We start from the raw sequence: 57,671 nt of genomic DNA on the forward strand, positions 1-57,671 counted from the left end.
GCGAACCTGACTGAGATCGGCAATGACAACACGACGTTCGAAAAAGGCTCTTTTCATCGGCCTGCCATTGGCCCTGGCGCTGGCCGTCGGTGGCGGCCTGGCAGCCTGGGACCGTTGGTGGCGGGACAACCCCGGCTACCCGGTTAAGGTGATGAAAGAAGCTCGGGAGCTGCACGAACGCCTACTGTCCTTTGACAGCCACATCACCGTGCCGCTGGATTTCGGCACCGCTGGCAATGAAGCCGACAAGGACGGCAGCGGCCAGTTCGACCTGGTCAAAGCCAACCGCGGACAGCTGTCCGGCGCGGCCCTGACGGTGTTCGGCTGGCCCGAGCTGTGGAACGGCGACAATGCACCGCACAAGCCTACTGCCGGTTTCGTCGAGGAAGCGCGCAACCAACAGGAAGTGCGCTACAAGATCATCACCGGCCTGGTCCGGGACTTTCCCAACCAAGTCGCCATCGCCTACACCCCGGATGATTTCCGCCGCCTGCACGGCGAAGGCAAGTTCGCGATTTTCATCAGCATGCTCAACGCCTACCCCCTGGGCCATGACCTGAGCCTGCTGGACCTGTGGACGGCGCGGGGCATGCGCATGTTCGGCTTCAGCTACATCGGCAACAACGACTGGGCTGACTCTTCCCGCCCGCTGCCGTTCTTCAACGATTCACCGGACGCCCTCGGCGGTCTGTCGGAGATTGGCAAGCAAGCAGTGACACGCCTGAACGACCTCGGTGTGATCATCGACGTGTCACAGATGTCGACCCAGGCCCTGGAGCAAGTCGCGCAACTGAGCCGCACGCCGCTGGTGGCCTCTCACTCTGCGCCACGGGCGATGGTGGACATTCCGCGCAACCTCAGCGACAAGGAAATGCAGCTGATCAAGGCCAGCGGCGGCGTAGTGCAGATCGTCGGTTTCTCCCAATACCTGCGCCCGCTGACGCAAAAGACCCAGGACAAACTCAACGCCTTGCGCGAACGTTTCGACCTGCCGCCACTGCCCAACCTCGCCATGGCGCTGATGCCCGGCGACCCGATCATCGCCGCCTGGCCGGAGCAAAAGTTTGGCGAATACGCCGGCCAGCTCTACGGCATTCTCGAAGAAGAACCCAAGGCCAGCCTCAAGGACCTGGGGGATGCCATCGATTACACCGTGCGCAAGATCGGCATCGACCACGTCGGCATCAGCTCCGACTTCAACGAAGGCGGCGGCGTCAAAGGTTGGGAAAACGTCGGCGACATTCGCAACGTCACCGCCGAACTGCTCACCCGTGGTTACTCCGAAGCCGACATTGCCAAACTGTGGGGCGGCAATTTCCTGCGGGTCTGGGATCAGGTCCAGCAAGCCGCAAAACCCGCATTGGCCTCGAACCAGAAGGCCGTCCAGCCATGAATGAACGCCGTACCTTTCTCAAGCAAGCCGGGATCCTTGCCGCCGGTCTGCCGCTGGCCGCCAGCCTGCCAGCTACGGTCGCCGCCGATTCGCTGCCGCCACTGCCGCGCAACAAATGGGCGCAATTGCGCACGCTGTTCGACCAGGACCCGGACTACCTGCATTTCTCCAATTTCCTGGTCACCACCCACCCGCGCCCGGTGCGCGAGGCCATCGAAAAACACCGCGCCGCCCTGGATAAAAATCCGGGGCTGTTGATGGACTGGGACCTGGGCGTCACCGAAGCACGCGAGGAAAACGTACGGACCTGGGCCGGCCGTTATCTGCAAGCAGGCCCAAAGCAGATCGCCCTCACCGGCAGCACCACCGAGGGCTTGGCGATGATCTACGGCGGCGTCCATGTGGCGACCGATCAGGAAATCCTCACGACCGCCCATGAGCATTACGCCACCCACACCATTCTCGATCTGCGCACCCAACGGGATGGCACCCAGGTGCGCAAGATCAAGTTGTTCGAAAACGCCCACAACGCCAGCCACGAAGAAATCCTCACGGCCATCGACCGCAACATCCGCCCACAAACCCGGGTATTGGGCATGACCTGGGTGCATTCGGGCAGCGGCGTGAAGCTGCCCATCGACCAGATCGGCGCGCTGGTGGACAAGCACAACCAGGGCCGCAGCGAGGCGCAGCGCATCGTGTACGTGGTGGACGGCGTCCATGGTTTTGGCGTCGAGGACCTGAGTTTCCCAGCAATGAACTGCGACTTCTTCATCGCGGGCACCCACAAGTGGATGTTCGGCCCACGGGGTACAGGCCTGGTGTGCAGCCGCAGCGAAGAGCTCAAATACATCACGCCGATCATTCCGACGTTCTCAGAGGCCACAACGTTTTCCACCACCATGACGCCGGGCGGCTACCACGCCTTCGAGCATCGCTGGGCGGCGGACGAAGCCTTCAAGCTGCACCTGCAACTGGGCAAGCCCGACGTGCAGGCGCGCATTCATGCACTCAACACCTACCTGAAAAAACAGCTGGTGGCACAGCCGCAGATCGAGCTGGTCACGCCCCTGAGCCCGGACCTGTCAGCCGGCTTCACCTTCTTCCGGGTCAAGGGGCGCGACAGCGATGAGATCGCCGGCTACCTGATGAAGAACCGAGTGATTGCCGATGCTGTGCATCGCGACGCAGGACCGGTAATCCGCACCGCGCCGGGGTTGCTCAACAGCGAAGCCGAGATCGACCGCTTCATGGGCTTGCTGAGCAAGACACTCTGAACCTGACGTTATCGAGAGAAATGGATGAACAGTTTTTCCTTGAAGCTACTCCCGGCATTGGCCCTCTCCGCCCTGCTGCCCTCCGGTGCCCAGGCCTCGCAACCGGGCCAGGTTTTTCGTGACTGCAAGGACTGCCCGGAAATGGTCGTGCTGCCCACCGGCACCTTCCAGATGGGCACCCCGGAAGATGAAGTGGGCCGCGAGCCCGATGAAGGCCCGATGCATCCGGTGACCTTCGCCAAACCGCTGGCGATCAGCCGCTTCCAGGTACTCAAGGGCGAATGGTTCGCCTACCTTCGCGACACCGGCTACTCGATGCCCGACGGCGATGAGCGCCCCGGTCGCGCCTGCAAGGCTGGCATTCCGGATTACCAGGGCAGCGCCCCACGCAAGCAATACACCGACCGACACCCGGCGGTGTGCATGGACTTCGCCGAGGCCAACGCTTACGTGGCATGGCTGTCGAAAAAAACCGGCAAGCAGTACCGGCTGGTCAGCGAATCCCTGCGCGAGTACGCGGCGCGCGGCGGCAGCACCGGCCCGTTCCCCTTCCCGTTCGACGAGGGCAAGGAATACAGCATCGCCCAACACGCCAACACCTACGGCGCGGCCGACGGCTACAACTTCACCGCACCGGCCGGCAGCTACGCGCCCAATGCCTTCGGCGTCTACGACATGCACGGCAACGTCTACGAGTGGACGGCCGATTGCTACAACGACAGCTACGTCGGCGCGCCGGGCGACGGCAGTGCCTGGCTGACCGGCAAGTGCGAGTTCAAGCGGATCCGTGGCAACGACTGGGGCGAAGCACCGGTGTTCTCCCGCTCCGGCAACCGCAACGCGCTGGTGCCCAGCGATCGCGGCGACTGGATTGGTTTTCGGGTGGCGCGGGATATATGAACCGCTTCGCCGATGCGCCTAAAAGCAGGCTTTTGTGGCGAGGGAGCTTGCTCCCGCTCGGTTGCGCAGCGACCGCAAAATATTGGGGCCGCTGCGCAGCCCAGCGGGAGCAAGCTCCCTCGCCACAATAATGTGTGTCAGGCGATTCATCGTTAAATCCCCTCCCCCCACAATCGTTCTACAGGTGGGCGCGCCCCAACCGGCGTGCCGCCGTCCTCCAGCCCATGCGGTAAACGCCCGCGAGGGCCTTCGCCCTTTTCATCAAGCAGGGAAACCTCCATGAGCCAACAAAAACGCGGGGTGATCAATGAACTGTTCACCCTGCTCAAACCCTTCCGGCTGATTGTCATCGGCGCCATCCTGCTGGGCATGGTCGGTGGCCTGAGCGTCACCGTGCTGCTGGCGACGATCAACACTGTGCTGCACGCCGAAGGCGGCCTGACCAACACCGTGGTCGGCGTATTCGCCGGGCTGTGCCTGCTGGCCCTGTTCAGTTCCATCTGCTCCGACATCGGCACCAATTATGTCGGCCAGAAGATCATCGCCAAGCTACGCAAGGAACTGGGTGAGAAAGTCCTCAGCGCGCCCATCGAGCAGATCGAGCGCTACCGCAGCCATCGCCTGATCCCGGTGCTGACCCATGATGTCGACACCATCAGCGATTTCGCCTTCGCCTTCGCCCCCCTGGCCATTTCCCTGACCGTCACCCTCGGGTGCATGGGTTACCTGGCGATGCTGTCGTGGCCGATGTTCCTGATGATGGTCGTGGCGATTGTCATCGGCACCGTGGTGCAGTACATCGCCCGCGGCCATGGCATCAAGGGTTTCATGGAGGCGCGTGACTCCGAGGACGAATTGCAGAAGCACTACAACGCCATCGCCGAAGGCGCCAAGGAACTGCGCATCCATCGCCCCCGCCGGCAACGCATGTTCGTCTCGGGCATCGAGCACACCGCCGACAAGATCTGCGACACGCAGATCCGCTCGGTGAATATTTTCGTGATCGCCAAGACCTTCGGCTCGATGCTGTTCTTCGTGGTGATCGGCCTGGCCCTGGCCCTGCAATCGCTGTGGCCGAGCGCCGACAAAGCGGTGATGAGCGGTTTCGTGCTGGTGTTGCTGTACATGAAAGGCCCGCTGGAGCACCTGATCGGCACCCTGCCGATCGTCAGTCGCGCGCAAATCGCCTTCCGCCGCATCGCCGAGCTGTCGGAGCAATTCTCCTCACCTGAACCGCACCTGCTGCTCAGCGATCAGGGCAGCCATAAAACGCCGGTGCAGACGCTGGAACTGAACAATGTGGCCTACAGCTTTCCGGCGGTGGAAGACGCCACGCCGTTCCGCCTGGGACCGGTGAACCTGAAGATCGACCAGGGCGACATCGTGTTCATCGTGGGTGAAAACGGCTGTGGCAAAACCACGCTGATCAAGCTGCTGTTGGGCCTGTACGCGCCGCAGCAAGGGGAAATCCGCCTCAACGACCAAGTCGTGACAGCCGTGACCCGCGACGACTATCGCCAGTTGTTCACGACGATCTTTGCCGATTACTACCTGTTCGACGACATCGTCCAGGGCGACACCCATATCCCGGACGACGCCAACAAATACCTGCAACGCCTGGAGATCGCCCACAAGGTCAGCGTGCGCGACGGCGCCTTCACCACCACCGACCTGTCCACCGGCCAGCGCAAGCGCCTGGCGTTGGTCAACGCCTGGCTGGAGGAACGCCCGGTGCTGGTGTTCGACGAGTGGGCCGCCGACCAGGACCCGACCTTCCGACGGATTTTCTACACGGAGTTGCTGCCGGATCTCAAGCGCCTGGGCAAGACCATCATCGTGATTTCCCACGACGACCGTTACTTCGATGTCGCCGACCAATTGGTGCGCATGGAAGCCGGCCGCGTCATCACCGAACTGCAACCGGCGTAAATAATCACGATTCTCATTCTGGTTTTTTCTGGGTCGTGCGTCCTAATTAAGAATTGATGACAACTCCACCCTTATTAAAACTAAAACCTGCAAGAGTGAAACACATGCCAGCAACTCCGGGGATTCCACGTTTTACCAAGGCACTGATCATGCGCCGTTTGCTGCAACCAGGCTTCAGTGCCACCGCGTTCAGCCTGGCACTCGCCTTGCCGTTCAGTGCACAGGTCCAGGCCCAGGAGGCCGACCTCAACATTGCGGCGCAGTCGCTGTCCAGCGCACTGCAGGTGTTGAGCAAGCAATCGAACATGCAAGTGCTCTACAGCGCTGATGATGTCCAAGGCCTGCGCAGCCAGCCGGTGAGCGGCCGGTTGTCGCCTGCCCAGGCACTGTCGCAGATGCTGGTGGGGACCGGCGTCATGTTCACCGTTCAGGGCAACACCGTCACCGTACGCGCCAGGACCGCGGGCGATTCGCTGGAGCTGGGCGCCACCACCATCACTGGCAAGGCTGCGGAAACCGCCTACGGCCCGGTGGAAGGCTATGTCGCCACCCGCAGCGCCACCGGCACCAAGACCGACACACCGATCACGGAAATCCCGCAGACCATCAACGTGGTCACCGCCGACCAGATCGCCACCCAGGGTGCCCGTAACCTGACCCAGGCCTTGCGCTACACGCCGGGCCTGAACACAGGCGGTTTCACCGACCGCAACGCCATCGCCGATGAAATCACCAGCCGTGGTTTCTCGCCGACGCCGCTGTACCTCGACGGCGCCTACCTGCCCTACGCTGGCAGCCTCGGCGGCGCGCCGCAGATCGACCCGTATACCCTGGAGCGCATCGAAGTGCTCAAGGGGCCATCATCGGTGCTCTACGGGCAGAACCAACCAGGCGGCCTGATCAATATGGTTTCCAAGCGCCCAACCACTGAACAGCGCAGCCAGATCAAACTGGGCGCGGGCAGCTACAACCGAGTCAATGGCGCGTTTGACACCAGCGGCCCGATCGACGACCAGAAGGAATTCAGCTACCGCGTGATTGGCGTAGCGAAAAAAGGCAACCAGCAGGTCGATCACACCCACAGCGAGCGCATGTTGCTGGCGCCGAGCCTGACCTGGACGCCCAATGACGACACGTCCTTGACCGTACTGGCACAGATCCAGAAGGATGACGGCCTGGAGGACTACCAGGCCCTGCCCCGGATCGGTTCCCTGGAGCGCGGCCCCAATGGCCAGCGCATCGACCGGGACTTCTTCTCCGGTGACTCGAGGTGGAACGACTACAAGCGTGACCAGTTCATCCTGGGCTATGACTTCAGCCACGATCTAACCGAAGACCTGACGTTCCGCTCCACTGCGCGTTATACCGATGTGCGGGACCAGTATAAGGGCTTCTACCTGCGCAGCTTTGTCACCACCGGCGGCGTGACCGACCAGACCCAGGCCAACCGCGTCAAGCTCGACTGGCGACAGCACAACACCGCCTACACCATCGATAACAACGTCGAGTACAAATTCAACACCGGCGCCCTGGAGCACACCACCCTCGCGGGCGTGGACTATCGCCACTTCAACCGTAAATACGATGGCTACAACGCCTACAACGTAGTGCCAATCAATCTGTACGGCAGCAACAACAACTACGACACCAGCAGCGTGATCCCGACGCTGGACACCCAATGGGACAACACCGTTCGCCAGACCGGCGTCTACCTGCAGGACCAGATCAAGCTGGACAAGTGGATCCTGACCGTGGGTGGCCGCCAGGACTGGGCCGAAGTGGATAACAAGGACTTGCTGGCGGGCACTGTCTCCTCGCTGCGTGACAACAAGTTCACCGGTCGCATCGGCCTGACCTATGTCACTGACTTCGGCCTGGCACCGTACATCAGCTATTCCGAGTCCTTCCTGCCCACCTTGGGCACAGACGCTGCCGGCGAGTCCTTCAAGCCGACCGAGGGCGAGCAATACGAAGTGGGTGTGAAGTACCAGCCGTTCGACAAGACGCTGATCACCGCCTCGGTGTTCCAGATCAAACAGAAAAACCTGGTGACCGCCGATCCGGCAGACCCGCAGAACTCGATCCAGTCCGGCCAAGTACGCTCGCGCGGCGTTGAACTGGAAGTCAAATCATCCATCGACAACGTTGACGTGATAGGCGCTGCGACCTACCTCGACTCTTTCTACACCAAGGACAACTACGGCAACGAGGACAACCGCAGCGAGCAACAAGCGCCGTTCTCCGCTACTTTGTGGGTCAACTACCACTTCACCCAGGCCACCCTCAATGGCCTGACCTTCGGCGCAGGCGCCCGCCACACCGGACGCAAACCGGGCGACGCGGCCAACTCGTTCGACGTCCCGGCCTTCACCGTGTTCGACACCACCATCAGCTATGACATGGGCAAGGCCACCTCAAGCCTGCGTGGCGTCACCACCAGCCTGAACGTGCAGAACGTCTTCGACCGCGAGTACGTGTCCCACTGCAACTACTCGTTCGGCTGCTACTACGGCCAGGAACGCGTGGCCTCGCTGGACGTGACCTACGACTTCTAAACAACACCCACACAAAAAACCGGGCGTGGCCCGGTTTTTTTGTGCTTGCCAATCCTGAAACCTTCCCACAGAGGATTTGTGGCATATGCAAATCCTGAGACCACTCCAAAAATAACTGTGGGAGCGAGCTTGCTCGCGATAGCGGTGGGTCAGCCAGCATTTGAGGTGACTGATACACCGCTATCGCGAGCAAGCTCGCTCCCACAGGGGTCTCCCACAGGGGTCTTTGGCGTGTGAAAAATCCTGAGACCACTCCAAATAACTGTGGAAATGGTGGCGTTTCAGGCGGCCAGTGCAGTCCGCAACGCTTGGCTCAATTGCGCGTACACCTCGTCAATCTCCGGCACCACGCCCTGCAAGCGCAGGTAGTCGTGAATCAAGCCGGTGTATTCGATCAGCTCCACCGTCACCCCCTGTTCCTGCAAGCGTCGGGCGTAGGCACGGCCTTCATCGAGCAGCGGATCATGGCCGGCCAATGCGATCAAGGCCGGAGCCATGCCCTGGTGGGTCGGCGCGAGCAACGGCGAGAAGCGCCAGTCCAGGCGATCGGTGGGCTCATTGGCGTAATGCCGATAGAACCACTCCAGGGTTTCGCTCTCCAGCAGGTAGCCTTCGCCGAACAGCTCGGTGGAGGGGCTGCTGGTGGACGCATCGGTCACCGGATAGCAGAGCAATTGAAAGCACGGTTTGATCGCCAGGGAGGCGGGTTCCAGGGCCGATTGCAGCGCCAGCACCGTCGCCAGTGTCGCCCCGACGCTGTCGCCGCCGAACGCCACGCGGCTGACGTCCAGGCCTTCGGTGTGTGCCTGCCGTGCCAGCCAGTCGAGGGCGTCGGCGCCGTCGTTCAGCGGGCTCGGGAAGGTGTGTTCCGGGGCCAGGCGATAGCCCACCGACAACACCGCGCACGGTGTCCGGGCGCAGAATTCGCGGCAGACGCCGTCATGGGATTCCAGGCTGCCGACCACATAACCACCGCCATGAAAGTACACCAGCACCGGCAGCGCCTGGGCCGAAGCCGTGGCGGGACGATACAGACGCAGCGCCAGCGTCGCGCCGTCACGGGCCGTGAATGAGTGAGCTGCGCACTGCACATCCGCCGGAGCGCCCCAGCGCAATTGCACGGTGGTGCGCTCGAACGCCTCACGAGCCTGGGCCGGCGTCGACAGATGAAACGGCCCGGGACCATCAGCCTGGCTTTCCTCGGCCAGGTCGAGGAAGGCGTTGAGTTCTGGATGCAGGGACATCGCAGGGGTTCCTTATGAAAAAACCATGGGTAAATAAGATGAGCCACTCAGACTCATGCAAAACCCTGTGGCGAGGGAGCTTGCTCCCGCTGGGTCGCGAAGCGGCCCCAAGCATTTTGTCTTGAAACAAAAATTTGGGCCTGCTGCGCAGTCCAGCGGGAGCAAGCTCCCTCGCCACAGGAGCAAGACTTAAGCCGCCTGCGCCACGCAGTGCTCGATCAACGCTTCCAGTTCCTCCTGGTACGCGCGCATCAATCCCTCGACGGTCTCGGCCCGGTAACGACGGGTACTGAAGATGCAACGCAGCGCCAGGCGCCCGTCGTACACCTGCCCCACCACTTCCAGCCAGTTGCCCAACGCCGCGTGGGGGCTGTAGCAGCTGCCGTAGCTTTCGGCCGCCGGTACCAGCAAGGCCTTGTCGTCGAAGCTCTGGTCGAACTGCCCCAGGTAATTGAACGTCACACGCGCCTGAGGCGCCTGGCCCAGGGTCCCGGCCATCTGCTCGCCACTCATGTGACGCAACACGCCGTAACCCAAGCCTTTGTTCGGCACGGCGGCCAACTGCCGCTGCACCGCGCGCACCGAAGTGCCGATGTCGGCATCCGGGTCCGGCGCCAGGCGCACCGGGAACATGCTGGTGAACCAGCCCAAGGTGCGGCTCAGGTCGATGTCCTTGACCAAGTCCTCGCGACCATGTCCCTCAAGCTGGATCAGCACCGAAGGCTGCTGGCTCCAACGGCACAGCACCCTACTCAGGGCTGCCAACAGCACGTCGTTGATCTGCGTCTGGTAGACCGCCGGCACCTGTTTGAGCAACTGCTGGGTGTGTTGCTCCGACAAGCCCAGATGCGCGACCGACTGGAACTGCACCTGGTTCTTGCCCCGTGGGTTGTCACACGGCAACTCACCGCCCGACGGGTCGATCTGCTCCAGCCACCAGGTCTTCTCCTCGGCCGGATAAGCCGCCGCATAGGCTTGCAGGCCCTCGGCCCAGGCCCGGTAGCTGCTGGTGCGAATCGGCAGGCTCGGTAGCTGGCCGTTGCTGTAGGCCTCGTAAGCCGTCTGCAGATCCTGCAGCAGCAAACGCCACGACACCGTGTCGATGACTAGGTGATGGATGACCATCAGCACGCGGATTTCGCCGCTGCCCATGGTCACATGAGCAGTGCGCCACACCGGGCCGTTCTGCAGGTCGAGGCTGCGTTGCACCTGTTCGGCGTAAAGCTCGAGCCCAGCCTCGTCGGCCACTTGGTGCTGCCACAGCAAGGGCTCGCTGGCCCATTGCGCCTGCATCTCCTCCAGCGGCTGGTAGTGCTGCAAATGACGTCCGCCGACCTCGCAAAAGCGCAGGCGCAGTGCGTCGTGCTGCTGCAGCATGGCGCGCAACGCCAGCTCCAGGGCCGTCAGGTTCAACGCTTGGCGGGCACACAGCATCAGCGCCTGGTTGTAATGATGCGGTTCGCTCATGCGCTGGTCGAACAGCCATTGTTGGATCGGGATCAGGTTGAATTGCCCTGCGGCGGCCACTTGGGTCACATCCTCGACCGTCACCGCGAGCGTGTTAGAACGCTGGTCGAAAATCGCTTCGATGGTCTGGCCGCGCATCAGGTCCCGCAGTTTGAGCTCCATCTTCAATTCAGTGTGGTTACGCACTCGCGACACCACTTGCAGGCTGAGGATCGAGTCACCGCCAAGCTCGAAGAAATTGTCCGTGATGCCCACCCGCTCGACTTGCAACACCTCGGCCCAGACCTCGGCCAGCAATTGCTCGTCACGGTTGCGCCCGGGCACGTACTCGGCACTCCTGAATTCCGGCTCCGGCAGGGCCCGGCGATCCAGCTTGCCGTTCGGGGTAACCGGCAGCGCATCCAGGCAAATCACCTGCGCCGGCACCATGTAGTCCGGCAGTTGCAGGCGCAGTTCAGCCTTGAGCCGGTCGCCAATGGCCACACCGTCGGGAGTGACCACGTAGCCAATCAGTTGCTTGCCCGATGCACTGTCGCGGGCGATCACCAGCGCGTCGCTGACGTCGGTCAACTGGCGCAGGCTGGCCTCGACCTCACCCAATTCGATCCGGAAACCCCGCACCTTGATCTGGTGATCGATGCGCCCGACGTAATCGAGCACGCCATCGACACGTTGGCGCACCAGGTCGCCACTGCGGTACAGGCGATCGCCCGGCTGGCCGAACGGATCCGGCACAAAGCGCTCGGCGCTCAGGTCGGCGCGACGATGGTAGCCACGGGCGATGCCCTGGCCGCCGATGTACAGCTCGCCGGCGATGCCTGGCGGCAGTGGGTTGAGGTTGTCGTCGAGCACGTACAAGGCCCGCTCGCCCACGGCACGTCCAATCGGCGCATAAGCGGCTTCACAGCGTTCGCTGACCGGCACCTTCCACAGCATCGGCGTGACCACGGTTTCGGTCGGGCCATAGCCATTGGTGAAGAATTCTGGCCGCAGCGCCGCTTTCACTTGCTCGAAGGTCTGGTCCGGGACCGCATCGCCACCGAAGCAATAGACCCGCACCGGCGGCGGTGCCAACTGGCTGTTGGCAGCGTATTCGGCCAGTTGCTTGAGGTAGGCCGGCGGGAAGCAGGCGATGGTAATGCCGTGCCGGTGCAAGGCGTCGAAAGTCTGTTCTGGCGTCCACAGCGCCCCGTCGCGAATCACCAGGGTGCCGCCGCTGAACAGCGTGCTCAGCCAGCGTTCGTGAGCGCCATCGAAGGCGAACGACATGAAATGCAGCTCACGGGTGCGTTCGTCCATGTCATACAGCCGGGCGATGGCCTGGCAATGCATGCTCATCGGCCCGTGTGCGACGGCGACGCCTTTGGGCCGACCGGTGGAGCCCGAGGTGTAGATCAGGTAGGCCAGGTTGCCGCCGAGCAAACCACTGCGCGGAGCCTGCTCGCTGTAGCCATGGCTGTCGAATTCATCGATGACCAACTGAGCCAGGCCGGCAGATTCGGGCAAACGCGCCTGTACCTGGCTGTGGGTCAGCAGCAGTGCCATGGCCGAGTCCTGGATCATGAACGCCAGGCGCTCAGGCGGATAGTCGATATCCAGCGGCACGTAGGCCGAACCGCTTTTCATCACCGCCAGCAAGGCGACGACCATTTCCACCGAACGCTCCAGGGCCACGCCGACCACGACTTCCGGACCGGCACCGAGTTCGATCAGACGGTGGGCCAGGCGATTGGCCCGGCGCTCCAGTTCGCCATGACTCAACGATTCGTTGCCACACACCAACGCCGTGGCATGCGGACGTGATTGGCTGTGACGGGCAATCAGCTCCGGCAGCAACTGCGTCGGGTACCCGGCGTTCGGCGCCGCGCTCCACTGCTCGAAAGCCCGCCATTGGTCCGCCGACAAACGCTGCAAGTTACCCAGGCAGGCATGCGGCGCCAGGATCATCGCTTCCAGCGTGTCTTCCATCGTACGGCGGATCTGCTCCACCGCTTGCACACTGAAGGCGCTGCGCAGGAACAGGTACTCGATGGACAGCTGTTCGCCGAGGTTCACCGCCAGGTCCATGGGGAAGTTGGTCACGTCGTGATTGCGCGACTCGCCAAAGCTCAGGCCCGTGTCCTGTTGATCGCCCAGGCGCTCATCGATGGGGTAGTTCTCGAAAACGATGATGCTGTCGAACAGCCCCTGCCCGCCCTGGCCCGACCAGCGCTGGATGTCCGCGAGCGGCGCATGGGCGTGTTCGCGCAGATCCAGGTTATAGGCCTGCAACTGTTGCAACCACAGGTTCAGCGGTTGCTCGGGGTCCAGCGTCTGGATCACCGGCAGCGTATTGATGAACAAGCCAAGAATGTTATCGGCGTTGGCCAACCCCGCTGGACGCCCGGCGACGGTGGCACCGAACACCACGGTGTCTTGTCCGGTAAAGCGTTGCAGCAACAGCAGCCACGCCCCCTGGATCAAGGTGTTGGGCGTGATCTGCCAGGCGCGGCAAGCCTGTTGCAGGCGTTCGGTCTGCACCGCGTCCCAGCGCGAATACAGCGCCTCGTGCCCGGGCAAGGCGTCGATGTGGCGCGGGAACATCGCCTGGTTGAGCGACGTCGCCTGTTCCAATGTATCGAGGCGGCTGCGCCAGAAGCGCTCCAGGGCGCCCTGGTCCTGGCGTTGCAACCAGTCGATGAACTCGCGGTAGCGACCGTTGCGGCCCTGGACCTGACCATGGGCGTAGAACTGCAGCACTTCACCGAACAGCCGTGAGCTGCTCCAGCCGTCCATCAGGATGTGATGACAGGTCCAGATCATCTGGTAGCGGTCGTCTTCCAGGCGCAGCAGCAACACCCGTTGCAGCGGCGCACGGCTCAGGTCAAAACCGGCCAGGTAGTCGGCCGTCGCCCGCTCGCCGATCGCTTGTTCGCTGATGTCCTGTCCACGCCAGTCTTCAATCTGCAAAGGCAGCTCAACGTGGCGATGAACGATTTGCAGCGGCGTGCTCAAGCCGTCCTGCCAGTGGAAACTGGTGCGCAGGATGTCTTCGCGTTCGATCACCGATGTCCAGGCGCGGGCGAAACGCTCGGTGTCCAGGCCATGCACCGGCAGGCTTATCTGGTTGATGTACAAGCCGGAGCTGTCGTCGGCCAGGGTATGGAACAGCATGCCGTCCTGCATCGGCGACAGCGGATAGATGTCCTCCACGTGCTGCACGGGCACCGGCAAGCCGTCGAGTTGCGCCTGGGTCAGGCGGGCCAGGGGGAAGTCCGATGGCGTCAGGCCCTGGTGCTCTTCGGTGCAGCAATGTTCGATCAATTGCTGCAAGGCCACGGCATAGGCATCGGCCAATTGCTGCAGGACAGCTTCGTCGAAGACATCACGACTGAAGGTCCAGTCGAGGGACAACTGGCCATTGAAGACCCGGCCGTCGATGGTCAGCCAGTTGCCCAGCGCCACGTCATCGCCATGGCCTGCGCCACTGCCCTCCTCACTGGGCGCGAACAGCGCCTGTTCATCGAAACTCTGGTCGAACTGCCCCAGGTAATTGAAGGTGATCCGGGCCTGCGGCAGCTTCGCCAGGCGCTGTTGCACCGCCGGCTCACCGAGGTAACGCAGGACACCGTAGCCCAAGCCCTTGTTCGGCACCGCACGCAGTTGCTCCTTGATCCGCTTGATCGACTCGGCGCAATCGGTGGCCGGCGTCAGCAGGACCGGGAACAAGCTGGTGAACCAGCCAACGGTACGGCTCAGGTCGATGCCGTCGAACAACTCTTCGCGGCCATGGCCTTCGAGCTGGACCAGGCACGCCGGCTGCCCGGTCCATTGGCAGATGACCTGGGCCAAGGCACTGAGCAACAGATCGTTGACCTGGGTGCGATAGGCCGTTGGCGCCTGCTTGAGCAGGCGCTGGGTCTGCTGGGGGTCCAGGCGGGTCGTCACCGACCGGCCATGCACCGACGCCTGGCTGCCTTCGGGACGTGTGCGCGGCAAGGGCGGCAGGCCCTGGTCGAGTTGTCCGGTCCAGTAATCCAGTTCCCGATTCAGGGTTTCGCTGTGGGCGTAGTCCTGTAACCGAGCGGCCCAGGTCTTGAACGCCGTCGATTTGGCCGGCAGGGACACCGCCTGGTTTGCAAGCCGTTGGCGGTAGGCGGTCTGCAGGTCTTCCAACAGCACCCGCCACGACACACCGTCCATGACCAGGTGGTGAATCGCCAGGTGCAGCCGCGAACTGCCGTCCTGCACCGCGATCAGGCTGCAACGCAACAACGGCCCCTGTTGCAGGTCGAGGCTGCGTTGCGCCTGGTCGGCGATGAGTAGGATCTCATCGGTGTTTTCGGCGCTGCGCTGCCATACCTGCGACGACTGGGCGTCCACGGCCTGGTGGCTGGCGTGCCAGCGGCCGTCATCTGCCTGGGTGAAGCGCAGGCGCAGTGCATCGTGGTGGGCGACTACGTGGTCGAGGGCTTGTTGCAGGCAGGCGATATCCAGGGTTTCCCGCGGGGTCAGCATGACCGACTGGTTCCAATGCCCGCGGTGCGCAATGTCGCTGGCGAAAAACCAGTGCTGCATCGGTACCATCAGGCTGTCACCACTGACCGGGGCCTGGTCGATGCGGTCTTCATCGGCGGCCGTGGCGACCCGCGCCAGGGCCTGGATGTTCTGGTGCAGGAACAGGTCCTTGGGGGTCAGTCCGATGCCTTGTTGGCGGGCGCGACTGACCACTTGGATCGAGTTGATCGAGTCGCCGCCCAAGGCGAAGAAATTGTCGGCCGTACCCACGCGCTCTACGCCAAGTACGCCCTGCCAGATCTCCACCAGCGCACGCTCGATGGCATTGCCGGGCGCCGTGAAATCCTGCTGCAGCTCGGTCACGTCTGGGGCCGGCAATGCCTTGCGGTCGAGCTTGCCGTTCGGGCTCAACGGCATGTTGTCCAGCCGCCCCAGGTGCGTCGGCACCATGTGTTCGGGCAGGCTCAGACGCAGGTGGGCCTGGAGCGCTTCGCGCAGCGTGGGCCAGTCACTGGCCGCGCTTTGCTCGGCAACGACGTAGCCGCTCAAGACCTTACCGCTGCGACTGTCCTGGGCCACCACCACCGCTTCTCGCACCGCCGCATGTTCAAGCAGGCGCGCTTCGATTTCTCCCAACTCGATGCGGAACCCGCGGATTTTCACCTGATGGTCGATACGGCCGATGTAGTCGATCACCCCGTCCGGGCGATAGCGTGCCAGGTCGCCGGTGCGATACAGCCGCTCGCCGGCCACGAACGGGCTGGCGACGAAGCGTTCGGCGGTCAGTCCGGGACGGCGGTGATAACCCCGCGCCAGTCCCTGGCCACTGAGGTACAGCTCGCCATTGACGCCACTGGGCACCGGGTTCAGTTCGTCGTCGAGGATGTAGGTCATCAGGTTGGCGATCGGTTCGCCAATCGGCACCGCATCGCGGCCTTCGTCGCGGCAGGTCCAATGGGTCACGTCGATCGCCGCTTCGGTCGGACCGTACAGGTTGTACAGCCTGGCATTCGGCAATTTGGCGAACACCTGCTGCTGGGCATCCACCGGCAGGGCTTCGCCGCTGCAGACGATGCGGGTCAGGCTGGTGCAACGGCTGACGTTGGCATCCAGCACGAACGCCTGCAGCATTGACGGCACGAAATGCAGGGTGGTGATGCTTTCCCGTTCGATCAGGCTGACCAGCTTCTGTGGGTCGCGATGATCCCCCGGCGCCGCGACCACCAGGCGCACGCCGGTCATCAGTGGCCAGAAGAATTCCCAGACCGACACGTCGAAACTGAACGGCGTCTTTTGCAGAACGCTGTCGCCGGCACGCAGCTCATAGGCCTGCTGCATCCAGCACAGGCGGTTGGTCAGCGCACCATGGCTGTTGCCGGCCCCTTTGGGCTTGCCGGTGGAGCCCGAGGTATAGATCACATAGGCCAGGTTCTGCGCAATGGCCCGGGCAGGCGGATTGTCGGTGGAGTTGTCCCGCAGCCAGTCGTCATCCCCATCCAGCACCAACGTGGTGACACCGCTCCCACAGAACTGGTTGAGCAATGAACTTTGGGTCAGCAGCCATTGAATGCCGCTGTCCTCGATCATATAGGCCAGGCGCTCCGGTGGGTATTCCGGGTCCAGCGGCACATAGGCGCCCCCGGCCTTGAGGATCGCCAGTAGCCCGACCACCATTTCCACGCTGCGGTGCACCGAGATGCCCACCAGCACATCCGGGCCGACGCCTCGCTCGATCAAGGCATGGGCCAACCGGTTGGCGCGGGCGTTGAGTTGGGCATAGCTCAGCGATTGCCCTTCGAACACCAGTGCCTGGGCCTGCGGGTCACGCTCGACCTGGGCTTCGATCAAGTGATGGACCGGTTGATGATTCGGGTAGTCGGCGTAGGTGCGGTTCCAGTCCTCGACGATCATCCGGCGCTGCGCCCCGTCGAGCATCGGCAGTTCGGCGATGCGCTGGGTCGGGTTGGCGACGATGGCGCGCAACAGGTTCAGCCAGTGCTCACCCAAGCGGACGACGGTGCTCGGCTCGAACAGGTCGCTGGCATAGGTCAACGCGACGCTGAGGCCATCGGCGTACTCAAAGGTGTCCAGGGTCAGGTCGAACTGCGCGGTGCCTGAGTCCCAGGTCAGTTGCTCCAGGCTCAGGCCCGGCAACGCCGACAGATCCCGGCGGGCATCGCTGGCATGGTTGAACATCACTTGGAACAGCGGCGTGTGGCTCAGGTTGCGCGCCGGGGCCAGCAGCTCCACCAATTGTTCGAACGGCAGGTCCTGGTGGGCCTGGGCGCCGAGGGCCCGTTGCTTGACCTGATCAAGCAACCGGTCGAATCGCAGGTTGCCGTCGATGTCGGCCTTGAGCACCTGGGTGTTGACGAAGAAGCCCAGCAGACGCTCGGTTTCCACCCGGTTACGGTTGGCGATCGGCACGCCGACGCGGATATCGTTCTGCCCGCTGTAGCGGTGCAGCAAGGTCTGGAAGCCGGCGAGCAACAGCATGAACAACGTGGTGCCCTGATGCTGGGCCAGGCGCTTGAGGCCTTCGGCCAGCGCCGGTTCGACGACGATGGGCAGCCGTGCACCGCGATAGCTTTGCTGGGCCGGGCGCGGATGGTCGGTCGGCAGTTCGAGAATCGGTTGTTCGCCGCCCAATTGCTCGATCCAGTAATCGAGTTGACGCTGCTGCTCCCCCGCCGCCAGCCATTGCCGCTGCCAATGGCCGTAGTCGGCGTACTGGATCGGCAACGGCGCCAGCGCCACGGCCTGGCCCTGGCTGAAACCGGTGTACAACTGCAGCAGGTCGTCGACCATGATCTGCATCGACCAGGCATCGGAGACGATGTGGTGCTGGGTCAGGATCAGCACATGGTCGTCCGTGCCCAGTTGCAGCAGCCGGACCCGCAACAAAGGCCCCTGCTGCAAATCGAAAGGGCGTCGGGTTTCGGCTTCGATCAATCCGCGCAGGGCCTGTTCGTCGCCGGCCGTCCGCACCGACTCGACCTCGATCGCCAGCGGTGCCGGTGTGTCGATCAATTGCACCGGCCGCTCGTCGTTCAGCATGAAGCGGGTGCGCAGGCTTTCGTGCCGCGCCACCAGCGCATCGAAGCTCTGTTGCAGCGCTACACGGTCGAGGCTGCCGCGCAAACGCAGGGCGGCGGGAATATGGTAGGCGCTGCTGCCGGGTTCAAGTTGCCACAGGAACCACTGCCGTTGCTGGGCGTAGGACAGCTCCAGCGGCTGCTCGCGGGAAATTCGTGCAATGCCCGGCTCCTGGCTCGCCGAAGCCGGCTCCATGGCCTCGACAAACCCTTGCAGGCTGTTGTGGGCAAACAACAGGCGCAGTGGCACCAGGATGTGCAACTGTTGGCGGATCCGCGACACCACTTGCGTGGCGAGCAACGAATGGCCGCCCAACTCGAAGAAATTGTCGTTCAAGCCCACCCGCGGCACCTTGAGAATCTCGCCCCAGATCGCCGCCACCGCCTGCTGGACGGGCGTCTGCGGGGCCACATAGGTTTTCTGCCATTGGCTGGCATCGGGCTTGGGCAACTGCTTGCGATCCAGCTTGCCGTTGGGCGTCAGCGGGAAGCGCGGCATCAGCACCATGTGCGCCGGCACCATGTAATCGGGCAGGTTGACCTTGAGCCGGGCCGTCAGGCTGTCGCGCAGAGCGCTCTGGGCGCCGGCATCCAGGTCATTCAGGTCGGCGGTTGGAACGATGTACGCCACCAACGCCTGGCCGCCCGGCGCATCCTGGGCCAGCACCGCCGCTTCGCGCACGCTGTCCTGCTCCAGCAGGCGCGCTTCGATTTCCCCCAGTTCGATACGAAAGCCACGGATTTTCACCTGATGGTCGATACGCCCCAGGTATTCGAGGATGCCGTCGGCACGCTGGCGCGCCAGATCACCGGTGCGGTACAGACGCTCACCGACAGCAAACGGATGCGGCACGAAACGCTCGGCGGTCAGGGCCGCACGTTGGTAGTAACCACGGGCCAGGCCCTGACCGCCGATCAGCAACTCACCCGCCACGCCATAGGGCACCGGCAGCAGGTCGGCGTCGACGATGTACAGCGCCGTGTTATCGATCGGCCCGCCCAGCCACGGTTGCGCATCCGCCGGGCGCAGCGGATGCAGGGCCGACCAGATGGTGGTTTCCGTCGGGCCGTAGAGGTTCCACACTTCACCGCCGAGGGCGAGCATGCGCACCGCCAGTTCCTGGGGCAGTGCCTCACCGCCGCACAGGCATTTGCAGCCGCGCAGCCCGTCGGCGCGTTCGTTGTCCAGCAGCATGCGCCAGGTCGATGGCGTGGCCTGGACCACGTTGACCCGCTCGGCCTCGATCAGCGCCAGCACTGCGTATGGATCCTGGGCGACTTGCTGGCCGGTCAGCACGATGCAGGCGCCCACCATCAGCGGCACGTAGATTTCCAGGCCGAAAATATCGAAGGAGAAGGTCGTCAGCGACAACGCCCGGTCCTGGGCCGTCATGCCCGGTGCCTTGGCCATGCTCGCGACGAAGTTGGTCAGCGCGCCGTGCCGCACCATCACGCCCTTGGGCTTGCCGGTGGAGCCGGAAGTGTAGATCGCGTAGGCCAGGTGCTCCGGGTCCAGGCGTGTCGAAGGTGCCTCGCAGGCATAGCCGTCGAGCCAGTCGCCGTCCTGATCCAGCACCAATGTATTAACACCACAGGACAGCGGTAGCTGGTTGAGCAACGAGCTTTGGGTCAGCAACAGGTCGATGCCGCTGTCTTCGATCATGTATGCCAGGCGATCCTGAGGGAACGCCGGATCAAGCGGCAGGTAGGCGCCGCCGGCCTTGAGGATCGCCAGCAGGCCGACCAGCATATGGGCGCTGCGTTCGACCGCGATGCCTACCAGCACATCGGAACCCACACCGAGGCTTTGCAGTTTCCCCGCCAGTTGATTGGCCCGGGCGTTGAGCTGCCCATAGCCCCAGCGCTCGCCGTCGATCACCAGCGCCGGGGCGTCTGGTGTGCGGCGCGCCTGGGCTTCGAACAGCTGGTGGACAAACCCCGCTTCCGGCGCCGGCGCCGTGGTGCGGTTCCAGTCTTCGAGCTGCGCCTGACGCTGCGCGGCGTCGAGCAGCGACAGCTCAGCGATGCGCTGCGCCGGGTCGGTCACGATCGCCCGCAGCAGGTTCTGCCAATGCCCGGCCATGCGCGCCACCGTGTCGGCACTGAACAGATCGGTGGCGTAGTTCAGCGCCGCGGCGAGACCGTCGCTGTGCTCCACGGTCTCCAGCGTCAGGTCGAACTGCGCACTGTGGGTGTCCCAGCGCAGCCCCTCGACTGTCAGCTCCCCTACCGGTCCTTCGCCCTCCGGGCCTTGGGTCCGATGGTTGAACATCACCTGGAACAGCGGACTGTGGCTCAGGTTGCGCTCGGGTTGCAGGGCCTCGACCAGTTGCTCGAACGGCAGGTCCTGATGGGCCTGGGCGCCCAGGGCCGTATGCTTGACCTGCTGCAGCAAGGCACCGAACGAATCCTGGCCCTGGACATCGCTGTCGAGTACCTGGGTGTTGACGAAAAAGCCAATCAGGCGCTCGGTCTCGACCCGGTTGCGGTTGGCCGTCGGTACGCCGACGCGGATGTCGTTCTGGCCGCTGTAGCGATGCAGCAGCGCCTGGAAGGACGCCAGCAGGACCATGAACAGGCTGGCACCCTCACGCTGGGCCAGTTGCTTGAGCGCACCGGCCAATGCCCCGTCGATCGCCAATTCCAGCCGTGCGCCGCGATAGCTCATCACCGCCGGACGCGGGAAGTCGGTCGGCAGTTCCAATACCGGTTGCGGCCCCCCCAGGCGGGCGGTCCAGTACGCCAGCTGACGTTCGCGCTCGCCCGCCTCCATCCAGTGTCGCTGCCAGATGGCATAGTCGGTGTACTGGATCGGCAGCGCCGGCAATTCCAGCGCCTTGCCCTGGCTGAACGCCCCATATCCCTTGACCAACTCGTCGACCATCACCTGCATCGATCCGCCATCGCAGACGATGTGATGCAGCGTCACGATCAGCACATGGTCATCGGCTGCCAAGCGCAGCAGACGCGTGCGCAGCAGCGGCCCGTGTTGCAGGTCAAACAACTGGCGGGTTTCTTCCTCGATCAGGTGGCGCAGTTGCGCTTCGTCCGGCGCCGGCTCCAGGGCCTGCATGTGCAGGCGTACCGGTGCCGCTTCGTGCACCTGTTGCACGGCCTGCTCGCCGTCGGTCAGGAAGGTGGTGCGCAGGCTCTCGTGGCGTGCCACCAACGCGCTGAAACTCTGTTCGAGCGCGGCGATGTCCAGCGGCCCGCGCAGACGCAGGGCCGTGGGCACGTGATAGGCCGTGCTGTCAGGGTCCAACTGCCAGAGGAACCATTGGCGTTCCTGGGCAAACGACAACGACAGTGTGTCGAACTCGGCACTGACAGGCGGAATCGGCAGGTTCGCCGGGGAAACGTCCTCTTCGAGCATCTTCTGCAAGTACAAGCGACGTTTTTCCAGCGGCAGCGTTATAAAGCGCCTGGCAATACGTTGTGCGACAGCGGTGTCCATCAAACCTCCTCAAATTCATCGAGCAGCGCTTCGAGCTTGCTCAATTTCGATGCATGCATGGGCTCGCTGTCTGGCTCGAGTCGAGCCACGAACGCCGCGAGTACCGGAAATTGGAAAAGCAACTGGGGCGTCAACTTAAGGCCCAGGTCGAGTTGCAGGCGCGACACCACATTCACCGCCAGCAGCGAATGCCCGCCCAACTCGAAGAAATCATCGGCCAGCCCCACCTGCTCGACCTTGAGCACGTCTTGCCAGATGGCCGCGACCTGGCACTCCAGGTCGCTGCGAGGCGCCAGGTAAGTCGATTGCGACGCGCGAACCTCCGGCGCCGGCAGGGCCTTACGGTCGAGCTTGCCGTTGGGGGTCAGCGGCAAGCGGTCGAGGAAGACCAGGTGGGTCGGCACCATGAAGTCCGGCACCTGCTCAGCCAGTCGCGCCTTGAGCTGTTCGCCCATGCGGGCCTGGCTGGCCGCGTCGGCCTGGCTATCGTGGCTAACGAGGTACGCCACCAGGCTCGCGCCGCCGGTGTCTTCCCGCGTCAGCACCACCGCTTCGCGCACGCCGTCGTCGGCCCGCAATCGGGCTTCGATTTCGCCCAGCTCGATGCGCAGGCCACGGATTTTCACTTGATGATCGATCCGGCCGAGGTACTCGATCACGCCTTCCGCACCATGGCGCGCCAGGTCGCCGGTGCGGTACAGCCGCGTGCCCGGCGTTTCGGCAAACGGATCGGGAATGAAGCGCTCGGCAGTGAGGCCAGGGCGCTGGTGATAACCACGGGCCAGGGAATCACCGGCGATGTGCAGTTCGCCAGTGGCCCCGGGAGTGCATGGCTGCAACGTGCCGTCCAGTACGTAGGTGCGCACGTTGTCGAGCGGGCGGCCGATGGCGATGATCCGGCCCACGTCGTCTTCGAGGTCGCGCGTCACCACGTGGCTGCTGGTGTCGATGGTCGCTTCGGTCGGCCCATACAGGTTGCGTAGCTCGCCCTCGAACAGCGCCATGACCTGGCGCGCCAGGTGCGCACTGAGCGCTTCGCCCCCGCACAGCAGCAGGCGCAGGGAGGCCAGTTGCTCGCGAGTTGCCAGGGGCAGCAGGGCTTGCAGCAGCGACGGCGCCATTTGCAGCACGCTGATGCGCCACCGCGCCACTTCGGCCCACAACGTGGTCAGGTCGAGGTTCAGTTGCGCGGGTGCGAGTACCAGTTGCGCGCCGGTCATCAATGGCAGCCAGAACTCCCAGACGGAGGCATCGAAACTGATCGCGGTTTTTTGCAGGACGCGGTCAGCGGCCGTCAGCTGCAGGCAACCCTGCATCCACGTCATGTGATTGCTCAAGGCGCCATGGCGAAGGGTCACGCCCTTGGGCCTGCCGGTAGAGCCAGAGGTGTAGATCACGTAGGCGAGGTTCTGGCTGTCGACAACGACGCCAGGATCAAGCCCGTCGTAGCCATCCAACCACTCCTGCGACTGATCCAGCAGCAGGCAGCTCACGGCGATGTCGCCCAAGCGTGACTGCACTGCGGTTTCGGTCAGCAGCAAGGCGATGCCACTGTCCTCGACCATGTACGCCAGGCGATCCTGTGGATAAGCCGGATCCAGCGGCACATAGGCGCCACCGGCCTTGAGCACCGCCAGCAGGCCGACGACCATCTGCACATTGCGGGTCATCGCCAGCCCCACCAGCACGTCCGGGCCGACGCCGCGTTCGATCAAGCCATGGGCCAGGCGATTGGCCCGGGTATTGAGCTGGGCATAGGTGAGGGTTTCCTGTTCGGTGACCAGGGCGGGCGCCTCGGGCGTGAGCCGGGCCTGGGCTTCGATCCACTGATGCACCGGGCGGCGATCCGGCGCCTGCACCACGGTGGCGTTCCAGTCACGCAGCACACGCTGGCGCGTCAGCTCGTCCAACAGCTGGATTTCTCCCAGGCAGCGGCTGGCCGGTTGGCTCGTCATCTGCGCGAGCACGTGTGCCACCTGCTCAGCCAGGCGCTCGACGGTGTGTGTAGGGAAAGCAGCGTGGGCATAAGTGAAGTGCAGGCTCAGGGTGTCAGTTAGATTGACGGCCAGGGTCAGCGGAAAATTAGTCTGTTCCTGGTTCTGCACGGTGCCGAAGCTCAAGCCCGACGGTGCCTGCTCTTGCAGGGCCTGGGACACGGGGTAGTTTTCGAACACCAGCAGAGTGTCGAACAGACCTTCACCGCCCTGCCCGGCCCAGCGCTGGATCTCGAATAACGGCGTGTGCTCGTGCTCGCGCAAGGCGACGTTCTGCGCCTGGACCTGATGCAACAGGCTGCTCAGCGATTGCTCTGGACGCGGGCTGGCGATCACCGGCAAGGTATTGATGAACAGGCCGATCTGCTGCTCGACCCCCTTGAGTTCGCTCGGTCGCCCCGATACGGTGGCGCCGAAGGCCACGGTGCCATGCCCGGTGTGGTGCTGTAGCAGCAACAGCCAGGTCGCTTGGACGACGGTGTTGAGGGTGACTTTCTGCTGGCGGGCGAACTCGCCCAGGCGCTGGGTCTGCTGCACCGTCAGGTGGTGATAGTGGCTGGCATGGCTGCTTTCGAACGCCGGCTGCGCGGGCACGAATTGGGAGGGCGCCAGGCGGGTCGGCGCCTCCAGACCTTGCAGTTGCGCCAGCCAGAAGGTTTCACTGGCCTTGGCATCGCGTCCTTGCAGCCAGGCGATGTAGTCCCGATAGCGTCCGGCCTGGCGCGGCAAGGCTTGGCCGGCATAGCGTTGCAAAACCTCGCCGAGCAGCTGCGAATTGCTCCAGCCATCCATCAGGATGTGGTGATGGGTGTAGACCAGGTGATAACGCTGCTGCGCCGTGCGCACCAGCACCAGGCGCAGCAGCGGCGCCCGGGCCAGGTCGAAGCCCTGGTCGCGTTCGGTTCCGGCCAGCTCGGCCAGGGCCTGTGCGGCATCAGTGCGGGCGCTCCAGTCCAGCGAAGTAAACGGCACGCGCACCTGCTTGTGCACAACCTGTACCGGCCGCTCGCCGCCCTGCCAGACAAAACTGCTGCGCAGGATGTCATGGGCATCGACCGCTGCTTGCCAGGCGTCCTCGAAACGCTGCGGATCAAGGCCTTCGATGTCCAGGCACATCTGGTTGATGTACGCACCGCTGCCCTGTTCATACAGGCTGTGGAACAACATGCCCTGCTGCATCGGCGCCAGCGGGTAGAGGTCGTCTACCGAGCGCGCCGCCAGCCCCAGGCCATCGAGCTGCACCTGGGTGAAGCCGGCCAAAGGGAAATCCGAAGGCGTCGCGCCCTGGTTCACCGGATCGCAACAATGGGCAATCAACAGCGCCAGTTCGTGGCCGTAGTCATCGGCCAAGCGCTGGATCGTCGCTCGCTCGAACTGCACCTCGGCGAAGGTCCAGCCCAGACTCAGCGCGCCATCGAACACCTGGCCGTTGAGGGTCAGCCAGTTACCCAGGGTGGTCAGCGGGCTCTGCTCATCGCCGCCGCTTTCGCTGGCCGGGCTGAATAACGCACCTTGATCCTGATCGAAACTGCCATCGAACTGCCCGAGGTAGTTGAAGGTGACGCGCGGCACCGGCAACCCTTGCAGGGCCGCCCGGCTGGCGTCGTCGCCCAGGAAGCGCAGCGCGCCGAAGCCCACGCCCTTGTCGGGGATCGTCCGCAAGCCTTGCTTGATTGACTTGATGGAGTCCGCCAGTCCGGCGGCCGGGGTCAACTTGACCGGGAACAGACTGGTGAACCAACCCACGGTACGGGTCAGGTCGAGATGGGCGAACAGTTCCTCGCGGCCATGGCCTTCGAGCTGGATCAACAGGCTGTCATGGCCACTCCAGCGGCAGATCACCCGGGCCAGCGCCGTGAGCAACAGATCGTTCACCTGGGTGCGGTAGGCTGCCGGCGCTTCTTGCAGCAATTGTCGGGTCAGGTGGGAGTCCAGCCGCGTATGAACGGTGACTGCCTGCCGGTTCTGCGCGGTCGCGTCAGGGTCCAGGCACGGCAGGTCGGCCGGGACGCCTTGCAACTGCTCCTGCCAATACGCCAGTTGCTGCTGCAGCTCGGCGCTGCGGGCATGGGCCTGCAACTGCTCGGCAAACGCCTTGACCGAACTGGTCTTGGCCGGCAGTTGCAGCGGGTGGCCGGCGAGCAACTGCCGGTAGGCGGTTTGCAGGTCGTCGAACAGAATCCGCCACGACACACCGTCCACCGCCAAATGATGGACCACCAGCAACAGCCGCTGGCTGCCATCGGCCAATGTCGCCAAGACTCCGCGCAACAATGGCCCGCCCTGCAGGTCCAGGCTGCGCTGGGCCTGGTTGGCAAGTTCTTCCAGGGCCGCCGCGTCAGTCACTTCGCACTGCCACAGCAACCCATCTGCTGCCCAGGCCTGGTGTTGCGCCGCCACCTCACGATGGCTGGCACGCCAACCACCGGCGCTTTCACTGAAAGACAAACGCAGGGCGTCATGGTGCAGCACCAATGCCTGCAAGGCCTGCTCCACCCAGGATGCTTGCAACAGGCTGGCCGGTTTCAGCAGCACCGACTGGTTGTAGTGATGACGCTCGGGAATCGCCTCGGCGAAAAACGCCTGCTGGATGGGCAACAAGGGGCTCGGCCCTTGCACCGGTGCCTGATCGATGGCCTGCTCCTGCGCACCGGTCTGGGCAACGCTTGCCAGCGCCTGCACGGTCTGGTGCTGGAACAGGTCCTTGGGGGAAAAACGGATACCCACCTGACGGGCGCGGCTGACGACTTGGATGGAGACGATAGAGTCACCGCCCAGCTCGAAGAAGTTATCACTCAAGCCCACTCGCTCGACTTTCAGCACCTCTTGCCAGATCGCCGCGAGCTGCTGTTCCAGTTCGCTTTCAGGTGCGACGTAGGCCTGCTGGACCAGGCTGACGTCCGCCTGTGGCAGCGCCTTGCGGTCAAGCTTGCCGTTGGCGGTCAGCGGCCATTGCTCGAGGAACAGCAGGTGTGTCGGCACCATGTAGTCCGGCAGGTCGGCCTTGAGCTGCGCCTTGATCCGGTCACGCAAACCGGCTTGGTCCTCGGTGGCGTGCGCCGGGATCACATAGCCCACCAGTTGCTGGCCGCTCGGTCCGTCCTGGGCCAGCACCAACGCTTCGCGCACCGTCGCCAGAGCGTTCAGGCGTGCTTCGATTTCGCCCAGCTCGATGCGGAAACCGCGGATCTTCACTTGATGATCGATGCGCCCGACGTACTCGATGACGCCATCGCTGCGGTACTGCGCCAGGTCGCCGGTGCGGTACAAGCGTGCGCCGCTTTCACCGAACGGGTCGGGGATGAAACGCAAGGCGGTGAGATCACCGCGCTTCAGGTAACCACGGGCCAGGCCAGCTTGCCCGACATACAGCTCGCCGATGCAGCCCTTCGGCACCGGGTTCAAATCGCCGTCCAGCAAGTACCACGACAGATCGGCAATCGGTTCGCCGATGGGGCTGCTGGCGTCCTGTTCCAGGTCCGCTATCGACAGCGGACGATAGGTCACGTGCACCGTGGTTTCGGTGATGCCATACATGTTGATCAATTGCGGGGCCGCGTCACCGTACTTTTCGAACCATGGGCGCAGGGCCTTGACGTCCAGCGCCTCGCCACCGAACACCACGTAGCGCAAGGCGTTGCCCCGCTCACCGGCGCAGGCTTCGTGCATTAACTGCTTGAACGCCGAAGGTGTCTGGTTGAGCACCGTCACCCCAGCCTCGCACAGCAACTCGTGGAACTGCTGCGGTGAACGGCTGATGTCGTAGGGCACGATCAACAACTCGCCGCCGTGGAGCAGCGCGCCAAAAATTTCCCAGACCGAGAAGTCGAACGCGTAGGAATGGAACAGGCTCCAGACGTCTTCCGGGCCAAAGTGGAACCATGGCTCAGTGGCCTCGAACAGGCGCAGCACGTTGTGGTGCGGCAGCAAGGTGCCCTTCGGCTGGCCGGTGGAACCGGAGGTGTAGATCACGTAGGCCAGGTTCGCGGCGTCCATCGCCACATAGGGATCGCTGTCGGTAAAGGTGCTGACGTCGGCATCCAGCAAAAGCGTCTGCACACCGGCGGGCACTGGCAACTGATCGACCAGGGAGGCTTGAGTCAGCAATAAGTGGATGCCACTGTCCTGCATCATGTAGGCCAGCCGATCCTGGGGATACGTCGGGTCCAGCGGCACGTAGGCGCCACCGGCCTTGAGGATCGCCAGCAGGCCCACCAGCATCTCGAAACCACGCTCGGCCGCCAGCCCTACCAGCACATCCGGGCCGACGCCGTGGGCGATCAGTTGATGGGCGCGGCGGTTGGCCTGGGCGTTGAGTTCACCGTAGGTCAGGGTTTCGGTGTTAGACCGCAGGGCAATCGCGTCGGGCCGCAAACGCGCCTGGTCGGCGATCCGCTGATGCAGGCAACCCTGGCCCGGGAAGCGCCGTGGTGCCGGGTTCCATTGGGCGATGTTGTGTTGTCGCTCGGTGGTTTGCAGCAGCGGCAGGTCACCGATGCGTTGCCGGGCATCGGCGACAATCCCGTGCAACAGGTTCAACCAGTGATCGGCCATGCGTTGCACGGTGCTGGCGTCGAACAGGTCGGTGGCATAGGTCAGCGCGGCACTGACTTCGCCCTCAGCCTCGAGCGTGTCGAGCGTCAGGTCGAACTGAGCGGTCTGGCTTTGCCATTCCTCGGCTGCGATGACCAGCCCGGGCAATGACGGGAGGACCTGGCGATCAACGCTCTGATGGTTGTACAACACTTGGAACAGCGGGCTGTGGCTCAGGTTGCGCTCCGGCCGCAACGCGTCGACCAATTGCTCGAACGGCAAATCCTGATGGGCCTCGGCGCCGATGACCGCACGCTTGACCTGCGCCAGCAACTCACTGAAACGCTGCTGCGGATCGACTTCGGCCTTGAGCACCTGGGTGTTGACGAAGAAACCGATCAAGCCTTCGGTTTCCACCCGGTTGCGGTTGGCAATCGGTACGCCGACACGGATATCCGACTGGCCGCTGTAGCGGTGCAGCAAGGCCTGGAACGAGGCCAGCAAGACCATGAACAGCGTACTGCCCTCGCGCTGGGCCAGTTGCCGCAATTGCCGCCCCAGCGGCGCCGGCAGTTCAATGGCCAGGCGCGCCCCGGCAAAGCTCTGCCGGGCCGGGCGCGGACGGTCGGTCGGCAACGCCAGCAACGGCTGTTCGCCGCCCAGCACTTCGGTCCAGTAGGCTAATTGCCGTTCCCGTTCGCCGGCCTCCATCCACTGGCGCTGCCACACTGCGTAATCGGCGTATTGGATCGGCAACTCGGCCGCTGCGAAGGCTTCGCCTCGGCGGCCGGCGGCATAGCCTTGCATCAATTCCCGCACCAGCAATTGCATCGACCAACCGTCCGAAACGATGTGGTGCTGAGTCAGCACCAGCACATGCTCGTCGGCCGCCAGTCGCAACAGGCCGACCCGCAGCAGCGGACCGTTGTGCAGGTCGAATGGCTGGCTGATCTGGCGGCTGACGAATGCCCGGACCTGCCCAGCCGTATCACCCGAGCCATGCTCAAGCACTTCTGGAATCACCACAGGGTCCATCCGAGCGTGAATCACCTGGAAGGCTTGTTCGTCGACCTGGACGAAGGTGGTGCGCAAACTCTCGTGGCGCTGTACCAGGGTCGCGAAGCTCTGTTGCAAGGCCTCCAGGTCCAGCGCGCCATGAATCCGCAGCGCCGCCGGAATATGGTAGGCCGCGCTGTGCGGCTCCATCTGCCAGAGAAACCACTGGCGCTGCTGGGCGTAGGACAGTGGCAACGGCGCCGCGTCCCGGGCGATACGGGCAATGCCCGCCGGCCGCGCCACCGCACTGTGCTCCAGCGCATCCACGCACGCCTTGAGGCTGGCGTCTTCGAACAACTGGCGTAATTGCAGGTTCAGACCGAGGGTCTGGCGAATACGCGACACCATCTGCGTCGCCAGCAGCGAATGGCCGCCCAGCTCGAAGAAGTTATCACTCAAGCCCACCCGCTCGACTTTCAGCACCTCTTGCCAGATCGCCGCGAGCTGCTGTTCCAGTTCGCTTTCAGGCGCGACGTAGGCCTGTTGGACAAGGCTGGCGTCCGCCTGTGGCAGCGCCTTGCGGTCAAGCTTGCCGTTGGCGGTCAGCGGCCATTGCTCGAGGAACAGCAGGTGTGTCGGCACCATGTAGTCCGGCAGGTCGGCCTTGAGCTGGGCCTTGATCCGGTCACGCAAACCGGCTTGGTCCTCGGTGGCGTGCGCCGGGATCACATAGCCCACCAGTTGCTGGCCGCTCGGTCCGTCCTGGGCCAGCACCAACGCTTCACGCACGGTTTGCGAGGCGTTCAAGCGTGCTTCGATTTCGCCCAGCTCGATGCGGAAACCGCGGATCTTCACCTGATGGTCGATGCGGCCGACGTACTCGATGACGCCATCGCTGCGGTACTGCGCCAGGTCGCCGGTGCGGTACAAGCGTGCGCCGCTTTCACCGAACGGGTCGGGGATGAAACGCAAGGCGGTGAGGTCGCCACGGTTCAGGTAACCACGGGCTAGGCCAGCTTGCCCGACATACAACTCGCCGATGCAGCCCTTCGGCACCGGGTTCAAATCGCCGTCCAGCAAGTACCACGACAAGTCGGCAATCGGCTCGCCAATCGGGCTGCTGGCGTCCTGTTCCAGGTCCGCTATCGACAGCGGTCGGTAGGTCACGTGCACCGTGGTTTCGGTGATGCCATACATGTTGATCAATTGCGGGGCCGCGTCGCCGTACTTTTCGAACCATGGGCGCAGGGCCTTGACGTCCAGCGCCTCGCCACCGAACACCACGTAGCGCAAGGCGTTGGCCCGGCCGTCGGCGCAGGCTTCGTGCATTAACTGCTTGAACGCCGAAGGTGTCTGGTTGAGCACCGTCACCCCAGCCTCGCACAGCAACTCGTGGAACTGCTGCGGTGAACGGCTGATGTCGTAGGGCACGATCAACAACTCGCCACCGTGGAGCAGCGCGCCAAAGATTTCCCAGACCGAGAAGTCGAACGCGTAGGAATGGAACAGGCTCCAGACGTCTTCCGGGCCAAAGTGGAACCATGGCTCAGTGGCCTCGAACAGGCGCAGCACGTTGTGGTGCGGCAGCAAGGTGCCCTTCGGCTGGCCGGTGGAACCGGAGGTGTAGATCACGTAGGCCAGGTTCGCGGCGTCCATCGCCACGTAGGGATCGCTGTCGGTGAAGGTGCTGACGTCGGCATCCAGCAAGAGCGTCTGCACGCTGGCAGGCACTGGCAACTGATCGACCAGGGAGGCTTGAGTCAGCAATAAGTGGATGCCACTGTCCTGCATCATGTAGGCCAGCCGATCCTGGGGATAACTCGGGTCCAGCGGCACGTAGGCACCGCCGGCCTTGAGGATTGCCAGCAGGCCCACCAGCATGTCGATGCCACGCTCGGCCGCCAGCCCCACCAGCACATCCGGGCCGACGCCGTGGGCGATCAGTTGATGGGCGCGACGGTTGGCCTGGGCGTTGAGTTCACCGTAGGTCAGGGTTTCGGCGTTAAACCGCAGGGCAACCGCGTCGGGCCGCAAACGCGCCTGGTCGGCGATCCGCTGGTGCAGGCAATCCTGGCCCGGGAAGCGCCGTGGTGCCGGGTTCCATTGGGCGATGTTGTGTTGTCGCTCGGTGGTTTGCAGCAGCGGCAGGTCACCGATGCGTTGCCGGGCATCAGCGACAATCCCGTGCAGCAGGTTCAGCCAGTGATCGGCCATGCGTTGCACGGTGCTGGCGTCGAACAGGTCGGTGGCGTAGCTCAGGGCAGCGAACAGCTCACCGTCGATTTCGTGCGTATCGAGGGTCAGGTCGAACTGGGCAGTGTGGGAACCCCAGTCCAGGCTCTCGACCTGCAAGCCCGGCAAGTGCAGGGCCTGGGCCGCACCGCCGCTCTGGTGGTTGAACATGATCTGGAACAGCGGGCTGTGGCTCGAATGCCGCTCCGGCGCAAGGACCTGCACCAGTTGCTCGAACGGCAGGTCCTGATGGGCTTGCGCCCCCAACGACGCCTGCTTGACCTGCGCCAGCAACTCCACGAACGGCAAGGCGCCGTAGACCTGGGCGCTCAGTACCTGGGTGTTGACGAAAAAGCCGATCAGGCCTTCGGTTTCCGGCCGATTTCGGTTGGCTACCGGCACCCCCACGCGGATGTCCGACTGGCCGCTGTAGCGGTGCAGCAAGGCCTGGAATGAGGCCAGCAAGACCATGAACAGCGTCGCGGCTTCGCGCTGAGCCAGTTGTTTCAAACCCTTCGTTAACGCACGGTCCAGCCTCAGGTCCAGGCGTGCGCCACGATGGCTCTGCGCCGCCGGGCGCGGTCGATCCGTCGGCAACGGCAGTACTTCGCCGCCATCGCCCAAACGCTCGGTCCAATACGCCAGTTGCCGTTGCAGCTCGCCGGCCTCCATCCATTTGCGCTGCCAGATCGCGTAGTCGGCGTACTGGATCGGCAGCGGCGCCAAGTCCGGCACCTGGCCATGGCTATGGGCGGCGTAGAGCCGGACCAGGTCGTTGACCATGATCCGCGCGGAGGCACCGTCGCAGATGATGTGGTGTTGGGTCAGCACCAGCACATGATCATCCGACGCCACTTGCAGCAGCTTGACCCGCAGCAGCGGCCCCCGTTGCAGGTCGAACAGTTCGGCGATTTCGCCATCGATCAGGGTCTTGAGCGCGGCCTCGTCCGACGCCCCCGACAACCGCACCGGCTCGATCGGCAGGCTCAGTCGCTCCTGCACCACTTGCACAGGCCCTTGCGCGCTGTCGACGAACACGGTGCGCAGCACCTCATGGCGTGCCAGCAAGGCCTCGAAACTGCGCTGCAGCGCGGACAGGTCGAGGGCGCCGCGCAACCGCAGCGCCGTCGGCACATGGTAGGCCGCGCTGTGAGGGTCCAGTTGCCAGAGGAACCACTGGCGCTCCTGAGCGTAAGACAGGTCGAGGACCTCGAACTCGTCGCGCATCGCCGGAATCGGCAACGCCGCGAAGCTCATGTGCTTGCTGTGCAGTTTTTGCAGGAACGCTTGCCGTTGGGCCAGCGGTAAACGGATGAATCGCTGAACCAGAGACAGGTTATCGAGCTGAGTCATTCAAAGGGTCTCCAGGTCTGCCAGGAAGTCATGCATCTCACTCAGATCGTCGCTGGAGTGAGGGGTCAGGTGAACCGCCAGTTGGTCGGCGTACTCGGCCAGGGATGCGGTGCTGAACAGCAACTCCAGCGGCACTGCGGCGCCTTGTTCCATTTGCAGGCGCGCCGTCGCTTGGGTCGCCAGCAAGGAATGCCCGCCCAGTTCAAAGAAGTTGTCGTCGCGCCCTACCCGTTCGAGCTTGAGCACGTCTTGCCAGATATCGGCGATGCGTTGTTCGAGAGCTCCCTGGGGCGCCACGTAGGCGCGCAAGAGTTGGCTGGCATCCGGCTGCGGCAAGGCCTTGCGGTCGAGCTTGCCGTTGGGCGTCAGCGGGAATCGTTCGAGCAGCAGCCAGTGCGAGGGGATCATGTAGTCGGGCAACAACGCCTCCAGCCGCGACTTGAGGGCATCACGCAAGGCCGCAGGCTCGGCAGCCTCCGGCTGGGTGGCGATCAGATACGCCACCAACTGCGTGCCCGCCGGCCCCTGCTGGGGAACCACCACGGCCTCGCGGATCGAGTCCTGGGCCAGCAGGCAGGCTTCGATTTCCCCCAGTTCGATGCGGAAACCGCGGATCTTCACCTGATGGTCGATGCGCCCGACGTACTCGAGCACCCCATCGGCCCGCTGCCGCGCCAGGTCACCGGTGCGATACACGCGCGAGCCGTTGCCGAACGGATCCGGCAGGAAACGCTCGGCGGTGAGCGCCGCGCGGTCGTGGTAACCACGGGCCAGGCCATCGCCACCGATCAACAGCTCGCCGATCAACCCGACCGGGTTCGGCGCGAAGTGATCGCCGACGATGTACAGCGAAGTGTTGGCGATCGGTCGACCGAGGCAAGGGCGGCGCTGGTCTTCGGTGAGTCGGTAAGCCGCCGACCAGATGGTGGTTTCAGTCGGGCCGTAGAGGTTCCAGACTTCACCGGCGACACTGAGCAGTCGTTCGGCCAGGTCCTCGGCCAGGGCTTCGCCGCCGCACAGGCATTTGCGCCCGGCGAGCACCCCGGCCGCCGGGTGGTCGAGCAACATACGCCAGGTCGATGGCGTGGCCTGGACCAGGCTGACCTGGTGTCGATCGATGACCTGCAACAACGCCTCGGGATCGTGGGCGCTCTGCTTGTCCACCAGCACCACGCAGGCACCGCTGAACAACGCGCCGTACAGCTCAAGGCCGAAGATATCGAACGAGAACGTGGTCAGCGACAGCACCCGGTCACTGGCCGCGATTCCCGGTTCCCGGGCCATGCTGGCGACAAAGTTCACCAACGCCCCATGCCGCACCATGACGCCCTTGGGCTTGCCGGTGGAGCCCGACGTGTAGATGGCGTAGCTGAGGTTGTCGCCATCGACCGGCCGCTGTGGATTGGTCGCCTGCGCGGCACTGATCGGCTCATCCATCGCGCCAGGCAGCAAGACCTGTACACCGGCCGGAATCGGTAACCGCTGCAACACCGAGGCCTGGGTCAGCAGCAGGTGCAAGCCGCTGTCTTCGATCATATGGGTCAGCCGGTCCACCGGGTATTGCGGATCGAGCGGTACATAGGCACCGCCGGCCTTGAGGATCGCCAACAGGCCGACGATCATCGCCACGCCACGGTCCAGGGCAATGCCCACCAACTGGTCGGGCCCGACACCGTGTTCGATCAAGCGATGGGCCAGGCGATTGGCCTGGGCATTGAGTGCTTCGTAGGTCAGCGACTGCTCGCCGAACACCAGCGCCACGGCATCCGGCGTGCGGCTGGCCTGGGCCTCGAACAACCGATGGATACAACGCTCGCCCGGATAGGCAGCGGCGCTGGCATTCCAGCGTTGCACTTGCTGGCGGGTCTCACTCGGATCGAGCAAAGTCAGTTCGCCCAAGGAACGCTGTCCACCCTCGGCCATTTGCACCAGCAACCGGTGCAGGTGCAGGCCGATCTGCTCGACCGCGGCCTGGGCAAAACTGGCGCGCTGATAGCTGAACTGCACCTGCAATTCGCCGCCTACGCTGACCAACAAGGTCAATGGGTAGTGGGTCTGCTCGAGGTTGTCCACGGTGCCGAAGCGCAAGCCTTGCGGCGAACCCTGCGCCAGGGCTTCGGAAATCGGGTAGTTCTCGAACACCAGGATGTTGTCGAACAGCGCCTCGCCACCCAGCCCGGCCCAGCGCTGGATGTCGAACAACGCCGTGTGTTCGAACTCGCGCAAGGTCAGGTTCTGCGTCTGCACGCTGTGCAACCAGTCATCCAGGCGCTGTTCGGAACGCGGGCTGGCGATGACTGGCAAGGTGTTGATGAACAACCCGATCTGACGCTCGACCCCCACCAGGTCCGTCGGACGCCCCGCCACCGTCGCGCCGAACGCTACGCTGGACTTTCCGCTGTAGCGTTGCAATAGCAGCAGCCAGGCCGCCTGCACCAGGGTGTTGACGGTCACTTTCGATTCACGGGCGAACTCGGCCAGGCGCTGGGTCTGAGCCATGTCCATGTGCATGAGGTGATGGCCGTACAGATTCGCCGCGACCTCCTGGGCCGGACGCACAAACGCCTGGGCCAGGCGCACCGGCTCGTCCAGCGTGCGCAACTGCGCGGTCCAGAATGCCTCGCCGAGGACGGCGTCCTGGCGTTGCAACCAGGCAATGTAATCGCGATAACGACCGGTCGGACGGGCCACGCTGTCTCCCCGGTAATGCTGCAAGACTTCACCAAGCAACTGCGCGCTGCTCCAGCCATCCATCAGGATGTGATGGTTGGTGTAGATCAGGTGATGACGGTCGGTGGCGGTGCGCACCAGCACCAGGCGCATCAGCGGCGCGCAGGTCAGGTCCACGCCTTGGGCACGTTCTGCGTCGGCCAGGGTTTGCAGGGCGCCATCAATATCAGTGCGCCCGTTCCAGTCGAGCACACGGAACGGCACCTCGACCTGACGCTGCACAATCTGCACCGGCTGCGCCAGGTCGCCCTGCCAGAAGAAGCCGCTGCGCAGGATGTCATGGGCATCGACCACGGCTTGCCAGGCCGCGCGGAAACGCTGCGGGTCGATGCCCTCGACGTCGAGGCGCATCTGGTTGATGTAGTCGCCACCGCCCTGTCCGAGCAAGGAATGAAACAGCATGCCCTGTTGCATCGGCGACAGCGGGTAGATGTCGTCGACGGCCTCGGGGTGTTGGACCAACGTGTCCAGTTGCGCCTGGGTCAGCCGCGCCAAGGGGAAATCCGACGGCGTCACGCCACGGCTGTTGCTGTCGCAGCAATGGGCGATGAGTGCCGTGAGCTCCTGTACATAGTCGTCGGCCAGGCGCTGGATGGTCGCGGCGTTGAACTTGTCGCCACTGAAGGTCCAGCTCAAGTCCAGCTCGCCGCCGAACACTTGGCCATCGAGGGCCAGCGGGCTACCCAGCGGGCCTTGCAGGTTCACTTCTTCGCCACCGCGCTCAGTGGTCGGCACGAACAAGGCGTCGTCAGCCCCATCGAAACTGCCGTCGAATTGGCCGAGGTAGTTGAAGGTCAGTTGCGGTTTCGGGAAGGCTTGCAGGGTCTGGCGCGAATGGTCATCGCCCAGGTGCGTCAAGGCCCCGAAGCCAAGGCCCTTGTCAGGGATGGCGCGCAGTTGTTCCTTGATCTGTTTCAGCGAGGCGCCGAGGTCGGCAGCCGGGGTCAGCTTCGCGGGGAACAGGCTGGTGAACCAGCCGACGGTACGGCTCAGGTCGACGTGGTCGAACAGATCTTCACGGCCGTGGCCTTCGAGTTGCACCCACACGCTGTCGTCCCCGGTCCAGCGCACCATCACCCGCGCCAGTGCCGTCAGCAGCAGATCGTTGATCTGGGTGCGATAGGCCGCCGGGGCTTGCTGCAACAGTTGTCGGGTGAGGGTTTTATCCAGTGCCGTGCGGATCGTCACGGCTTGGCCGTGTTGCTGCCCGCCCTGGGGATTGTCCCACGGCAACCCCGTCGAGACGCCTTGCAACTGTTGTTGCCAAAAACCCAGCTCAGCCTGCAAGGGTGCGCTGGTAGCGTAGTCCTGCAATGCGGCGGTCCAGGCTTTGACCGCGCTGGTCTTGGCCGGCAGTTGCACCGCCGCACCCGCGAGAATCTGTCGATAAGCGCTTTGCAGGTCTTCGAACAGAATCCGCCAGGACACGCCGTCCACCACCAGGTGATGGACGATCAGCAGCAGCCGCTGCGTGCCGTCGGCAAGGGTCGCCAGCAGCGCGCGAAGCAGCGGGCCGCCATCCAGTTGCAGGCTGCGCTGGGCCCGGTTGCCCAGCACTTCCAGCTCAGCGAGATCGGCAACATCGGCATGCCAGAGCAGCGTGCCCGCCGCCTGCGCCTCGACGTCACGATAACGCGCGGTCCAGCCTTCGCCCTGCTCGATAAAGTCCAGGCGCAAGCTGTCGTGGTGCACGATCAGCGCGCCCAAGGCCTGTTCCAACGCCCGCGCATCCAGCGCCTGCGTCGGTTTGAGCATCACCGATTGGTTCCAGTGATGGCGGTCGGGAATCGGCTGGGCGAAGAACCATTGATGGATCGGCAACAGTGCGGTTTCGCCGGTCACGGGTTGCTGGTCGATCGATTGCCGCGGCGCGCCAGTCTGGACCACGGCGGCCAGGGCCTCGATGGTCTGATGCTGGAACAGATCCTTCGGCGTGAAGTGAATACCGGCCAACCGGGCGCGACTGACCACCTGGATCGAGACGATGGAATCGCCCCCCAGTTCGAAGAAGTTGTCCTGCAGGCCGACTTGCCCAAGCTTGAGCACGTCCTGCCAGATGGCCGCCAGTTGCTGCTCCAGCGGGCTGCGGGGCGCCACGTAGGTTTGCTGCAATTGGCTGACGTCGGGCTTGGGCAGGTTCTTGCGGTCGAGCTTGCCGTTGGGGGTCAGCGGCAAGCGTTCAAGCAGCAGCAGATAGGCCGGGACCATGTGCGCCGGCAGGGTCGCCTTGAGCTGCTCGCGCAGGTGCTCGGCGAACGCCTCACGCGGGGCCGAGGCCTCATCAGCCACGACATAGGCCACCAGGCGCTTGCCGCTGCCGGCAGTGCCTTCCTGGGCCACCACGACCGCTTCGCGCACGCCATCAAGGGCTTGCAGACTGGCTTCGACTTCACCCAGCTCGATGCGGAAACCGCGGATCTTCACCTGGTTGTCGATGCGATCCAAGTAATCGAAGGTGCCGTCGGCGCGCTGGCGCACCAGGTCACCGGTGCGGTACAGCAAGCCGCCTTCAGCGCTGAACGGATCAGCGACAAACCGCTCGGCCGTCAGGCCCGGACGGTTCAGGTAACCCCGGGCCAGGCCAGTGCCGCCCAGGTACAGCTCACCGGCCATGCCTTGGGGCAGCAGGTTCAGGTCAGCATCCAGCACGTAGGCACTGCGGTCGCCGATGCGGCTGCCGATGGGTGCATACGCGGCGCCGCACGCGACGTCACGACCGGCCTTCCAGATCAAAGGCGTGACCACGGTTTCGGTCGGGCCGTAGCCGTTGATGATGAAGTCCGGATCGAGGGCGCGCTTGACCCGTTCGAAACTGGCGTTGGCCACCGCATCGCCGCCGAAGCAATAGATCCGCACCTTGGGCGGGTTGCCTTCGCGCTCGGCGTGTTCGGCCAGTTGTTGCAGGTACACCGGCGGGAACGCCACCACGGTCACGCCGTGCTCGCGCATCGCGTTGTAGGTTTGCTCCGGGGTCCACAGGCTGTCATCACGAATCAGCAACGACGCGCCATGGGTCAGGCTGGTGAGCCAGCGCTCGTGGGCGCCGTCGAAGGCGAAGGACATGAAATGGAATTCGCAATCGCTGCTCTGCATTTCATAACGTTCGCCGATGGCCTGGCAGTGCATCGCCAGCGGACCATGGGCCACGCTCACGCCCTTGGGATTGCCGGTGGAACCGGAGGTGTAGATCACGTACGCCAGGTTCTGTGGATCGAGCTTGATCGAAGGTGCATGAGTCGGTTGCAGGCTCAGGTCCAGACGGTCGAGTTCCAGCACCTGGTCGGCACCTTCCAGGGGCAGCTGTGCCGACACCCGGGAATCGGTGAGCAACAGCGCCAGCCCCGAATCCTCGATCAGGTACGCCAGGCGTTCACGGGGGTAACTGGTGTCCAGCGGCACGTAGGCAGCGCCGGCCTTGAGCACCGCCAGCAGCGCGACAATCACCCCTTCGCTGCGCGGCAGGGCCACGCCGACCCGGGTTTCCGGGCCCACGCCACGGGCAATCAGCGCGTGAGCCAGTTGGTTGGCCCGGCGGTCGATCTCGCCATAGCTGAAGCGCTGACCGTCGAAGATCACCGCCGTGCTGTGCGGTTTTAGCGCTGCCAAATGGGCAATGCGCTGATGCACGGCGATGTCGGTCGGGTAGGGTTGCGGGTGGTTGGCAGCCTGTTGCCCGGCCTGTTCCTCAGCACTGACCAGGGCGATTTGCCCCAGGTTACGCGCTGCCGATTCGGCAAAGGTATCCAGCAGATGCATCAGATGACGATTAATGCCCTCGATGGCAGCCGGGCTGAAATGCGCCCGGTCGAAACTGTAGTGCAGCGCCAGTGTCTGGCCGAGGGTTATGGCAACGCTCAATGGGTAGTGGGTTTGTTCCAGATGAGCGACCTCGCCAAACACCGCCCCCTGCCCGGCGCCCTCTTGCAGGGCCTGGGCTATCGGGTAGTTCTCGAACACCAGAATGTTGTCGAACAGCGCTTCGCCGCCCTGCCCGGCCCAGCGCTGAATGTCCGCCAGCGGCGTGTGTTCGAACTCCCGCAGGCTCAGGTTCTGCGCCTGCACGGCTTGCAGCCAGGCACCGACCGACTGGTCCGGACGTGGTGCGGCGATCACCGGCAAGGTGTTGATGAACAGGCCGACCTGTTGCTCGATGCCCGGCAATTCCGCTGGGCGCCCGGCCACGGTGGCACCGAAGGCCACGCTGTCGTGGCCGGTGTAGCGTTGCAGCAGCAACAGCCACGCCGCTTGCACCAGGGTGTTGAGGGTGACTTTCTGCTGGCGGGCGAACTGCTCCAGGGCTTGGGTACGAGCCGCGTCCAGGGTTTGGAAGTGGTCGCCATGGCCGCTGTGGATTTCGCTGGCGGACATGACCCCTGCCAACCGAGTCGGTTCTTGCAGGGTTGCCAGTTGAGCGCTCCAGAAAGCCTCGCTCAGTTGCGCATCCTGGCGTTGCAGCCAGGCGATGTAATCGCGATAACGCCCGCCACTGGCCGCAGGTTGGCGACCGCTGTAGCGCTGCAGCACTTCACCCAGCAACTGCGCGTTACTCCAGCCGTCCATCAGGATGTGGTGATGGGTGTAGATCAGGTGCCCGCGGTCAGCGGCGGTCTGCACCAGCACCAGGCGCAGCAACGGCGCCCGGGCCAGATCGAAGCCCTGCTGGCGTTCGGCGTCGGCGCGTTCATTCAAGGCGTCGGCCAGGTTGTCGCGTTCACGCCAGTCCAACACCGTAAACGGCAGCTCGACCTGGCGATGAACGATCTGCAGGGGTTGCTCGAGATCGCCCTGCCAGACAAAACCACTGCGCAGGATGTCCTGGGCATCGAGGGTGGCCTGCCAGGCGTCGCCGAAGCGCTGCGCATCGACGCCCTGGACGTCCACCCGCAGCTGGTTGATGTATTCCCCCGCCGCCTGCTCGTACAGAGTGTGGAACAGCAAGCCCTGTTGCATCGGCGACAGCGGATAAAGGTCGTCCAACTGCCCGGCCACCACCGGCAGGCTGTCGAGTTGTGCCTGGCTGATGCGCGCCAGGGGGAAGTCCGACGGCGTCGCCTGCGGCGTTTCGAGCCCGCAGCAATGTGCGATCAGCGCGCCGAGCTCGGCGAGATAATCAGCCGCCAACGTTTCGATGGTCTGGCGCTTGAACATCCGCTCGCTGAAGCCCCAGTTCAAGGCCAGTTCACCGCCGTAGATCTGGCCTTCCACCGTCAGCCAGTTCGCCAGTGGCGCCCGGGCATGTTGCGCCGAGCCACTGCCTTCGCTGGACGGCACGAACAGCGCGCTGTCGTCGAACTGACGGTCAAACTGGCCCAGGTAGTTAAAAGTGATGCGTGGCGCCGGCAAGGCCATCAGCTCGGCGCGCACCGCCGGTTCACCGAGGTAACGCAGCACGCCGTAGCCCAGGCCTTTGTCCGGCACGGCACGCAGTTGCTCCTTGATGGTTTTAAGCGAAGTACTCAAGTCCGGGCCCGGGTTGAGGCTGACCGGAAACAGGCTGGTGAACCATCCGACGGTGCGGGTCAGGTCCAGGCCGTCGAACAGGTCTTCACGGCCATGACCTTCAAGCTGGATCAGCGTATGGTCCTGGCCTGTCCAGCGACAAATCGTGCGGGCCAGGGCAGTCAGCAGCAGGTCGTTGATCTGGGTACGGTAGGCCTTGGGCGCCTGTTGCAGCAGTTGACGGGTCTGTTCGGCGTCCAGCTTCACCTGGACCTTGCGCTCATCACGCGCCTCCAGCAGCCCCTCGGGATAATCACAAGGCAAGCCGTTGTCGGCCCGCTCGCTCGCCTGGGCGCGCCAGTAATCGAGACTGCCCATGAACGTTTCCAGGTGCCCATGCAGGCGTGCCGACCACTGTCCGTAAGCGCTGGTCTTGGCGGGCGCCTGGATCGGCTGGCCGGCCTGTAACTGGCCGTAGAAGCGCTGCAGGTCTTCCAACAATACGCGCCAGGAAACGCCGTCCACAACCAGGTGATGGATCACCAGCAGCAGACGCTGGCTGCCATCGGCCATGTCCACCAGCATGGCCCGCAACAGCGGCCCGTCGTCCAGGTTTAGGCTGCGCTGGGCGTCGTCGCACAGGGCGGTGAGTTGTTCGACCGAAGACGCTTGACGCAGCCACAACAGGCTGGCCGCGGACGGCTCGGCATAGGCTTGCTGCCACTGGCCGTTCAGCTGGGAAAAACGCAGGCGCAGGCTGTCGTGATGCTCGGTCAAACGGACCAGGGCCGGCTCCAGAGCGGCAACATCGAGGCGTTCGCCGGGCACCAGCAACAGCGACTGGTTCCAGTGCTGGCGCTCAGGAATTTCGCGTTCGAAGAACCAATGCTGCACCGGGGTCAACGGCACCGCACCGCTCGCCGGGCCCTGGTCGACCTGGTCGGTATCGCCCTGGCGCGCCACCCGTGCCAGGCTGCGCAGGGTCTGGTGCTGGAACAGCGCCTTGGGGTTGAGCACGATCCCGGCCTGCCGCGCACGGCTGACCACTTGCATGGAGACGATGGAGTCACCGCCCAGCTCAAAGAAGTTGTCTTCCAGGCCAATGCTGTCGAGGTTCAGCACCTCCTGCCAGATCGCCGCCAGGGATTTTTCCAGCGGGCTGTGGGGCGCGACGAATTCACGTTGTTGCTCGCTACCGTCAATGGCCGGCAAGGCCTTGCGGTCGAGTTTGCCGTTGGGGGTCAAGGGCAGTTGATCGAGGAACAACAGGTAGGCCGGCACCATGTAGTCCGGCAGGTGTTCGCGCAGGGCAACCTTGAGCGTTTCACGCAGTTGCGCCAGGGCCTCGGCCTGGGTCAGAACCGTCGTGTCGCTCGGCACGATGAACGCCGCCAGTTGCTGGCCGTGCTCGCCATCCTGGGCCAGCACCGCCAGCTCTCGCACTTGAGGTTGCTGCAGCAGCCGCGCCTCGATTTCCCCCAGCTCGATGCGAAAGCCCCGGACCTTGACCTGATGGTCGATGCGACCGATGTATTGCAAGGTGCCGTTGGCCTGGTAACGGCTCAGGTCGCCCGTGCGGTACAGCCGCTCACCGTTGCTGGAAAACGGGTTGGGCACGTACTTCTCGGAAGTCATCGCAGCACGGCCGAGGTAGCCACGGGTGATGCCCGCGCCGCTCAGGTACAGCTCGGCCGCAACGCCTTGAGGCACCGGTTGCAGGTCGGCGTCCAACAGGTAGCAGGCGGTGTGTTTGAGCGGTCGGCCAATGTTCGCCGTACCGCCAACAGTGCGGCGGGTCCAGGTGGAGTAAGTGGTGTCTTCCGAGGGGCCGTATAGGTCGTAGACGTGTTCAACAGTGGGCTGTTGATACAGCGCGTCCACCAGGTTCTGCTTCAACGGTTCACCGGCCAGGTTGATGATCCTCACGCTGGCCGGGATTTCACCGCTGCGCTTCAATGCGCCGATAGCCGACGGCACGGTGTTGATCAGGCGCACCTGATCCCGGGCCGGCAGTTGCGGCAGTTCCAGGGCGTTGCGGGCGATGATCAGCGAGCCGCCGTTGGCCAGGGTCACGAACAGCTCCCACACCGACAGGTCGAAGCACACCGAGGTGGAAGCCAGCACGCCTTGAATGTCGTCTCGGCTGTAGACCGATTTCGACCAGTCGACCAGCGCCAGCACGTTGCGATGGGCAATCGCCACGCCCTTGGGCTGGCCGGTGGAACCAGAGGTGTAAATCACGTAGGCGAGATTATCTGGCGTGACCGTGGTGAGCGGCGCACTCCATGGGTATTGCCCCAGCTCGATCCGATCCAGCATCAGCACGGCGGTTTCGGCCGGAACGGTCAGCGTCGCCGCCACCGCCTGCTCGGTCAGCAGCACCCGGGCATGGCTGTCGTCGAGCATGTAGGCCACGCGCTCGGCCGGGTAATCCGGGTCCAGCGGCACGTAGGCGCCACCGGCCTTGAATACCGCCAGCAGGGCGATCAACAGTCGCTCGGAACGCGGCATCGCCACGCCCACCCGTACTTCCGGGCCCACGCCCAGCTCGATGAGTTTATGGGCCAGGCGATTGGCGCGGCCGTCGAGTTCGCTGTAGGTCAATTGGGTGTTGGCGAAGGTCACGGCCAATGCGTCCGGCATGGCTTCTGCCTGGCGGGCGATCATCTGATGGATGCACAGGGTTTGTTCGAACGGCGCATCCACCGGGTTCCAGTCATGGATCAGACGCTGATATTCATCGGATTCGAGCAGCGGCAAGTCACCGATAAAGGCGCGACTGTCAGCCACCATGCCTTGCAGCAACCGAATCCAGTGCCGGGCCATGCGCTCGACAGTGGCCGCGTCGAACAGATCATTGGCGTAGGTCAGGGCCGCGTGCAACTTGCCGGCCTTTTCCCAAGTGTCGAGGGTCAGATCGAATTGGGTGGTGCGGCTCTGCCACGTCAGCATCGACAACTCCAGCCCCGAAGCCGTGCGGATGCTGGCGATGTCGGCCACTTGCGGCTGGTGGTTGTACATGACCTGGAACAGCGGTGTATGGCTGAGGCTACGCTCCAGTTTCAGGGCTTCCACCAGCCGCTCGAACGGCAGGTCCTGATGGGCCTGGGCGCCGAGGGCCGCTTCCTTGATCGTGCGCAGCAGCTCATCGACACGGGTCTGGCCACCCAGTTCGGTGCGCAGCACCTGGGTGTTGACGAAGAAGCCGATCAGCCCTTCGGTTTCCGCCCGGTTACGGTTGGCAATGGGCACGCCGACGCGAATATCGGTATGGCCGGTGTAGCGATGCAGCAGCACGTTGAAGGCGCCTAGCAGGAGCATGAACACGGTGATGTTGTGCTGCTGAGCCGTAGTGCGAAGTTGCTCGGCCAGGGCCGGCTCCACGGCAAATTCATAGCGAGTGCCGCGGTAGCTGGGCATCGCCGGACGCGGGTGATCGAGGGGTAATTCCAGCACCGGATGTTCGTCACCCAACTGCGCCTGCCAGTACGCCAATTGCCGCCCCTGCTCACCGGCCTCCAGCCAACGGCGTTGCCACAAGGCGTAGTCGCTGTACTGGATCGGCAAGTCGGCCAACTGCGGTGCAACGCCCGCCTCATGGGCGTCGTAGAAACGGATGAACTCATCGATCAACACGTTCATGGACCAGCCATCGGAGACGATGTGGTGCAGGGTCAGCAGCAGCACGTGTTCCTGGTCATCGAGCTTGAGCAATTCGACCCTCAGCAAGGGACCGCAGGATAGATCGAAGGGCCGCATCGACTGGGCCTCGGCAGCCAGGCGAACCGCCTGTTCGCGCTCGGCGGCCGGCATGGCACTGAAGTCCGCGTGGTCGATCACCAGCGGCGCGCTGGCCGGCACTTGCAGGAGACGGTCGTCGGCCTGGCGCTGGAACACCGTGCGCAGGGTTTCGTGCCGAGCCACCAGGCTGGCGAAAGCCTGCTCCAGGGCCGGCAGGCTCAATGCACCGCTGAGCCGCACCGCCCCGGGCAGGTTGTAGGCGCCGCTGTCCGGCTCCAGTTGCCAAAGAAACCACATGCGTTGCTGGGCATAGGACAAGGCCTGGCGATCCTCGGCCTCGACGCCCTGGGGAATGGGAAAACCGCTGAACTCCACGCCCTCCTTGGCCAACGCCGCGAGGAACATCCGGCGCTTGTCCAGGGGCAACCCGATAAACCGGCGAGCAAGTTTCAAGGCGTCTTCAGCATTCATTTCTGGGGTATCCGGAATCAGTGGGCACAAGGCACAAAGGCAAGTCGTCCCTATAAAACGAATGCAGACCGGAAAAATTAGCGTTTGAGAATTTGTATCAGGAAGAGGGGTAGAACGGGGATTTGGAGAATGATGCAGGTTACAAATGTGGGAGCGAGCTTGCTCGCGATGGCGCAGGATCAGCCAACGTATAGGCAAGCTGACACACCGCTATCGCGAGCAAGCTCGCTCCCACATGGGACTGCATTCCAATGAACTTGGGAATCAAATCACGCGCTGATCGCCACGCCATGCCGCCGATGATGCACGCTCAACTGATCCTTGATCAGCCGCAGCACCCTGGCCTCATGCTGATGAATGAAGAAGTGCCCACCGGCCAGCATGTCCACCGAAAAGCTTCCCGTGGTTTCCCGGCGCCAGCCAATCAGTTGTTCGGTGGTGGCCTTGTCGGTGGTGCCGCCGAGCACATGCACCGGGCAGTTGAGCGGTGGGCGAACCTGGGGCTGGAAGCGTCCGCACAGCAGGAAATCCGCCCGCAGGATCGGCAAGGTCAGGGCCATCAGCTCTTCGTTGGCCAATATTTCCTCGCTGGTACCGTTGAGGGTGCGTAGCTGGTCGATCAGTTCAGCATCGGTTTTCGGCTCAGCGAAACCACGGTCGTAGTCGGCCCGCATCGTCGGTGCCGCGGTGCCAGACGCGAACAGTGCCACCGGTTCCGGGCAGCCGAGTTCACGCAAGGCATGGGCGATCTCGCAGGCCAGCAGCGCGCCGAGGCTGTGACCGAACACGGCATAAGGAGCCTTAAGCGTCGGGCGCAGTTCCCGCGCCAATTGCATCGCCAACGGGCCCATGTCGGTGTGCAGCGGTTCGTCGAAACGCGCTCCGCGCCCCGGCAGCTCCACGGGCTGCACGTGCAGCCACTGCGGCAACGTGCGCCGCCAGCGGCTGTAAACCATCGCGCTGGCGCCGGAATAAGGCAGGCACAGCAGGGTCAGTTGAGTCACTGCGGTTTTCTCCGATCGGTCGTGTATGGAAATAACGAAGGTGCGGCACACAGAATTAGTCAAAAACGTTACGTTCGCTACATCTTCCAAGCGCCCCCTTATACTGGCGGCACCTCGACTCACTCCACCACAAAGGAGCACGCCATGAGCTGGTCCGCCAAGCAATACGTCACTTTCGAACAGGAACGCACCCGTCCGGCCCGGGACCTGCTGGCCGCCATTCCCTCCGTGGAAGCGCGCTCAGTGATCGACCTGGGCTGCGGCCCCGGGAACTCCACCGAACTGCTGGTGGAACACTTCCCCGGCGCCACAGTGCGCGGCCTCGACAGTTCCAGCGACATGATCGAGGCCGCTCGCCAGCGCTTGCCTGCCGTAACGTTCGACACGGCAGACATCGGCCGCTGGAATGAATCCGGACCGTTCGACGTGATCTTCGCCAACGCCGTGCTGCAATGGCTGCCCGACCACGCCACCCTGCTACCCTCGCTGGCGAGCAAGCTCGCCGAGGGTGGCAGCCTGGCGGTCCAGATGCCCGACAACCTGCACCAACCGTCCCACCGATTAATGCGGGAAGTCGCGGCCAACGGCCCCTGGGCCAAGCAACTGGCCGGGGTGGCTGATATGCGTACGCAAGTCGAGGACACCAGCACTTATTACTCGATCCTCAAGCCCCACTGCACCCGCGTCGACGTGTGGCGCACCACCTATCACCACCCACTGGCCGGCGGTGCCGCGGGTGTAGTGGAGTGGTTCAAGGGTAGCGCTTTACGGCCGTTTCTCGAGCCGCTGGATCAAGCGCAGCGCGAGCAGTACCTGGAGCGCTATCTCCAGGCGGTCGAACAGGCTTATCCAGCCCTGGACGATGGCACGGTATTGCTGCCATTTCCCCGTGTGTTCATGGTTGCGACGCGCTAGGGCGATGGTCAGCAGCGAGGGCTAAATTTCTGCTGAAGGCCCTCGTTACCTGCTAAGACCAAAACCCACAAGAGTGACCGCCGTGGACCTGCAAACCATCCTGGGCAAACTGTTCGCCAATGCCGGCGCCGTCGGTATCGAAGGTGTCTTCCAATTCGTGTTCGGCCCGCATCAGGCGTATTGGTCCGAGGTCAAGGCCAGCAGCCGCACCCAGGCCGGTCGGCACACCAGCCCCGACGTGACCATCGAAGTGACGGAAAAGGATTTTCTCGGGATCATGGCCGGCATGGCCAATGTCGAAGAGCTGTTTGCCAGCGGTCGCCTGAAGATTGGCGGCAACATGGGCCTGGCAACGTTGCTGCCGCAGATCATCGACCATGCCCGTCATGGCGGTGGCGTGGTGGAAAAGGTCGACATGAACAAGCGCTACCCCACCCCGTCGCGTTTCAGCGAAAAACTCACCGCCAGCCTGCCCACTCAATACAGTGTGGAACGACGACCGCGTAGCGAGCTATCGGTGCAGGAATTTCAAGCGCGCTACCTGCCCCATGGCATTCCGGTGGTCATCAGCGATGCCTTGCAGGACTGGCCGTTGTTCAAGCTCAGCCGCGAGGAGTCCCTGGTACATTTTGCCGAACTGCAAGGCATCACCCGCCATGGCGACTACGTGAAGAAAACCTTCTCGACCGAGCGGGATTTCCGCTCCACGTCCATGGCCGACTTCATCGCCTCCCTGGACAGCCCGGCGGTCAAAGGCACCGACGGCGAACCACCGGCCTACATGGGCAACAACATCCTGCCGGCGCAGTTGATGGAGCAGATCCAATACCCACCCTATTTCGACCCGTCGCTGTTCATCCCGCCGCGCATCTGGATCGGCCCCAAGGGCACCCTGACGCCGCTGCACCGCGATGACACCGATAACCTGTTTGCCCAGGTCTGGGGGCAGAAAACCTTCACCCTCGCCGCACCCCATCACCGCGAGGCCCTGGGTACTTGGTCCACAGCGCCCCAAGGCGGGCTGGACGGCTGTGATTTCAACCCCGACGAGCCGGACTACCAGCGCTTCCCCCACGCCCGGGACGTGACCTTCCTGCGCGTGACGCTGGAGGCTGGGGATCTGTTGTTCCTGCCGGAAGGCTGGTTCCATCAGGTGGAGTCGGTGTCCACGTCGTTGTCGGTGAACTTCTGGGTGAATTCGGGGCGGGGTTGGTAACCGCCGAACACTCTGCTTTTGTGAACACAGACCTGTGGCGAGGGAGCTTGCTCCCGCTGGGCTGGGCTGCAGCCCCTCCAAAGGCACTCTCAATCTACCTGAATGATCGAGGTGCCAGGTCTTGGGGCTGCTACGCAGCCCAGCGGGAGCAAGCTCCCTCGCCACAGGGTTAGCGTCCAAATGTGGCTGAAGTGTGAAGATCGCTTCACCCAAATGAACTCTGCACGCCTCACGCCAGTCAGCAGGTAAGGCCCTCAGTTCAAGGTGCTAGACCCATGCAGATATCCCTCGCCCAACAAGTGGCCCTGGTCACCGGTGCCAGCTCGGGCATCGGCGCTGGTTCGGCCAGGGCCTTGGCGAACGCCGGGGCCGCCGTGGTGCTCAACTACCACTCCAGCGCTGGTCCGGCGCAAGACCTGGCTCGTGAGATCAACGACAACGGCGGCCGCGCCATTGCCGTCGGTGCCGATGTCTCGAAGGAGGACGACGTCGAGCGTCTGTTCGCCCAGGCCCTCGACGCCTTTGGCACCCTGGACATTCTGGTGGCCAACTCCGGCCTGCAAAAAGACGCCGCCGCCGTCGACATGCGCCTGGAAGACTGGAACACCGTGATCGGCACCAACCTCACCGGGCAGTTCCTCTGCGCCCGCGCCGCCCTGCGGATTTTCAACCGCCAGGGCATTCGCCAGGGCGTGTCCCGGGCCGCCGGCAAGATCATTCACATGAGTTCGGTGCACCAGCGCATTCCCTGGGCCGGTCACGTCAATTACGCCGCGTCCAAAGGCGGTGTCGATCTACTGATGCAGAGCCTGGCCCAGGAAACCAGCCACCAGCGCATCCGCATCAACAGCATCGCCCCCGGCGCCATCCGCACGGCCATCAACCGCGAAGCCACCGAGGGTGAACAGGAGCAGAAACTGCTGGAGCTGATTCCTTATGGTCGCGTGGGGGATGTGGAGGACGTCGCCAATGCCGTGGTCTGGCTGGCGTCGGACCTGTCCGATTATGTGGTGGGCACCACGTTGTTCATTGATGGCGGGATGAGCCTTTATCCGGGGTTTCGCGGCAATGGCTGATCATGACGAACCACAGAGCCCTATCGAGAACCACGGCATCATCGGCGACATGCGCACTGCCGCCCTGATCAACGACCGAGGCAGCGTCGACTTTTTCTGCTGGCCGGAATTCGACAGTCCGTCGATCTTTTGCTCGCTACTGGACACCTCCGAAGCGGGGATTTTCCAACTCGCGCCAGACCTGCCTGATGCCCGTCGCCAACAAATCTACCTGCCCGACACCAACGTGCTGCAAACCCGCTGGCTGAGCGACGGCGCCGTGGTGGAAGTCACCGACCTGCTGCCCATCGGCGACAGCGAGGATGATTTGCCGGTGTTGATGCGCCGGGTCCGCATGACCATCGGCAGCGCGAGGTTTCGCATGCGCTGCGCGGTGCGCCACGACTATGCCCGGGCCGCCACCACGGCGCGCCAGGACGGCACCCACATCTGTTTCGAGGCGCCGGGGCAACCGAGCCTGCGCTTGTGCTCTGACCAGGCCATGATGTTGGACGGCAACGCCGCGGTGGCAGAGTTCACCCTGGAACAGGGCCAGACCGCCGAGTTCCTGTTGGGCGGCATCGACGACCCGCGACTTCAGGATGACGTCAGCGCGATCTGCCTGGAACGCACCCTGGCGTTCTGGCGCGGCTGGATCGGACAGTCGAATTATCGCGGACGCTGGCGGGAGGTGGTCAACCGCTCGGCCTTGGCGCTGAAGCTGCTGACCTCGCGCAAACACGGCGCCATCCTCGCTGCGGCCACCTTCGGCCTGCCGGAAACCCGGGGCGGCGAGCGCAACTGGGATTACCGCTACACCTGGATCCGCGACGCTTCGTTCACCGTCTATGCATTCATGCGCCTGGGCTTCGTCGAAGAAGCCAACGCCTACATGCGCTTTTTACGCGGTCGAGTCAGCGACTGCTGTGATCAGCCGACCAAACTCAACATCCTGTACGGCTTGGATGGCCGGCAGGATTTGCCGGAAACCGAGCTCCCGCACCTGAGCGGTTTCGGTGGTGCGCAGCCGGTGCGCATCGGCAACCTCGCCTACCAACAGGTACAGCTGGATATCTTTGGCGAGCTGATGGACGCGGTGTACCTGGTCAATAAATACGGCGAAGCCATCTCCCATCAAGGCTGGAAACACACCGTCGACGTGGTCGACCAGGTATGCAAGGTCTGGCAGGACAAGGACGTGGGCATCTGGGAAATGCGCGGCGACAAGCAGCATTTTCTGCATTCGCGGCTGATGTGCTGGGTCGCCGTCGACCGCGCCATCCGGTTGGCCGAAAAACGCTCCCTGCCCGCCCCGTTCGCCCGCTGGGACGAGACCCGCCAGGCTATCTACGAAGACATCTGGACAAATTTCTGGAACGAGGAACGCCAACACTTCATCCAGCGCCAGGGCAGCACCGCCTTGGACGGCTCGATGCTGTTGATGCCCCTGGTGCGCTTCGTCAGCGCCCGCGATCCGCGCTGGCTATCGACCCTGGACGCCATTGAAAAAAGCCTGGTGCGCGACGGCATGGTGTACCGCTACCGCAACGACGACAGCCCCATCGACGGCCTCAGTGGCATCGAAGGCTCGTTCGCCGCCTGCTCGTTCTGGTACGTCGAATGCCTGGCCCGCGCCGGCCGCGTGGAAAAAGCCCAGCTGGAATTCGAACAGCTGCTGCGCTACGCCAACCCGCTGGGGCTGTACGCTGAAGAGTTCGACAGCCATGGGTATCACTTGGGCAACACGCCCCAGGCCTTGACCCATTTGGCGTTGATCAGCGCGGCGAGTTTTCTGGATCGCAAGTTGAGTGGGGAGAAGAATCATTGGCAGCCGTGAGCCTTAGATCAAACGCGGTCCCCTGTGGCGAGGGAGCTTGCTCCCGCTCGACTGCGCAGCAGGCGCAAAAATCTTGGGGTCGCTGCGCAACCCAGCGGGAGCAAGCTCCCTCGCCACAAGAGCGGTGTGTCAGTTAGCTGGTCGGCTCAATGTCATCCAACGCCCGATTGGCCAGCAACGTACCCAGCTCGATCAACTGCTGAATCCCCAACGCTACATGCCGCCGCGAGCCCTCCAGCTCGAACGCCAAGTCACCGACCATGGCATTGGCCGAGGCCAGGGTTTCGCTGAGGCTGGTCAGCACCGATTCGGTATTGATGCCTGGGACGACGGAAAAGACCTGGCCGTCCTGGGTGTCGGGCTTGGCTGGCGTCGGGGGAGACAAGTGAAGATTCAGCGCCCGGTCGGCGGCTTCGCGGAGTTTTTTTGAATCGAGGGTGGTGTGGGCAGAGAGGTCTTCGGCCCGTGGGGGGTTGGGGGTGATCTTGACCATTGTGAAACTCCTGACTTGAAGTTGAGCTCACTCACCTCGTGACCAAACGAGGATGGTGGGCGGTACGCAGGTTGGTCAACCGGGAAGTCAGGCACCCGGCGCACTCGAAAGTGCCCCGCGCACAGCCCACCGCAAAGCATACCGACAAGCACATAAAAAAGCGCCGACATGCTGAGGTTGGCGCGTGTGCGCCTGACATTGGACGGGTGACCAAACCCGGTCGCTGATTTTGCAGCGACCGGCAAAGCCTATCCCCGCCTCTTCCGAACCGGCAACCGCCGCGACTCGTCGGAAAATTCCGGTTCACCTAATTTTTTGTAGGACACAAACCCCGTGGCGAGGGAGCTTGCTCCCGCTCGACTGCGCAGCAGGCGCAAAAATCTTGGGGTCGCTTCGCAACCCAGCGGGAGCAAGCTCCCTCGCCACAAGAGCGGTGCGCGCATCAAGCCTATCGATCACCACAACCCGTTACAGGTTGCCAGCCCCCCAAACCCCTCCTAAGATCGATGCACTCACGGGTGCAGCGGAGCTGCCCGATAAAAAACCCGACTCAAGGACCTGACATGACCCATATCAAACGCCCCATCAGCACCTCACCCCGAACAGGCCTGACCCGGGAAGACCTCTGGGAAGGCCACGACCGGGGCTTGATCAAATGCTGGGAAATCGGCCGCGACCGTGCGCTGAAGTTTCCGGAACTGGCGCAACGCTGCCTGGCCGGTGAGTTGCCGGTGCTCGGCTGGAAAGGCGGCGTCAGCCGCAGCCTGAAGAAAACCGCAAAATTCGGTTGTCTCAAATATCTCGCCCAATGGCAGGGCCTGCGCGGTGAGGACCTGGACATCGACCTGACCCAGGAACACACCCTGACCTGCTCGAACACGAACATGATCGTGACGTTCACGCCGGATCGGGCCAAGTACGTGAATCAGGAACCTGCCTGAACGCAACCACGCAATGCCGGAGGCCAACATGAACCTTGAGCCCAGGATCAACTTCGCAGTGACGCCGTTACTGCGTATCGCCTACGAAGAACACGGCCCCGCCACGGGCGAACCGGTGATCCTGCTGCACGGTTTCCCCTACGACCCCAGGGCTTTCGATGAAGTCGCGCCGGTTCTGGCCCAACGGGGCTATCGGGTCATCGTGCCCTACCTGCGCGGCTACGGCCCGACCCGGTTCAACAATCCGGCCATCCTGCGCTCCGGCCAACAAGCGGCGCTGGCCCAGGACCTGCTGGACCTGATGCACGTCCTCTCCATCCCCCAAGCGGCGCTGTGCGGCTATGACTGGGGCGGTCGGGCCGCGTGTATCGTCGCGGCGCTGTGGCCCGAGCGCGTGCGCTGCCTGGTGACCGGCGACGGCTATAACCTGCAGGATATTCCCCGATCCAAGCAGCCGCTGGACCCGCAAACCGAACATCGCCTGTGGTACCAGTATTACTTCCACACGGAGCGGGGCGTCGAGGGCCTGACGCAGAATCGGCGCGAACTGTGCGAACTGCTCTGGCGCTTGTGGTCACCGACCTGGAAACGCGGCGCCGAGCTTTATCCCTTCAGCGCCCCGTCGTTCGATAACCCGGATTTTGTCGACGTGGTGATTCATTCCTACCGTCATCGCTTCATGTACGCACCGGGCGATCCGACGTTGGAGTGGCTGGAAGAACGACTTGCCGCGCAACCGGCCATCAGCGTGCCAAGCATTTCCCTGTGTGGAGCCGACGACGGTGTGGGGCCCGCGCCTGAACACGATGAAGACGCCGAGCATTTCAGCAGTTTCTACGAGCGCCGAGTGCTGGCCGGTGTAGGCCACAACATTCCCCAGGAAGCCCCTGAGGCAACGCTCAGGGCATTGCTGGATTTGCTTGAGGGCTGAGCGCAAACCGCTCGCGATACGCCTGGGGCGTCACGCCCATGGCCCGCAGGAAGCTGCGGCGCAGGGTTTCTTCACTGCCAAAGCCGCATTGCACTGCCACGCGCTTGATCGACACGGCCGTGTCGGCCAGCAGGCGGCGGGCGGTTTCCACGCGAATCAGCTCCACCGCCCGCGCCGGGGTCTGGCCGGTGTCGGCGCGGTAGTGGCGGACAAAACTGCGTTCGCTCATGCCCACCTCGGCGGCCAGGCTCGGCAAGCCCAGGTCGCGGGTGAGGTTTTCGGCAATCCACGCATGCAAGTCGTCAAAACGGCTGCCCTGTTTCTGTAGCGAAAGCGTCACGCTGAACTGCGATTGCCCGCCAGGCCGCTTGAGGAATACCACCAGGTGCCGGGCGACCTCCAGGGCCACGGCACGGCCCAGGTCTTCTTCCACCAGTGCCAGGGCCAGGTCAATGCCGGCAGTGACCCCGGCGGACGTCCAGACCGGGCCATCGTTGATGAAAATCGGATTGGGTTCGACCCGCAGCTGCGGATGCTGCTGGGCCAGTTGTTCACAGCGAGTCCAATGGGTGACCACTCGCCGTCCGTCCAGCCAACCACTGGCGGCCAGCAGGAACGCCCCGGTGCACACTGACGCCACGCGCCGCGAGCGCAGGCCATGGTCCTTGACCCAGGCCACGAGCGCCGGGTCCTTCGCCGCTTCGTACACCCCCCAGCCGCCAGCGATCAGCAAGGTGTCGCTGCCTTCGCTCGGCAGCGGCTCGGCCATCAGCGCCAACCCCGCCGAAGACATCACCGCCCCGCCCCCGACGGCGATCACCGTCGGCGCGTACGGTAACGGCAAGCCTTGCTGGCGGGCCAGGTCATTGGCCGAGGCAAACACTTGCAAGGGGCCGGTGACATCCAGCACTTGCACGTTGGCAAAGGCCAGGACGTGAACGGTTTTCGGGACATTTGGCATATTGGCGTGATTCGTGGGCTTATTGGCGTGTTCGCCAAATCCTACGAGCCTAAAGTAAAGCCGTCCACCCATGGGCATCACTTAGGAGAAATCACCATGACGTTGCAGATCGGTTTGCTGTTGTTTCCCCAGGTTCAACAACTGGACCTTACCGGTCCTTATGACGTGCTGGCCTCGTTGCCCGACGTGAAGGTTCACCTGATCTGGAAAGACTTGGCACCGGTCACCTCGAGCACCGGGTTGAGGCTGTTGCCTACCACCACGTTCGAGGATTGCCCAAAGCTTGACGTGATTTGCGTCCCTGGTGGTACCGGCGTCGGCTTCTTGATGGAGGACGAGCAGACCTTGGCCTTTATCAAGCGACAGGCCAGCCACGCGCAATACATCACCTCGGTGTGCACCGGTTCGCTGGTACTTGGTGCGGCGGGCCTGCTGCAAGGGAAACGGGCCACCACCCATTGGGCCTACCACAGCTTGCTGTCCACCCTCGGCGCGACACCGATCAAGGAACGCGTGGTTCGCGACGGCAACCTGCTCACCGGTGGCGGCATTACCGCCGGGATCGATTTCGCCTTGACCCTGGCGGCGGAGTTGTTCGACCAGGACACCGCCGAACTGGTCCAACTGCAACTCGAATACGCCCCTGCCCCGCCGTTCAACGCAGGCTGCCCGGACACTGCTCCCGCGCAAGTATTGGAAGAAGCCCAGCGGCGCACGACCGAGTCGTTCCGGGTGCGCTCGCAGATCGCCCAGCGTGCTGCGGCACGGTTGGAATTGGCGTAACGATCAGTCCCGATGGAAATGAAATCTGTGGTGAGGGGCGTTATCCTCCTCACCACAAAGGTCCTCGGTTCATCGCCCCTCCTGGCGATACAACACCATCCCCGCGTGATAGAGCACGCCCTCGCGAAAATCCCCATCGGCGGTGAAACCGGTGTCGTCGTGGTATTCGATATGGTCGTCCTGTAACCAGTAGTCGCCTTGGTAAGCACTTTCGCGCAAACCCCGTGCTTCGTCGTAGCGTCCGCCTGGCAACAGCCGATGGCGGATCACGCCATCGGCCGTCACCCACAGGCCGACGAATTTGTTCTGTTCTCCAAATGCCGTTCTCATGGAGCATCTCCTGTCGTTTGGCTCGGTTCAGAACGGGCTGGCGGTTGGCCGCACAATCAGTTCGCTGACGTCCACATCTGCCGGTTGCTCGATGGCGTAGGCAATCGCCCGGGCAATCGCCTCGGCGGGAATGGAGATCCGCCGGAATTCGCGCATTTCGGCACGGCCACCCTCATCGGAAATGCTCTCGGCCAGTTCCGACTCTGTGACGCCAGGGGAAATCACTGTCACCCGCACATCACCGCCGACCTCCTGGCGCAGGCCTTCGGAAATCGCCCGCACGGCATACTTGGTGGCGCAATACACCGCGGCGGTCGGGCTGACGGCATAGGCACCAATGGACGCGATGTTGATGAACTGGCCGCTGCGCTGGCGCTGCATCAAGGGCAGGCCGGCCGCGATGCCGTGGAGCACGCCGCGGATGTTGACGTCGATCATGCGGTCCCACTCTTCGACTTTCAGCGCCTCAAGTTTGGAGAGGGGCATGACCCCGGCGTTGTTGATGATGACGTCGACCTTGCCGAAACGCTCGACCGCGAAATCAATCAGGCTCTGGACATCATCGCGACGGGTCACGTCCACGGCTTTGCAGGCGGCCTGCTGGCCGGCGGCTTCAAGTTCCTGGACCACCGCCTGCAAGCGGTCGACGCGTCGTGCACCCAGTACAACACGGGCGCCCCGGGCGGCCAGCAGCCGTGCAGCGGCTTCGCCAATTCCGCTGCTGGCACCGGTGATGACTACAACTTTGTTTTGGATATCGGACATGATGGTTTCCTTGTCTGGATGTGTTGGCTCCCGGTGGGAGCGTTTGGACACATCCAGATTAGGGAACCGATCGATACGCGGGTTAGCCGAATCCTCCTGCTCGCTTGCACGATCCTGTAGCGAGAAAACGACCTCTAGTCGCCAGCCGCACAATCGGCTTTACTAGCTCGGTCCACTCATTTGGCCAGGGAGATTGAGCGGCATGTCGGTATCCACGTCCATCCACATAGCGGCTGATGACGGCGTCAATCAGCGTCGCGCCGAACTGGCGGAGCTGATGAAGCGTTTCGCGCCGAAATACGGCGTCCACCCCACGGCCATCGAGGCCTTGCACCTGATCCGCAGCGACCAGCCGAGCGACGCCCTGCACGTGGTGCACAAGCCTGGGCTGTGCGTGATCGTCGAGGGGCGCAAGGAAGTGCGCCTGGCGGATGAATGCTACGTGTATGACCCGCTCAACTACCTGGTGGTCTCGGTAACCTTGCCGTTGGCCGGCCAGGTGGTCGAAGCCAGTCCTGAACGGCCCTACTTGTGCATTCGTCTGGACATCGACCCGGCACAAATCTGCCGGCTGATCGCCGACACCAGCCCTATCGGTGTACCGGTCCAGCGAACCGGGCGTGGGTTGTTCCTGGACCGTATCGATGCGCCACTGCTCGATGCGATGTTGCGCCTGCTGCGGCTGCTGGACAGTCCGGACGATATCCCTACCCTGGCGCCCCTGGCCCAGCAGGAGATCTTCTACCGACTGCTGCGCGGGGCCCAAGGCCAGCGCTTGCACGAAATTGCTATTCCCGATACCCAGACCCATCGCATCAGCCGGGCCATCGAGTGGCTCAACACTCATTATGCCGAGCCACTGAGCATCGACAGCCTCGCCCAAATGATCAACCTCAGCCCTTCGGCACTGCATCACCGCTTCAAGGCCGTGACCGCCATGAGCCCGCTGCAATACCAGAAACAGCTGCGTCTGCAGGAAGCCCGACGACTGCTATTGGCGGAGAACAGCGACGTTTCATCCATCGGTTACAAGATGGGGTATGAAAGCCCTTCGCAGTTCAGTCGCGAATACAGCCGTCTATTTGGCGCGTCACCGAGCAAGGACATCGCTCGTTTGCGCGCCCAGGCGTTGCAGGCCAG

General features: G+C 63.7%; 22 protein-coding genes (1 of these 22 running past the window's edge). 13 read left to right on the forward strand and 9 right to left on the reverse strand.

Translation table 11 applies throughout. The features are described from left to right. Positions 1-22: 22 nt before the first annotated feature. From pvdM to QNH97_RS19680, 5 genes are all read left to right on the forward strand, one after another. A complete protein-coding gene (gene pvdM / locus QNH97_RS19660) occupies positions 23-1,393 on the forward strand; it encodes a pyoverdine-tailoring dipeptidase-like protein PvdM (RefSeq protein WP_283553510.1) in 1,371 nt (456 codons plus the stop codon). Next, positions 1,390-2,670, forward strand: coding sequence for a pyoverdine-tailoring periplasmic protein PvdN (pvdN, locus tag QNH97_RS19665; RefSeq protein ID WP_283553511.1), 1,281 nt, complete (start codon positions 1,390-1,392; stop codon positions 2,668-2,670). Before pvdM ends, pvdN begins: the two co-directional genes overlap by 4 nt. A gap of 24 nt (positions 2,671-2,694) precedes the next feature. Continuing rightward, the gene (pvdO, locus tag QNH97_RS19670) at positions 2,695-3,570 is read left to right on the forward strand and encodes a dihydropyoverdine dehydrogenase (RefSeq protein WP_283553512.1); all 876 of its coding nucleotides are present in this window, start codon (positions 2,695-2,697) and stop codon (positions 3,568-3,570) included. A 279-nt stretch (positions 3,571-3,849) separates the two neighbouring features. Beyond that, positions 3,850-5,499: a cyclic peptide export ABC transporter gene (locus QNH97_RS19675; RefSeq protein WP_283553513.1), complete on the forward strand. Its 1,650-nt coding sequence runs from the start codon at positions 3,850-3,852 to the stop codon at positions 5,497-5,499. Between the two features lie 104 nt (positions 5,500-5,603). Beyond that, the gene (locus tag QNH97_RS19680; RefSeq protein ID WP_283553514.1) at positions 5,604-8,054 is read left to right on the forward strand and encodes a TonB-dependent siderophore receptor; all 2,451 of its coding nucleotides are present in this window, start codon (positions 5,604-5,606) and stop codon (positions 8,052-8,054) included. A 281-nt stretch (positions 8,055-8,335) separates the two neighbouring features. On the opposite strand, the gene QNH97_RS19685 is transcribed toward QNH97_RS19680, so the two are convergent. The 5 genes from QNH97_RS19685 to QNH97_RS19705 all read right to left on the reverse strand — a co-directional run bounded on the left by QNH97_RS19685 (position 8,336) and on the right by QNH97_RS19705 (position 46,304). Next, on the reverse strand, positions 8,336-9,298 hold the full coding sequence (locus QNH97_RS19685) for an alpha/beta hydrolase (protein ID WP_283553515.1): 963 nt from the start codon (positions 9,296-9,298) through the stop codon (positions 8,336-8,338). Between the two features lie 189 nt (positions 9,299-9,487). Next, a complete protein-coding gene (locus QNH97_RS19690) occupies positions 9,488-21,811 on the reverse strand; it encodes a non-ribosomal peptide synthase/polyketide synthase (RefSeq protein WP_283553516.1) in 12,324 nt (4,107 codons plus the stop codon). Beyond that, positions 21,811-32,919 carry a non-ribosomal peptide synthetase gene (locus tag QNH97_RS19695; protein ID WP_283553517.1) on the reverse strand — a complete coding sequence of 3,703 codons (11,109 nt, stop codon included), beginning with the start codon at positions 32,917-32,919 and terminating at the stop codon, positions 21,811-21,813. Before QNH97_RS19695 ends, QNH97_RS19690 begins: the two co-directional genes overlap by 1 nt. After that, positions 32,920-45,300 carry a non-ribosomal peptide synthase/polyketide synthase gene (locus QNH97_RS19700; RefSeq protein WP_283553518.1) on the reverse strand — a complete coding sequence of 4,127 codons (12,381 nt, stop codon included), beginning with the start codon at positions 45,298-45,300 and terminating at the stop codon, positions 32,920-32,922. 269 nt (positions 45,301-45,569) lie between these two features. Further along, entirely contained in the window at positions 45,570-46,304 is a 735-nt protein-coding gene (locus QNH97_RS19705) for a thioesterase II family protein (protein ID WP_283553519.1), read from the reverse strand. A 144-nt stretch (positions 46,305-46,448) separates the two neighbouring features. Here QNH97_RS19705 and tam point away from each other — a divergent pair, with 144 nt between their 5' ends. The 4 genes from tam (at position 46,449) to QNH97_RS19725 (ending at position 51,327) form a co-directional block, all read left to right on the forward strand. After that, positions 46,449-47,219: a trans-aconitate 2-methyltransferase gene (gene tam / locus QNH97_RS19710; RefSeq protein ID WP_283553520.1), complete on the forward strand. Its 771-nt coding sequence runs from the start codon at positions 46,449-46,451 to the stop codon at positions 47,217-47,219. A gap of 82 nt (positions 47,220-47,301) precedes the next feature. After that, entirely contained in the window at positions 47,302-48,435 is a 1,134-nt protein-coding gene (locus tag QNH97_RS19715) for a cupin-like domain-containing protein (protein WP_283553521.1), read from the forward strand. A gap of 275 nt (positions 48,436-48,710) precedes the next feature. Then, on the forward strand, positions 48,711-49,511 hold the full coding sequence (locus tag QNH97_RS19720) for an SDR family oxidoreductase (protein WP_283553522.1): 801 nt from the start codon (positions 48,711-48,713) through the stop codon (positions 49,509-49,511). Beyond that, entirely contained in the window at positions 49,504-51,327 is a 1,824-nt protein-coding gene (locus QNH97_RS19725) for a glycoside hydrolase family 15 protein (RefSeq protein ID WP_283553523.1), read from the forward strand. The genes QNH97_RS19720 and QNH97_RS19725 overlap by 8 nt, the downstream gene beginning before the upstream one ends. Positions 51,328-51,460: 133 nt before the next feature. Here the strand turns inward: QNH97_RS19725 and QNH97_RS19730 are convergent, their stop codons facing one another. Next, the gene (locus tag QNH97_RS19730; RefSeq protein ID WP_283553524.1) at positions 51,461-51,820 is read right to left on the reverse strand and encodes a DUF6124 family protein; all 360 of its coding nucleotides are present in this window, start codon (positions 51,818-51,820) and stop codon (positions 51,461-51,463) included. Positions 51,821-52,383: 563 nt separating this feature from the next. Here QNH97_RS19730 and QNH97_RS19735 point away from each other — a divergent pair. Together QNH97_RS19735 and QNH97_RS19740 are read left to right on the forward strand one after the other, a co-directional pair. Beyond that, positions 52,384-52,761 carry a hypothetical protein gene (locus QNH97_RS19735; RefSeq protein ID WP_283553525.1) on the forward strand — a complete coding sequence of 126 codons (378 nt, stop codon included), beginning with the start codon at positions 52,384-52,386 and terminating at the stop codon, positions 52,759-52,761. A gap of 28 nt (positions 52,762-52,789) precedes the next feature. Beyond that, positions 52,790-53,692, forward strand: coding sequence for an alpha/beta fold hydrolase (locus QNH97_RS19740; RefSeq protein WP_283553526.1), 903 nt, complete (start codon positions 52,790-52,792; stop codon positions 53,690-53,692). Here QNH97_RS19740 and QNH97_RS19745 read toward each other — a convergent pair. After that, positions 53,661-54,653: a GlxA family transcriptional regulator gene (locus QNH97_RS19745; RefSeq protein ID WP_283553527.1), complete on the reverse strand. Its 993-nt coding sequence runs from the start codon at positions 54,651-54,653 to the stop codon at positions 53,661-53,663. The genes QNH97_RS19740 and QNH97_RS19745 overlap by 32 nt on opposite strands. Before the next feature lie 96 nt (positions 54,654-54,749). Here QNH97_RS19745 and inhA point away from each other — a divergent pair, with 96 nt between their 5' ends. After that, positions 54,750-55,436 (forward strand): isonitrile hydratase, encoded by a 687-nt coding sequence (gene inhA, locus QNH97_RS19750; protein WP_283553528.1) that lies wholly within the window; start codon positions 54,750-54,752, stop codon positions 55,434-55,436. A gap of 69 nt (positions 55,437-55,505) precedes the next feature. Here inhA and QNH97_RS19755 read toward each other — a convergent pair whose 3' ends face one another. Then, positions 55,506-55,766: an Atu4866 domain-containing protein gene (locus QNH97_RS19755; protein ID WP_283553529.1), complete on the reverse strand. Its 261-nt coding sequence runs from the start codon at positions 55,764-55,766 to the stop codon at positions 55,506-55,508. 27 nt (positions 55,767-55,793) lie between these two features. Next, positions 55,794-56,531 (reverse strand): SDR family oxidoreductase, encoded by a 738-nt coding sequence (locus QNH97_RS19760; RefSeq protein WP_283553530.1) that lies wholly within the window; start codon positions 56,529-56,531, stop codon positions 55,794-55,796. A gap of 202 nt (positions 56,532-56,733) precedes the next feature. Between QNH97_RS19760 and QNH97_RS19765 the strand changes: the two genes are divergently transcribed. After that, on the forward strand, positions 56,734-57,671 hold the 5' portion of the coding sequence (locus QNH97_RS19765) for an AraC family transcriptional regulator (RefSeq protein ID WP_283553531.1). 10 nt of this gene lie beyond the right edge of the window; 938 of the gene's 948 nt are visible here — the first part of the coding sequence; the start codon lies at positions 56,734-56,736; its stop codon lies off the right edge, out of view.

Source organism: Pseudomonas sp. G2-4 (genome assembly GCF_030064125.1).
Taxonomy (GTDB): Bacteria; Pseudomonadota; Gammaproteobacteria; order Pseudomonadales; family Pseudomonadaceae; genus Aquipseudomonas.

Excerpts from the sequence above, each read along its gene's own strand:
- pvdM (WP_283553510.1), top strand. The coding sequence starts at position 23 with ATGACAACACGACGTTCGAAAAAGGCTCTTTTCATCGGCCTGCCATTG.
- pvdN (WP_283553511.1), top strand. The coding sequence starts at position 1,390 with ATGAATGAACGCCGTACCTTTCTCAAGCAAGCCGGGATCCTTGCCGCC.
- pvdO (WP_283553512.1), top strand. The coding sequence starts at position 2,695 with ATGAACAGTTTTTCCTTGAAGCTACTCCCGGCATTGGCCCTCTCCGCC.
- QNH97_RS19675 (WP_283553513.1), top strand. The coding sequence starts at position 3,850 with ATGAGCCAACAAAAACGCGGGGTGATCAATGAACTGTTCACCCTGCTC.
- QNH97_RS19680 (WP_283553514.1), top strand. The coding sequence starts at position 5,604 with ATGCCAGCAACTCCGGGGATTCCACGTTTTACCAAGGCACTGATCATG.
- QNH97_RS19685 (WP_283553515.1), bottom strand. The coding sequence starts at position 9,298 with ATGTCCCTGCATCCAGAACTCAACGCCTTCCTCGACCTGGCCGAGGAA.
- QNH97_RS19690 (WP_283553516.1), bottom strand. The coding sequence starts at position 21,811 with ATGGACACCGCTGTCGCACAACGTATTGCCAGGCGCTTTATAACGCTG.
- QNH97_RS19695 (WP_283553517.1), bottom strand. The coding sequence starts at position 32,919 with ATGACTCAGCTCGATAACCTGTCTCTGGTTCAGCGATTCATCCGTTTA.
- QNH97_RS19700 (WP_283553518.1), bottom strand. The coding sequence starts at position 45,300 with ATGAATGCTGAAGACGCCTTGAAACTTGCTCGCCGGTTTATCGGGTTG.
- tam (WP_283553520.1), top strand. The coding sequence starts at position 46,449 with ATGAGCTGGTCCGCCAAGCAATACGTCACTTTCGAACAGGAACGCACC.
- QNH97_RS19720 (WP_283553522.1), top strand. The coding sequence starts at position 48,711 with ATGCAGATATCCCTCGCCCAACAAGTGGCCCTGGTCACCGGTGCCAGC.
- QNH97_RS19725 (WP_283553523.1), top strand. The coding sequence starts at position 49,504 with ATGGCTGATCATGACGAACCACAGAGCCCTATCGAGAACCACGGCATC.
- QNH97_RS19730 (WP_283553524.1), bottom strand. The coding sequence starts at position 51,820 with ATGGTCAAGATCACCCCCAACCCCCCACGGGCCGAAGACCTCTCTGCC.
- QNH97_RS19735 (WP_283553525.1), top strand. The coding sequence starts at position 52,384 with ATGACCCATATCAAACGCCCCATCAGCACCTCACCCCGAACAGGCCTG.
- QNH97_RS19740 (WP_283553526.1), top strand. The coding sequence starts at position 52,790 with ATGAACCTTGAGCCCAGGATCAACTTCGCAGTGACGCCGTTACTGCGT.
- QNH97_RS19745 (WP_283553527.1), bottom strand. The coding sequence starts at position 54,653 with ATGCCAAATGTCCCGAAAACCGTTCACGTCCTGGCCTTTGCCAACGTG.
- inhA (WP_283553528.1), top strand. The coding sequence starts at position 54,750 with ATGACGTTGCAGATCGGTTTGCTGTTGTTTCCCCAGGTTCAACAACTG.
- QNH97_RS19755 (WP_283553529.1), bottom strand. The coding sequence starts at position 55,766 with ATGAGAACGGCATTTGGAGAACAGAACAAATTCGTCGGCCTGTGGGTG.
- QNH97_RS19760 (WP_283553530.1), bottom strand. The coding sequence starts at position 56,531 with ATGTCCGATATCCAAAACAAAGTTGTAGTCATCACCGGTGCCAGCAGC.